We start from the raw sequence: 57,671 nt of genomic DNA, 5'->3' as shown, positions 1-57,671 counted from the left end.
GGCGGTGATCTTCGGTGTGCGCTTGGGGAGCCCCTTGCTGGTGAGCCGCTCCTCCTCCTCGGCTTCGCGGGTCGCCTGCGACGCTTCGCCGGGTGCGTGCGCCTCGGCTTCGCCTACGGCGTCCGTGTGCCCGTCCGCACCACCCGTGCGGGTCTCGCCGTCGGGTGCGGGGGCCTCCTGCGGGGTGTGCTCGCCGTCGGCGGCCCGCGGGTCGCCGAGGCGGCCGGCCGCCGAGTGCGTGGGCTCCGCCGGGGCGTTCGGGAGCAGCAGCTCCATCGTCGTCTCGGCGTACGTCTCCGCCGGGGCCTTCGGGCGGGTCTCCGTGTCCTGGGCGGGCTGGGCGGCCTGCTCGTGGGCCTCCGCCGGTGCCTCCCGCGGCGACTCCTCCGGTGCCTTGGCGGCGGCCTCCCGTACGGCCTGTTCCGCCAGGGTGACCAGGGGGTCCTGGTGCTTGGCGCGGGTGGGCAGGACATTGGAATTGGCCTCGGCGTCGGCGCCGGGGAGGGTGAAGGTGCCCGTGGCGCCGGGGGCGGTGCTCTGCGGCGGGAGCGCCGTGGGCGCGGCCTCGACCAGCAGGGAGGCCGGGAGGACCACCACCGCCGCGATGCCGCCCTGCTTCTGCTCGCGCAGCTGGACGCGGACGCCGTGCCGGTGGGCGAGGCGCGCGACGACGTACAGGCCGAGGCCGAGGCCCTCCTCGCCCTCCTGGTCGTAGAGGGACTCGGGGTCGAAGTCGCCGAGGCGGCCGTTGAGGGTGTCCAGGCGCTCGGCGGTCATGCCGATGCCCTCGTCCTGGACCGACAGCATGACCTCGCCCGACTCCAGGAGCCAGCCGGAGACCTCGACGGGCAGGTCCGGCGGGGAGAACGAGGTGGCGTTCTCCATGAGTTCGGCCAGCAGGTGGGAGAGGTCGTCCGCGATGAAGCCCGCGACGTGCGCGTGCGGCGGGAGGGCCGCGATGCGGACGCGCTCGTAGCGCTCGATCTCGCTGACCGCCGCCCGGACCACGTCGACCAGCGGCACCGGGCCCGGATGCTGCTGGACGTGCTCGGTGCCGGCGAGGACCAGGAGGTTCTCGCTGTGCCGGCGCATGACCGTGGCGAAGTGGTCCAGCTTGAACAGGGTGGCAAGGCGGTCGGGGTCCTGCTCGCGGTCCTCCAGGCCCTCGATGACCGCCAGCTGGCGTTCGACCAGGCCCAGGGTGCGCAGGGCCAGGTTGACGAAGGTGGAGCCGATGCTGGTGCGCAGCCGCTCCAGCTGGGCGGTGGACTCGGCGAGCTCGGCGCGCAGTTCCTCGCGGGCGTCGGCCATCTTCTGGCGCTGGCCCACCAGATGCTTGCGGTCGGTCTCCAGGGTGGCGACCCGCTCGTGCAGCGCCACGGTGTGCGCGTGCAGGGCGTTGACCGAGCGGACCACCTGGGCGAACTCGTCGTTGCGGCCCGTGAAGGCGATCGGCTCCTGGGCCGTCGGGTCCTCGGACCCGGCGAGGCGGGCCGAGCCGCGGCGCAGGACCGACAGCGGGCGGGTCAGGGAGCGGGCCATGGCCGTGGCGATGCCGACCGCGACCAGCATCAGCGCGCCGAGGACGGCGACGCGGATCTCCAGGGCGGTGACGTCGTCGTCCCGGAGCTTCGCGAGGTCCTTGGTGCGGTGGTCGTAGAGCGCCGACTCCGCGCCGCGCATCAGGTCGACACGGGCGGACAGGGCCGCGTCCAGCTTCTTGGTGCTGGTCGTCAGCTCGCTGTCGGCGAGGGTGGGCCGGCCGGTGAGCGAGGCGAGGTACTTGTCGGCCGAGTTGACCTCGGGGCCGGTGACCGTGGAGTCGTAGGAGTCCACGGCCGCCTTCGGCGCGGTCTCGCGGAAGTCGGCGAGGGCCGCGTCGGCGCGCAGCCGGGCCTGCTGGGCGGCGGCGGTGAGCGCGTCGCGCTGTTTGCGGTCCGCTTCGGTGCTGGTGGCGGTCGTGGTGGGCAGACCGGTGGTGGGGTCGATCACCGTCTGGGTGCTGGACGGGACGTTCAGCGCGGCCAGCAGCAGGCCGCGGGCGGCGGCGGACTGCTGGACGGCGGAGTCCAGTTCGGCGAGGGCGTGGCCGCCGGAGCGGGCCCGCGGGGGCATCTGCTCGGCCAGCTGCTCGGCGAGCCGGTGCAGCGCGGTGATCGTCGCCGAGTACGCCTGGTGGGCCTGGAGGGCGCTGGTCTTGCCGGTGAGGGCGCTGCGGCGGAGCGCGTCGATGCCGTCGAGGGCGGTGCGCAGGCTCGCCGGGGTACCGGTGTCGGCGCGCAGTTCCCCGACCTGCCGGTCCACCCGGGCACTGCGGTCCTCGGAGGGCGCCTTGTCCTTGGGGCGGCCGGCCGCGACGTAGGAGGTGACCTCGTCGCGTTCGTCGGCGAGGGAGTGGGCGAGGGTGAGCGCGTCCTGGGTACGGGTGGCCAGCGTCACCAGGTCCTGGGAGTCGCTGACGTCCTGGGAGGCGCTGAGCAGGGCGGGTGCCCCGGCTCCCGCTACGGCGGCGGCCACCACGGCGACGGCGACGATCAGCCGGGTGCGCACATGGGTGGGGCGACCGGAGCCCACGGGGGTCTGGGGGACGGTCCCCTCGGGGGCCGTCTGCCTGCCTGTGCGCCGAGGCCGCTTCTTCTGCACCGGTGCTCGCATTCCTGAACTCGTCTACCCAGGGGCCCGGGTGGTGCCCCGTCAGCTCGTGCCAAGTGGTGCGTACACCCGGTTCGTACGGTCCCCGACCCTCCCAGCGCCGGTGGGCAGTGGTCGCGCATCACCTGACCCGCCACCCGAAGGAGTGAACATCGGAGGGGAGTTGGCGGGCAAGTTCCACTGGCGCGTGCGGCCCTCTTGCGCGGCGGGCCGGTTGGACGCGCGCGGCAGGCTTTGGCAGTATTCGCCGCCACGCCTTCCCGGAGTGGATCATTCTCGCCCAAACCAGGCGCCTGACCTGCGAGGTCGTGAGAATTCACCGACTGGTGCCAGCCTTTGGCACACCTTGTGAAGAGCTCGTGCAGACTGGCTGGATGCGCACTGATCTCGTCTCGGAACCCGGCGACGCGTCCCGCCCCAACGAGGACTTCGCCGGTGTCGGACTACCCGCCTCCGGACAGGGAGGTTGCGTGATCGTCCTGGACGGAGTGACTCCGCCCAGCGGCGGGACCGGCTGTCTGCATTCCGTCCCCTGGTTCACCGCGCGACTGGGCGGCGCACTGACCGAACTGACCGTTTCCGTCCGAGATCTGACGCTCTCGGAGATTCTCGCGCGGGCGATCCGGCGCACCGCGGACGTTCACGCGGACACCTGTGAGCTTTCTCACCCGCGAACCCCTCAGGCAACCGTCGCCCTGACCCGCTGGTCCGCCACCGAGGTCGAGTACCTGGTGCTGTCCGATGCCGCGCTGCTGCTGCGCGGGCCCGACGGCACGGTCACCCCGGTGCTGGACGACCGGCTGGCCCGACTGCCCCGCTCCGCGCTCGCCACGGACGCGCTGGTCGACGCGAACCTGCGCAACAAGGAGGGCGGCTTCTTCACCGCCGCAGCCGACCCCGCCGTGGCCGCCCGGGCGGTCACCGGCACCCTGCCCCGACAGGAGGTCCGGGCACTGGCGGCGCTGACGGACGGCGCGACCCGCTGGACGGAGACGTTCCGCGAGGGCGACTGGACGGCCCTGTTCGACCTGGTCGCCAAGGAGGGCGCCCGGTCGCTGGTGGAGCGGGTACGGGAGCTGGAGACGGCGGACCGGGAGGAGCGGGCGTTCCTGGGACGCGGCAAGACGCACGACGACGCGACGGTGGCGTACGTGGAGCTGTGACGAAGGGGGCGGGGGCGCCGGGGGCGGCACGCCGAGACCGGGGGCGCCGGGGGTGGCACGCCCAGACCGGGGGCGCCGGGGACGGCACGCCGAGACCTGGGCTGATGCCGGGGCCGGGTTCAGTGCCGGTGCCGGCTGCACGCCCAGGCCGGACCGCACCCCCAGGCCCGGCCATTCCGCCGTACCGGACCACACGCCCAGACCGGGCCGTTCCGCCGTACCGGACCGCACCCCAGGTCGGGCTGTTTCGGTGGGCCGGGCCGCCGCGGCGGTGCGTGTTATTTCGCCATGACGCCGTTCAGCTCGTGCAGCAGCCGGGCCAGTTCGGCGACCTCGCGGCGGTCCCAGTGGGCGAGCTGGCGGACGTAGCGGGCGCGGCGGGCCTCGCGGACCGTGCCGACGCGACGGCTGCCCTCGTCGGTGAGGGTGACGAGCCAGGCGCGGCCGTCGGCCGGGTCGGGCTCGCGGGCGATCAGGCCCAGGTCCTCCAGGGCCCGCAGCTGGCGGGACATGGTGGCCTTGCCGACCCCGATGTAGGCGGCGAGTTCCGTGGCCCGCTGGCCGCCCAGTTCGTCCAGCCGGATGAGCAGGCCGTACGCGGAGGACTCCAGGTCGGGGTGGACCTCCCGGGCCATCTCGCCCTGGTTGGACCGGGCACGCCGGAGCAGCACGGTCAACTCGCGCTCCAGCGCCAGGAATTCCTGGTCTGCACCACTGGGCGTCATCTGGCCGACGGCGCCGTGCGCGCCGCCGTTTCCGTCCTCGTGCACGTCAGCACCCCTGCTCGGTTTCGCGGTCCTGAAAGTTTCCGTCAAAAGTCGTCATTGCCGCAGCTCTGCCAGTATTTCGCAGGCGTAGACCAACGGCGTCGCCCGGACCCCCTTCCCACGCCCTCATCTACGTGCGTAGCTTCTCTATCACGTCGTTAATGGCATGCCCACGCCAGTGGGCCGACGGTCGGTGTCGCAGTCCCCACGTCACTCCCCCCCACTCCACTCCCCGGAGGCACGTCATGCCCGTGCTCAGACCCGGCTCCACCCGCTCCGTCCACTCCCTCCGCTCCCCCCGCTCCCCCCTGTCGTTCCGCCCGCGCCCCCTCGCCGTTCTCCTCACGGCCCTGCTCGCGGCGCTCTCCCTCACGCTTCCGCTCACCTCCGCCCAGGCCGCGAGCACGCCCAGCCGCGGCTCCGCCTACATGGGCATGGGCGTCCTCGCCCACGACGGCCAGGACGGCACGCCCAGCACCGGTGACGCCACCCAGACCGAGGGCGTCGACGTCTCCGGCTACCAGGGCAACGTCGCCTGGTCGACCCTGTGGAACAGCGGGGTCCGGTGGGCGTACACGAAGGCCACGGAAGGCACGTACTACACGAACCCGTACTTCGCCCAGCAGTACAACGGCTCCTACAACGTCGGCATGATCCGCGGCTCGTACCACTTCGCCACTCCGGACACCACCAGCGGCGCCACCCAGGCCAACTACTTCGTGGACCACGGCGGCGGCTGGTCCCGGGACGGCAAGACGCTGCCCGGCGCCCTCGACATCGAGTGGAACCCGTACGGCGCCGCCTGCTACGGCAAGACCGCGAGCCAGATGGTGAGCTGGATCGCCGACTTCATCAACACCTACAAGGCCCGCACCAGCCGCTACCCGGTCATCTACACCGCCACCAGCTGGTGGACCCAGTGCACCGGCGACTACGGCGGCTTCGCCGTGAACAACCCGTTGTGGATCGCCCGCTACGCCTCCGACCCGGGGACGCTGCCGGCGGGGTGGTCGTACTACACGATGTGGCAGTACACCTCCTCCGGCCCGACGGTCGGCGACCACGACAAGTTCAACGGCGCCCTGGACCGGGTGCAGGCCCTGGCCCTCGGCTGACGGCTCCGCGGTGGCCCCTGGAATCCGCCCGGCGGCAGGGGCCACCGTGTGCGCCGCCTTGCGTTGGTGCTCCGCGCCGCCCGGGATCAGGCTGGACAGGAGAGCCTGCCGAGCAAGGGCGAGATGAGCGGCGATGGAGCGACAGTCGACGTACACGGCCACGGCCACCATCGATGAGCACGGCGTCCTCACCGGCTGGAGCGAGGGGGCGCGGCGGCTGCTCGGCTACGACTCCCCGGCGGTGGTCGGCCGGCCCGCCACCGCGCTGCTCGCCGCCGGCGGCGCGGCGGTCCGGCGGGCACTGGCCGGCCGGTCCCGCTGGAACGGCACCGTCCCACTGCGCCACCAGGACGGCAGCCTCCTGGAACTGGGCGTGCTCGCCCACCGCCGGACCTCCCGCACCGGCGCCACCGACTGGCTCGTGGTGAGCGCGGTGACGGCCCGGACCCAGCCGCCGCGCGGCGAACCGCTGGAGGAGTGGACGTTCCTCCAGTCCCCCTTTCCGCTGGCCATCTTCGACGCGGACCTGCGCCTGGTGCGCGCCAACCGGCGGATGGAACACGCCCTCGCCCTGCCCGAGGCGGCGATCCGCGGACTGCGCCTCACCCACATCGCGCCGGGGGCCGCGAGCGAGGAGGCCGCCCGGTCGATGCGGCGGGCGCTGGAGCGCGGCAGGCCGCAGGAGGCGTGCGGCCGGCTCGGTCCGGACCTCGGCCAGGCCATCGTCCTCACCCCCCTGAAGGACGCCGACGGGCAGGTGCGGGCCGTCTGTCTGTCCGTGCCGGAGCAGGCCCGGGAAACCGCCGGCGGGGCTCGCCCCCCGGGCGAGTCCGCCGCGCCCGTCGGCACGGCCGCGGACCAGGCCCGTGCCGCACAGGAACTCGGCGAGGTCACGGTTCCCCGGCTGGCCGACCTCATGGCGGTGGACCTGCTGGACTCCCCGTGGACCACCGCCGAGGCCGCCGGCCGGCCGCCGGAGCAGGTGGTCCTGCGCCGCGCCGCCCTGCGCGCGGTCCCGGGGGACGGCGGGCCCGGCCGCGGCGCCGACGCCGGAACCGGCGTCGGCGTCGGTATCGGCGTCGGTATCGGTATCGGCGTCGGTATCGGTATCGGTATCGGTGAGGTGATCGTCTGCCCGGCGGACTCGCCGCCCACCCGGTGTCTGACGGCGGCCCGCCCGATGCTCTACGACATGGCGGACCCGGCCGTGGCGGAGTGGGTGGCGCTGGACCCGGGCGCCTCGTGGCTGCGCACGTCCGGGACGCGCTCCCTGCTGGCGGTCCCGCTGCTCGCCCAGGGCAGCACGCTCGGCGTCGCCCTGTTCGGCCGGCACGGGGGGCGGGGGCCCTTCGGACCGGAGGACCTGCGGCTCGCGGAGGAGTTCACCGCCAAGGCGGCCACCGGCATGGAACAGGCCCGCGGCTGCTCCCGGCCCCGCACCACCACCGTGGCCCCGCAACGCGGCCTGCTCCCGCACACGGTGCCCGACCAGGCGGCCCTGGAGATCGCCACCCGCTATCTGCCGGCCGCGACCCGGGCCGGCGTGGGCGGCGACTGGTTCGACGTGATCCCGCTGTCCGGGGCGCGGGTGGCGCTCGTCGTGGGTGATGTGGTGGGCCACGGCATCCGGGCCTCCGCCACCATGGGCCGGCTGCGCACGGCGGTACGCACCCTGGCCGACGTCGATCTGCCCGCCGACGAGCTGCTCACCCACCTCGACGACCTGGTGCTGCGGCTGGCCGCCGACGAGGGCAGCGCGGACCCGGGCGCCGACACCGCCGGCGGCATCGGCACCACCTGTCTGTACGCCGTCTACGACCCGGTCTCGCGCCGCTGCTCCGTGGCCCGGGCCGGGCATCCGCCGCCCGCCGTGGTGACCCCGGACGGCACCGTCCGCTTCCTCGACGTGCCCGCGGGGCCGCCGCTCGGGCTCGGCGGGCTGCCCTTCGAGGCGATGGAGAAGGAACTGCCCGAGGGCAGCCTGCTCGTGCTCTACACCGACGGGCTGCTGGAGGCCCGCGACCACGACATCGACGAGGCCCTGGACAAGATGTCCATCGCGCTCGGCCGTCCCGCGCAGTCGCTGGAGTCGGTGTGCGACCGGGTCCTCGGCGACCTGCTCAGCCACCGCCCCGACGACGACATCGCCCTCCTCGTGGCCCGCACCCGGGCCCTGCACGAGGACCTGGTCGCCTCCTGGGACCTGTCCGACGAGCCCTCCGTCGTCTCGCTGGCCCGCCGGTACACCACCGACCAACTGTCCGTGTGGGGCCTGGACCAGGCGGCGTTCACCACCGAGCTGATGGTCAGCGAGCTGGTCACCAACGCCATCCGCTACGGCCGCCCGCCCATCCGGCTCCGGCTGATCCATCAGGGCAAGAACCTGGTCAGCGAGGTCTACGACGCCAGCGACACCGCCCCGCACATGCGCCGGGCCCGGATCTTCGACGAGGGCGGCCGGGGCCTGCTGCTGGTCGCCCAGCTCGCCGACCGCTGGGGCACCCGGCACGACCGGATCGGCAAGACGGTGTGGGCGGAGCAGTCGCTGACCGCGCTCTGACACGCGGGGTGCCCGTACTGCCCCGCCGCCCCGCGCTCACCGCAGGGCGAAGGCCCGGGCCTCCCTCACGGAACCCGGGCCTTCCCTCAACCGGCAGCGTCCGTCACGCCGCCACCGGAACCTCCGGCGCCGCGTCGCTCGTGGCGGGCGCGAGCGCCAGCTCCAGGACCTGCCGGACGTCGGTCACGGCGTGGACGTCGAGCTTGTCCAGCACCTCGGCCGGGACGTCGTCCAGGTCGGGCTCGTTGCGCTTGGGGATGATGACGGTGGTCACCCCGGCGCGCTGGGCGGCGAGCAGCTTCTGCTTCACGCCGCCGATGGGCAGCACCCGGCCGGTCAGCGAGACCTCGCCGGTCATGGCGACGTCCGTGCGGACCAGGCGGCCGGAGAGCAGCGAGGCGAGGGCCGTGGTCATCGTGATGCCCGCGCTCGGACCGTCCTTCGGCACCGCGCCCGCCGGGAAGTGGATGTGCACGCCCCGGTCCTTCAGGTCGGCCACCGGCAGCTCCAGCTCCGCGCCGTGGCTGCGCAGGAAGCTCAGCGCGATCTGCGCCGACTCCTTCATCACGTCGCCCAGCTGGCCGGTCAGGGTCAGCCCCGCCCCGCCCGTCTCCGGGTCGGCCAGGGACGCCTCCACGAAGAGCACGTCGCCGCCGGCGCCGGTGACCGCGAGGCCGGTCGCCACACCGGGGACGGCCGTACGGCGCTCGGCCGGGTCCTGGGCGGACTCGGGCACGTGGTGCGGCCGGCCGATGAGCCCGCGCAGATCACCGTCGGTGACGGTGAACGGCAGCTCGCGCTCGCCCAGTTCGTGCTGGGCCGCGATCTTCCGCAGCAGCCGTGCGATGGACCGCTCCAGGGTCCGCACACCCGCCTCGCGGGTGTACTCGCCGGCGAGCTTGCGCAGCGCGCTCTCGTCCAGCGTGACCTCGGCCTTGTCCAGACCGGCCCGCTCCAGCTGGCGCGGGAGCAGGTGGTCCCGGGCGATGACGACCTTCTCGTCCTCGGTGTAGCCGTCCAGGCGGACGATCTCCATACGGTCGGCGAGCGCCTCCGGGATGGCCTCCAGGACGTTGGCGGTGGCGAGGAAGACCACGTCCGACAGGTCCAGCTCGACCTCCAGGTAGTGGTCCCGGAAGGTGTGGTTCTGCGCCGGGTCGAGCACTTCGAGGAGGGCGGCGGCCGGGTCTCCCCGGAAGTCGGAGCCCACCTTGTCGATCTCGTCCAGCAGGACCACCGGGTTCATGGACCCGGCCTCCTTGACGGCGCGCACGATCCGGCCGGGCAGCGCGCCGACGTACGTACGGCGGTGACCGCGGATCTCGGCCTCGTCACGGACGCCGCCGAGGGCGACGCGGACGAACTTGCGGCCCATGGCGTGCGCGACGGACTCGCCCAGCGAGGTCTTGCCGACACCGGGCGGGCCGACGAGCGCGAGCACGGCACCGCCGCGCCGCCCGCCGATGACGCCCAGGCCCCGGTCGCCGCGCCGCTTGCGCACGGCCAGGTACTCGGTGATGCGTTCCTTCACGTCGTCCAGGCCCGCGTGCTCGGCGTCGAGCACGGCCTTCGCGCCCTGGATGTCGTACGCGTCCTCGGTCCGCTCGTTCCACGGCATCTCCAGGACGGTGTCCAGCCAGGTGCGGATCCAGGAGCCCTCGGGCGACTGGTCGGAGGCGCGCTCCAGCTTGTCGACCTCCTTGAGGGCGGCCTCGCGGACCTTCTCCGGCAGGTCGGCGGCCTCGACGCGGGCGCGGTAGTCGTCGGACTCCTCGCCCTCCTTCTCGCCGTTGAGCTCGCGCAGTTCCTTGCGGACGGCCTCCAGCTGACGGCGCAGCAGGAACTCGCGCTGCTGCTTGTCGACGCCCTCCTGGACGTCCTTGGCGATGGTCTCGGCCACGTCCTGCTCCGCGAGGTGGTCGCGCAGCTGCTGCGTGGCGAGCTTGAGCCGGACCACCGGGTCGGCGGTCTCCAGCAGTTCGACCTTCTGTTCGGTCGTCAGGAACGGCGAGTAGCCGGAGTTGTCGGCCAGCGCCGACACGTCCTCGATGGCCTGGACGCGGTCCACGACCTGCCAGGCACCGCGCTTCTTCAGCCAGGTGGTGGCGAGTGCCTTGTACTCCTTGACCAGTTCCGTGACCTGGCCCGGCAGCGGCTCGGGAACGGTCTCCTCGACACGGGCTCCCTCGACCCAGAGCGCGGCGCCGGGGCCGGTGGTGCCGGCGCCGATGCGGACGCGGCTGCGACCGCGGACCAGGGCCCCCGGGTCACCGTCGGCGAGCCGGCCGACCTGTTCCACCGTGCCGAGGACGCCGGTCTTGGCGTACGTGCCGTCGATGCGCGGCACCAGCAGCACCTTGGGCTTTCCGGGTTCGGAGCGGGCGGCGGCCTGAGCGGCCTCCACCGCGGCCCGCACCTCGGCGTCGCTCAGGTCCAGCGGGACCACCATGCCGGGCAGCACGACCTCGTCGTCGAGCGGCAGCACGGGCAGGTTCAGCGTGAACGCCGGTGACTCAGCAGCCATGATCTCCCCTTCGGCAGTCAACTTGAGCTATGCCGACTCAATGTTCTGGCGGGGCCTATTGTTCCCGGGCCGCTGTTCGCTCTGAGCGATCACGTGCGACCAGGGGGATGAGCTGCGCAAACGTGCGTGGGTGCGGGTGCGTTGGGATGCTCGCGCGGTTCCCCGCGCCCTGGGCCGGCCGGTGCCACCGCCGGACCAGGGGCCAGGCCGCCACACCGATCGCCAAGGCGATGACGTGGCCCCAGTTCGTCAGCGGGTCGGCGTAGGTCAGCAGGTCGCTCAGCAGCCCGCCGGCCGCCAGGGCCAGCAACGGCCAGCGCAGCCAGGGGCGCAGGAGGCCCGTCAGGGCGCCGGTACTCGTGGCCACCCCGAAGCTGATGCCGTAGTCGAGGCGGTGCAGCGAGGTGTCGGGCAGGTGGCCCAGCAGGACGGCGAGGCCCACCGGGACCTCGGTGGCGAGGGTGGCCAGGACATGGCCGGCCAGGAAGACACAGGCGGCCCGCGCTCCGCCTATCCGCCGCTCCAACACCGTGAGCACCAGCAGGAACGCGACCGTGTACGGCGAGAGGATCCCGCCCGCGACCCACAGCGCGCTCGCCAGCAGCACCAGCACGGGCGTGCGCACCAGGTGGGCCACGTCGGTACTGGAGCCCTGGTGGAGCGTGTGCACCAGGCCGGGGTCGGCGTGGGCCGCGATCAGGGAGGTGACGGCCAGGACGGCCGCGTAGGCGAAGGTGAACGGGGTGCCGACGGGGGTCGGCAGCAGGCGCCACGGGCGGGGCAGCGGCCGGTGCGGGGGCCAGGTGGGGTCCGCGGTGGCGGGGGCCGCCCCGGGGGTGGCGGCGCGCTGGCGGGGCATGCCGTCCAGCAGGCCCGCGAGGGCCGGGGCCGAGACGGCGCCGGCGCCGTCGGGAAGAGGCGTGCCCGGCGCGGGCGGGCACGCGTCCGGCGTGGGGCCCGTCGTGCTCCGTTCCACGGTGAGGCGCTCCTTCCGTCGCGCCCCACCCTTCGTGCTCGGCACGCCGCTGTCTATGACCGACGCCACCCGGCAGCGGATTCACGGCGACATCTCACCCGCCGGCCACGTCCGGCCCCGGTGCGGACCACCCGTCCGTGGGCGTCATGCGCAATTCCCGTGAACGCCAGGCTCCGTTCAAGCAGGATGGGGTCATGACTGCCGTGTACGACACTCCCGTGGTCCTGGACCGACGCGACGGCCCGTACGGCGAGGTGGTGCTGCGCAGACACGGTGCGCTGCTTCAGATCATCGCCAACGGCTGCTTCCTGATGGACACCTCCGACGGCCGCTCGGAACGGCTGCTCATCGACGCGGCCCGCGCCGCGCTGGACGGGCGGCCCGCGCCGGAGGTGCTGATCGGCGGGCTGGGCGTGGGCTTCTCGCTGGCGCATGCCGCCGCCGACCCGTGGTGGGGGCGGATCACCGTGGTCGAGCGGGAACCCGCCGTCATCGACTGGCACCGGGACGGACCGCTGGCCGAGCTGTCCGCCGCCGCGCTCGCCGATCCGCGCACCGCGATCGTCGAAGCGGATCTCGTGCGGTACGTCAATGAGACATCGGACACGTTCGACGCGCTGTGTCTCGACATCGACAACGGGCCCGGCTGGACCGTCACCGAGGACAACGACAGCCTCTACTCACCGGCCGGACTCGCCGCCTGCGTACGGGTGTTGAGACCTGGCGGGGTGCTCGCGGTGTGGTCGGCCGAGCCCTCTCCGGAATTTGAAGGAAGCTTGCGGAATGCCGGGTTCCAACAGGTGCGTACCGAAGAGGTGCCGGTTGCCCGGGGCGTTCCGGACGCCGTCCACCTCGCCGTCCGACCTGGATAGCGACAGCACGGCCGGTCACCGTAATGTGCTGCCCTGACGCCGATCATTCAAGCGTCAAACGCAGACATGGGATCACCCCACTGATTCCGGAAAGCAACAACAGGGGCGGGCGATGGAGCAGACACACACCTCCCAGAGCGGCGCGGCGACGACCACCCCGGGCGCACAGCGCCGGGTGCTGGTCGTCGAGGACGACCCCACGATCGTCGACGCCATCGCGGCCCGGCTGCGCGCCGAGGGATTTCTCGTGCAAACGGCGGCCGACGGTCCGGCCGCGGTCGACACCGCGGAGGCATGGCAGCCCGATCTGCTGATCCTCGACATCATGCTGCCGGGCTTCGACGGGCTCGAAGTGTGCCGGCGGGTACAGGCCCAGCGGCCGGTGCCGGTGCTCATGCTGACCGCGCGGGACGACGAGACGGACATGCTGGTCGGGCTCGGCGTGGGCGCCGACGACTACATGACCAAGCCGTTCTCGATGCGGGAGCTGGCCGCACGCGTGCACGTGCTGCTGCGCCGGGTGGAGCGGGCCGCGCTGGCCGCGACCACCCCGCGCTCCGGCATCCTGCGGCTCGGCGAGCTGGAGATCGACCACGCGCAGCGCCGGGTGCGGGTGAAGTCCGAGGACGTCCACCTGACGCCCACCGAGTTCGACCTGCTGGTGTGCCTGGCGAACACCCCGCGCGCGGTGCTCTCCCGGGAGCAGCTGCTGGCCGAGGTGTGGGACTGGGCGGACGCCTCCGGCACCCGCACGGTCGACAGCCACATCAAGGCGCTGCGGCGGAAGATCGGTGCGGAGCGCATCCGCACGGTGCACGGTGTGGGCTACGCGCTGGAGACGCCGACCCCATGAGCGGCGGCGGGCGCCAGGCCGCACGGAGGAGCCCCGGGGCCGTCGGCGAGAACCCCTGGGGCGGCGTGCGCCCGTTCTCGATCAAGACCAAGCTGGGTGCGCTGGTCGTCATCTCCGTGCTGATCACCACGGGTCTGTCGATCGTGGCGGTGCACACCAAGACGGAGCTGCGCTTCATCACGGTCTTCTCGATGATCGCCACCCTGCTGATCACCCAGTTCGTGGCGCACTCCCTCACCATGCCGCTGGACGAGATGAACGCGGTGGCCCGCTCCATCTCCGAGGGCGACTACACCCGCCGGGTGCGGGAGAACCGCCGGGACGAGCTCGGCGACCTGGCCCAGACGATCAACGTCATGGCCGACGAGCTGGAGGCCCAGGACAACCAGCGCAAGGAGCTCGTCGCGAACGTCTCGCACGAGCTGCGCACCCCGATCGCCGGGCTGCGCGCGGTGCTGGAGAACATCGTCGACGGGGTCACCGAGGCCGACCCGGAGACCATGCGGACGGCCTTGAAGCAGACCGAGCGGCTCGGCCGCCTGGTGGAGACCCTGCTCGACCTGTCCCGGCTCGACAACGGCGTCGTACCGCTGAAGCTGCGGCGGTTCGAGGTGTGGCCGTACCTGTCCGGCGTGCTGAAGGAGGCCAACATGGTCGCCTCCGCGCGCGCGGGCATGGCCACCGGCTCCGGCAGCCACACGCGCACGGACGTCCACCTGCACCTCGACGTCTCCCCGCCGGAGCTGACCGCGCACGCGGACCCCGAGCGCATCCACCAGGTCGTCGCGAACCTGATCGACAACGCGGTCAAGCACAGCCCGCCGCACGGCCGGGTGACCGTACGGGCGCGGCGCGGGTCGCAGCCGGACTCGCTGGAGCTGGAGGTCCTGGACGAGGGCCCCGGCATCCCCCGGTCGGAGTGGCACCGGGTGTTCGAGCGGTTCAACCGCGGCGCGGTGACCCGGCCGCACGGTCCGGGCAGTGACGGCGGTACGGGGCTGGGCCTGGCGATCGCCCGGTGGGCGGTGGATCTGCACGGCGGCCGGATCGGTGTGGCCGAATCCGAGCGGGGCTGCCGGATCATCGTCACTCTTCCGGGACTGACTTCCGCCCCAAGTTGACGTAAAGTCCGAGCGGAACCACAAGATCCACGTCGGTCGCCGCCGGTCCGCGCGGCTGGACCCGTGTGATCGGGGCTGGCCCGGGCACCCGTCGAACGAAGACGCGCAGGGCCCAGGGCCGCCACGCCCGTTCCTCTGCGGAACCACGCTTGTTTCCCGCCATTTCAAGCCCTGAAACAAGATTCTTGATGTGACTTACGCGACGATGACCTTGCTCGACCTGACCTTCCCGCCCCGGGAGGCGTAGCCTTTATTCCCGCTGTCCATCACCTTGTGAAGCGGAAGAGGGCGGTTGCCGCCGTGTCGCCACAGTCCCCCAGTAACTCGAGCATCTCCACCGACGACCAAGCCGGGAAGAACCCCGCCGCAGCGTTCGGTGCGAACGAGTGGCTCGTCGACGAGATCTATCAGCAGTACCTCCAGGACCCGAATTCGGTAGACCGTGCCTGGTGGGACTTCTTCGCCGATTACAAGCCGGGGGCTCCTGCCACCCCGGCTCCGGCGGGTACTGCGGCCACGGGGGCCGCAGAGACCCCCACCACGGCCCCGCAGGCCCGGCCCGCGGCCCCGGCCCCCCAGGCCGCCGCCGCCCCGGCCGCCCCCGCGGCTGTGAAGCCCGCCGCCGCCCCCGCTCAGGCCCCGGCTCCGGCCCCGGCCCCCGCGGCGAAGACTCCCGCCCCGGCCAAGCCGGCGCAGCCCGCACAGGCGCCCGCTCAGCCCCCGGCGAAGCCCGCCGCGGCCGAGGCCCCCGAAGGCCCGGAGCTGATCACGCTGCGCGGTCCGGCCGCCGCCGTCGCCAAGAACATGAACGCCTCCCTGGAGCTGCCGACCGCCACCTCGGTCCGCGCCGTCCCGGTGAAGCTGCTGTTCGACAACCGCATCGTCATCAACAACCACCTGAAGCGCGCCCGGGGCGGGAAGATCTCCTTCACGCACCTGATCGGCTTCGCGATGGTGCAGGCCATCAAGGCCATGCCGTCGATGAACTGGTCGTTCGGCGAGAAGGACGGCAAGCCGACCCTCGTCAAGCCGCCGCACGTCAACCTCGGCCTGGCCATCGACCTGGTCAAGCCGAACGGTGACCGCCAGCTCGTCGTGGCCGCCATCAAGAAGGCCGAGACGCTGAACTTCTTCGAGTTCTGGCAGGCCTACGAGGACATCGTCCGCCGCGCCCGCGACGGCAAGCTGACGATGGACGACTTCACCGGCGTCACGGTCTCCCTGACCAACCCCGGCGGCCTCGGCACCGTCCACTCCGTGCCGCGCCTCATGCCCGGCCAGTCCGTGATCATGGGCGTCGGCGCCATGGACTACCCGGCGGAGTTCCAGGGCACCAGCCAGGACACCCTGAACAAGCTCGGCATCTCCAAGGTCATGACGCTCACGTCGACCTACGACCACCGGGTCATCCAGGGCGCCGCCTCCGGCGAGTTCCTCCGCCAGGTCGCCAACCTGCTGCTCGGCGAGAACGGCTTCTACGACGGCATCTTCGAGGCGCTGCGCATCCCCTACGAGCCGGTCCGCTGGCTCAAGGACATCGACGCCTCCCACGACGACGACGTCACCAAGGCCGCCCGCGTCTTCGAGCTGATCCACTCCTACCGGGTCCGCGGCCACGTCATGGCCGACACCGACCCGCTGGAGTACAAGCAGCGCAAGCACCCCGACCTGGACATCACCGAGCACGGACTCACGCTGTGGGACCTGGAGCGCGACTTCGCGGTCGGCGGCTTCGCCGGCAAGTCGATGATGAAGCTGCGCGACATCCTCGGCGTCCTGCGCGACTCGTACTGCCGCACCACCGGCATCGAGTTCATGCACATCCAGGACCCCAAGCAGCGCAAGTGGATCCAGGACCGGGTCGAGCGCCCGCACGCCAAGATGGAGCGCGAGGAGCAGCTGCGGATCCTGCGCCGGCTGAACGCCGCGGAGGCCTTCGAGACGTTCCTCCAGACGAAGTACGTCGGCCAGAAGCGCTTCTCGCTGGAGGGCGGCGAGTCCGTCATCCCGCTGCTCGACGCGGTGATCGACTCCGCCGCCGAGTCCCGCCTGGACGAGGTCGTCATCGGCATGGCCCACCGTGGCCGCCTGAACGTCCTCGCCAACATCGTCGGCAAGTCCTACGCGCAGATCTTCCGCGAGTTCGAGGGCAACCTCGACCCGAAGTCGATGCACGGCTCCGGTGACGTCAAGTACCACCTGGGCGCCGAGGGCACCTTCACCGGCCTGGACGGCGAGCAGATCAAGGTCTCGCTGGCCGCCAACCCGTCCCACCTGGAGACGGTCGACCCGGTCATCGAGGGCATCGCCCGCGCCAAGCAGGACATCATCAACAAGGGCGGGACGGACTTCACCGTGCTGCCCGTCGCGCTGCACGGCGACGCGGCCTTCGCGGGCCAGGGCGTGGTGGCCGAGACCCTGAACATGTCGCAGCTGCGCGGCTACCGCACCGGCGGCACGGTCCACATCGTCATCAACAACCAGGTCGGCTTCACCGCGGCCCCCGAGTCCTCGCGTTCCTCCATGTACGCGACGGACGTGGCCCGCATGATCGAGGCCCCGATCTTCCACGTGAACGGCGACGACCCGGAGGCCGTGGTCCGCGTCGCGCGGCTGGCCTTCGAGTTCCGCCAGGCGTTCAACAAGGACGTGGTGATCGACCTCATCTGCTACCGCCGCCGCGGTCACAACGAGTCGGACAACCCGGCCTTCACCCAGCCGCTGATGTACGACCTGATCGACAAGAAGCGCTCGGTGCGCAAGCTGTACACCGAGTCCCTGATCGGTCGCGGCGACATCACCCTGGAAGAGGCCGAGCAGGCCCTCCAGGACTACCAGGGTCAGCTGGAGAAGGTCTTCACGGAGGTCCGCGAGGCCGTCACGACCCAGCAGGCCACCGGCCCCGTGTCGGACCCGCAGGCCGAGTTCCCGGTCGCCGTGAACACCGCGATCTCCTCGGAGGTCGTCAAGCGCATCGCCGAGTCCCAGGTCAACATCCCGGACTCCTTCCACGTGCACCCGCGCCTGCTGCCCCAGTTGCAGCGCCGGGCGGCGATGGTCGAGGACGGCACGATCGACTGGGGCATGGGCGAGACCCTCGCGGTCGGCTCCCTGCTGCTGGAGGGCACCCCGGTCCGGCTGTCCGGCCAGGACTCCCAGCGCGGCACCTTCGGCCAGCGCCACGCGGTCCTCATCGACCGCGAGACGGGCGAGGAGCACACCCCGCTCCAGTACCTCGCCGAAGAGCAGGCGCGGTACAACGTCTACAACTCCCTGCTGTCCGAGTACGCGGTCATGGGCTTCGAGTACGGCTACTCGCTGGCCCGCCCCGACGCGCTCGTGATGTGGGAGGCGCAGTTCGGTGACTTCGTCAACGGCGCCCAGACGGTGGTCGACGAGTACATCTCGGCGGCGGAGCAGAAGTGGGGCCAGACGTCCGGCGTCACCCTGCTCCTCCCGCACGGCTACGAGGGCCAGGGCCCGGACCACTCCTCGGCCCGGGTCGAGCGGTTCCTCCAGCTCTGCGCCCAGAACAACATGACGGTCGCCATGCCGACCCTGCCGTCGAACTACTTCCACCTCCTGCGGTGGCAGGTGCACAACCCGCACCACAAGCCGCTGGTGGTCTTCACCCCGAAGTCGATGCTCCGCCTGAAGGCCGCCGCGTCGAAGACGGAGGAGTTCACGTCGGGTCAGTTCCGTCCCGTCATCGGGGACACGACGGCGGACCCGGCCGCGGTCCGCAAGGTCGTGTTCGTGGCCGGCAAGCTGTACTACGACCTTGAGGCCGAGCGGCAGAAGCGGGGCGTGACGGACACCGCGATCATCCGCATCGAGCGGCTGTACCCGCTGCCGGGTGCGGAGATCCAGGCAGAGGTCAACAAGTACCCGAACGCCGAGAAGTACCTGTGGGCGCAGGAGGAGCCGGCGAACCAGGGTGCGTGGCCGTTCATCGCGCTCAACCTGATCGACCACCTGGACCTCGCGGTCGGCGCGGACGTCCCGCACGGCGAGCGCCTGCGGCGCATCTCGCGTCCGCACTCCTCGTCCCCGGCGGTCGGCTCCGCGAAGCGGCACCAGGCCGAGCAGGAGCAGTTGGTGCGTGAGGTGTTCGAGGCGTAAGCCTCCGGCAGCCCGCCAGGTACGAGGGCCCGGTGCCGAGTTCCCGCTCGGCGCCGGGCCCTTCGTCTGTGGGGCGCGTCCTCAGCCCAGGTACGCCTCGAAGTCCCAGTAGGGGCGGACCCGCCCGCGGGCCGAGATGGTGTGGGGGTGCTGGGCGCCCAGGGTGCGGGTGAGGGACAGGAGGGCGTCCTCCTCCAGCTTGCCGGCCTCCTCCTGCTCGTGCGCCGCCCTCAGGTCCGCGGCGAGCGCGACCTGACACGACAGCGTGAGCGGGTGCTCGTGGCCCAGGGCGTGCCGGGACCGGCGCACGGTGTCGCGGCTGAGTTCCACCGCGTCCTCGATGCGGCCGTTGAAGTTGCGCGCGCCGGCCGCGTTGAGGGCGCAGCCGAGGACCCAGGGGTGGTCCTGGCCGAGCGTGGCGCCGAGGCCGGCGAGGGCGGACTCGAACATGGACAGGGCCTCGCCCCGCTCACCCGCGGCCTGCATCACCAGCCCGGTGTTGGACAGCATGCCGGTGGCCACGGGATGCGCGGGGCCGAGCAGCGACCGGTAGCCGGCCTCCGCCTCGTCGATGAGGTCGCGGGCCTGGCTGAGATCGCCGTGTTCCCGCAGGTAGTTGCCGTAGTTGGTGAGGAACGCCAGCGTGCGGTAGTGCTCGCGGCCGTGCAGCTGCGTCAGCTGGTCCAGCAGGCTGGCCATGCCGGGGCCCACGTCCGGTCCGTGACCGCCCTCCCGGCGCCGGCACATGGCCAGCTGGGAGCGGGCTTCGAGGGTCTGCGGATGCTGCGGGCCGAGCACCTGCACATGGAGCCGTACGACGGGTTCCTGACGGGCCAGCGCCTCGCGGTAGCGGCCGAGCAGGCGGAGGCTGTGGGTGACCGCGTTGCCGGAGTGGAGCGTGTTGATGTGCCGGGCGCGCAGCACGCTCTCGCGCCGGGCCAGGGTCTCCAGGTCGAGGTCCAGCGCCTCGGCGTACCGGCCCAGCATGCGCAGGGTGACGCCGAGGTTGTGCCGGGCGACCAGGGTGGGCGGCTCGTCCGGGCCGAGGAGCCGTTCGTTGCCGTCGAGGACCTCGCGCTGGAGGTCGTACGCCTCCTGGTAGCGGCCCAGGGAGCGCAGGCCGGAGGCGATGGCGCTCTTGCTGACGAGTTCGCCGATCTCGTTGCGCCGGGGCGCGGCCTGGAGCTGTTTCAGCACACCCCGGTGCAGCTCGTACACCTCGCGGAACCGGCCGCTGTTGCGCAGCATGTTGCCCTCCTGGGTGGCCAGGTCGAGCATCGGCTGGTCGATCGGTTCCATGAACCGCGACCAGTGCTCGCGCACCTGCTGCGCCAGCTCCAGGCCGCCGCTGTACTCGCCGCTGCGGGTGCAGTACCGCAGGCAGTTCAGGACCAGCTCCTGCACGCGCGGCTGCCGGCTCTCCAGGGCGCCGGAGGGTTCCAGGTGGGGCAGCAGCTCGGCGTAGCGCGGCCAGTTGCGGCTGTCGGCGGGGTTGCCGGGGTCGGCCTCGGCGAGCAGGGTGCGCACCGCCCGCCGGTGCAGTTCGTGGCCGCCGTCGCCGGTCAGCTTGGAGACGATGTCGTGGACGAGCCGGTGCATGTGCACCGACTCCTGGTGCGGGCCCATCTCGGCGGCCAGCGGGCCACGGGTCTCGCGGGTGAGCACCGAGTAGTTGACGAGGGTGTCCAGGGCCCGGGTCCAGGCGGGCAGGTCGGTGGACATCCAGCGCAGTTCCTCGGGCAGCTCGGCGCGCGGGTAGGCGCGGATGAGGCCGAGCGGGATGCGTCCGGGGGCGAAGGAGGTGCACAGGCCGAGCACCTCGATGGCCTGTGGCTGGGAGCGGCGCAGCCGGTTGAGCAGTATGGCCCAGGAGGTGAGGGAGGACTGCGGGAAGCCCTCGCCGGTGACGGGTTCGTCGACGGTGGACAGCCGCCGTTCGCGCACCATCCGCAGGTACTCGGCGGCCTCCATGCCGGACTCGCCGAGCCAGGACGCGGCCTGCACCAGCGGCAGCGGCACGTCCCCGAACTCGGCGGCCACCTCGTCGGCCTCGCGGGCGGTGATGTGCGGGGCGCGGCGCATCAGGTAGGCGGTGGACTCGGGGCGCAGGAAGGCGGGGATCTCCAGTACGTCGGTGTGCTCGTTCCAGCCCCGGTTGCGGGAGGTGATCAGCACGTGCCCGGTGCCCTGCGGGAGCAGCGAGGTCACGCCGTCGATGTCGTCCCAGCCGTCGAAGACCAGCAGCCAGTTCCCGTACGGCTCCCCGCGCCTGAGCGCGTTGCGGACCGCGCGGATGCGTTCGCCGGGCTCGCTGCCGATGCGCAGGCCGAGTTCGACGGCGAGTTCGCCGAGGCGGTCGCGCTGGAGGGTGCGGTCGTCGCTGTTGACCCACCACACCAGGTCGTAGTCGGTGCTGAAGCGGTGGGCGTACTCGGCGGCGAGCTGGGTCTTGCCGATGCCGGACATGCCGACGAGCGTGCAGGCGGCGGCGCCGCGCTCGGCGTCGGCGAGCCGCTGGTGGAGTTCGCCCAGCAGGTCGTCGCGGCCGGTGAAGCGCGGGTTGCGGCGCGGCACCTCGCCCCAGATCTCGCAGCGCTCGTCCGGGTAGCGAATCCGGCCGGCGAGCGTGCGGGGGCGGGTGAGCGGCTCCAGGCCGAGGCGGCGCAGCAGGCGGTCCTCGGCGGCCTCCTCGCTCAGCGCCCACAGGCTGGCCGGTTCCAGGACGGCGGTGGCGGGCAGCAGCGGCCGGTTGGTGAGGTTGACGGCCGCGAACCGGTCGGCGTGGGCGGCGACGAAGCCGCGCAGCGCGTCGTTCCACTCGCCCGGCGGGCGGGGGCCCAGTTCGAAGAACCAGTCGTTGAGGACCAGCAGCACCTTTCCGCTGGCCAGCAGCAGATCGCCGAGCGAGTCCTCCAGCTCGACCTCGCGCGGCGGGTCCCAGCGTTGCAGGGTGGCCCGGTGTCCGTGCCGCTCCAGGCACTGCGCGATCCACGCCGCCCACGAACGGTAGTACCCGGGGAAGACCACGAGCACATGCTCGGGTGCCGCCGCACCGTTCGCGCCCGGCCGCCGCTGTTCCGCCATCGCCGCTCCCTGCTTCCACCGCGACCGCCGGTCTCCTGCGCAGCCGCACGCATAACGTAACGCAATAGGTCGTCTACGGAGCGTCAGTCCGGCGCGTGGGCGCTCCCCGCGAGGCGCGCGTGGTGGCTTCCCATGTGCCGGACGAACTCCCTTCCGCACGGGGTCAGTTCATCGGAGTCCGCCAGCACGGACAAGGCCTCGGCGACCTGCTCCCGGCACGCCTCGAACCGTTCGGCGGCGCGCCGCCGCCACACCCAGGCGGGTCCGGTGCGGGCCCGCCACCACAGGTCCAGCAGCGCCAGGTGCGCGTACGCGCCCTGGAGGACGCCCGGCACCGGGCGCGGGTCCCGCCGCCAGCCCACCTGGTGCAGGCTGCCGCCGGGCCGCCACAGCGGGACCAGTTCGTCCAGCACGGCCAGCTTGGTGTGGTGCGTCTCGTGCACCAGCAGTTCGGCCAGCTCGCGCCGGTCGGCCGGCAGCTGGGCCAGGACGGCGCCGGGCGCGGTCCGCACGGTGGCGCTCAGCGACGGTCCGCCGCCCGCCGACGGCACCAGCGGGACGACGGCACGCACCAGCGCCAGGATCTCGGCGGCCCGCCCGGGGTGCGTCACGGCCAGCAGGGCGTGCGCGTCGCGCCAGCGGGCCGCCCACGCGACCGGGTCGGAGTACGGCCGCTCGGCCGCGGGCAGTGCCGCCGGCCCGATGCCGCCGGGGGGCACCCGGTGGGGGTCGACGTCGTCGAGTACGGCGGCGCCGCCGGGCAGGGTGTGCAGCGCCGACCAGGCCAGGGCGCCGTCGGCGGTCCACCGGGTGCCGGGTCCGGCCGGGGCGGCCCCGGGGAGCAGCAGTGTCAGGCCCGCGCCGTCGGTGATGCGGAGGACTCCGGACCGGCCGCTGAGCCGGGCCCGGCCCCGGGCGCAGCGCAGCAGCCCGGCACCGGGCAGCTGCAGGGTGCCGGCGGGCAGCACCCGGGTGGTGGTGAAGCGGCAGCCGGCGCGCAGGGCGGCGGCGACGGCCACCGCGCCCAGCCCGGCGAGACCCTCGGCGAACTCCGGGCCGTCGGGCGCGGCGAGCGCCGAGGCCAGCCAGGCGCCGGTCGTCGGATAGTCGAGGACGGCGCGGACGGCCGGGGCGTCGGACCGCTCGGCCCGCTCCAGCAGCGCCCAGTCGTCCTCGAAGCGCCGCCGTACCACCGCGGGCAGGGTGCCGCGCACTCGGTCGAAGCGGACCAGGAGGGACTTCAGCAGCAGCATCCGCCGGGCGTGCAGGGCGGCGCGCAGGGCCGCGGTCGCGGCGGGCAGCGGCCGGGTGCGGGCCAGGGCGTCGAGGATCTCGGGCGGGACCGGTCCGCGAGCGGGGGCGGCCGGGGCCGCCGGCCGTATGTCCCCCAGGGGTCCCACGGCTCCCGGGGTCATGCCACGGTGTCCTCGCCGCGTAATGCCTGCACGGGACCGGCCGAAAACGCACGCCCGGGCCGGCCCGGCATGATCTCGTCGTCCCCGCCGGTGGTGTACCAGACCCGGCGCAGCCCGTCCGGGTCGGCGAGCACCCCGGCGACCGCGGCGAGCACCGCCGGATCGTCCATGGCACGCAGTGTCCGCAGGTCGACGTCGGTGAGGTCGGGCGGGAACACGGCCTCTTCGGCGTCCTCGCCGAGGCCGGCCCCCCGTGTCCTAAGCTCCCCCACCCTCGGCTCCTCCCTGCCCTACGCCCGCCCCGCGCAGCCGCAGTGGCTGCCCACTTCTTCCCGACAGGCCGGAACCAGAAACCCTGGACGGCTCAACTCCGGTCAAGTTCGCGCGCGTCGGCCCACTCCTGGGACCACGGCCACCACGGCGGGGCCGTTTCCCGCCAGTCCGGCTCGGGCAGCGACCGGGCGTCGGGCGGCGGCGGTCGCCGTTCCGCCCGCCGGGTCAGCTCGACATCGCCCCAGTCGACCTCGCGCAGCGCCCCGACGAGCCGCTGCCACTGCTCCAGGGCCGCCAGGAACGCGCCACGGGCCGCGGCGGACCGTCCCATCAGTGCCAGCACCGCCCCGCAGCCGTGCCGGGCGCGGGCGGCCGTCACCGAGCCGGGGTCGCCGCCGTGGGCCGCCTCCGCCTCCCGCTCGGCGTTCTCGTACGCCTGCAACGCCTCCATCAGCACCGGCGCGCCCGCGTGGTACCAGCCCTCCAGCCGCACCCGGCCCAACTGGAGCCAGACCTCGGCCCGTACGGCCGCGTCGGTCGCCGCGCGCACCGCCTGGCCGAGCAGATGCCGGCTCTCGAACAGGTCGGGCAGGAAGCCGACATGGCGGAAGCGCTGGGCGAGCGCGCTGCCGACCAGGCCCTGGAGCCGGCCGCGGTGGGCGGACCGGGCGGGCAGCGACTTCAGCGCCTCGCGCAGCACGTACTCGGCCCGGTCCACCACACCGGCCCCGTCACCGGCGGAGGCCCGCCGCAGCAGCGACTCGCCCCAGGCGGTGAGGAGCTGGACGCGCAGCGGGCCGTCGGCGGGGGCGAGCAGCGCGGCCCGCTCGTACGCCGCGTCGGCCTCCCCGGTCTCCCCCGCCGCGTCGTGGAACGCGGCCAGCGCGGCCAGGCACGGCAGCAGCAGGTCCGGATCGTCCCCGGCGGCCTCCAGCGCCTCGCCGAGCGCCCGCCGGAGCTCGGCGTCCTCGACGTCGTCCCGGTGCAGTGCCCGCGCGAGGTCGAGCAACGCGGGCCCCCGTACGGCGTCGGGCACCCGCTCCCGCGCCAGCACGGCGCAGGCCTCCCGCAGTACGGGCTCGGCGGCACCGGGACGCCGCAGATCGAGCAGGACCCGCCCGCGCAGCAACAGCCGCGCCCGGTGGGCGGTCACCTCCCAGGGCACGCCGTCCCGGCTCGCGGGGGACGGCTCCGGATCAGCGGCGGCGGGTACGACGGTGTCCGTGCCGCCGAGGTCGTGTCCGGAACCACCGTCACCGGTACGGCCGTCCGTGCCCCCGGCGTCACCGGGACCAGCCCGACCGGCCTCGCCGCCACCGGAACCGGGGTGGGCGACCCCCCTGTCAGCAGAGCCGTCGCCGGCGTGACCGGACCCCCTGCCACCGGACCCCCTGCCACCGGACGCCCCGTCAGCGAGCCCGCCGGCACCGGACCCACCCCCGGACCCGCCGTCGCCTGGGCTGCCGTCACCCAGAAGCGCGCCCCCGGGCCCCCCGAGGTCGGGACGCCAGTCGCGGGCGACGGCGGTGATGCGCGGCCAGGGCGGCACCTCGCCGTCCAGGGTGTCGAGCGCTTCCGTCAGGTGATCCTGCTCCGCCGTGAGCTGCCACAGCTCACGCCGGCACGAGGCCAGTTCCAGAGCCGCTTCCGCCCGTTCCCGGCTGTCGGCCGGAGTCAGCCCATACGCGGCGGCGAGTTCAGCCGCCGCCTCCCGCAGCAGCCCGGCGCGCCGCCCCTCGGCCCGCGCACCCGCCGTACCGGCCTCCGCGCGCAGCACGCGGCCGAGGACCAGGCGCGCCCGGGCCACGGGACCGGGGCCGTCGGCGCCCGTGCCCGCCGTGGCGACGCGGGCCTGTTCCCGGGCCCGGCGCAGCATCTCCGGGTCGGCCAGCTGCCGCCACCGGTCGAGCAGCCGCTCCGCCTCGGTCAGCGGGTCGGGGGTGACCAGGTCGGGCAGGTAGAAGCGCAGCACGCGCGCGGGGATACGGGCGAACAGCTCGGCCTCCACGCCGCCGCAGTCCCGCGCGCCGCCGTCCTCGGCGGAGCGCCCCGTACCGGCGTCCGGGTCATGGTCGGCGAGCCGCGCCGCGGCCAGGGCGGCGAAGTTGCGGGTGCCCTTGCCGAAGTGCCGTTCCACGTAGGCCGAGCAGTGCTTGAGGACGAGCCCGGCGGTGTCCTGGTCGAGGGAGGACAGCAGCAGGTCCTGCATGCGCGGCGAGTACGCGAAGCACGGCTGCTCCTCGGTGCCGGGCAGTTGCCGCAGCAGCCCGCCGAGCAGCACCTCGGCCAGTTCCATGGGCCCGGTGTCGGGCAGCATGGCCCGCTGCACCAGCCGCATCACGGGGAGGGTGAGGGGCGCGGCGGCGAGGTAGACGGCGAGCCGGAGGGCGCCGGGTGAGGCGCCGGCGCGGAAGGCGCGCAGCAGTTCCTCGTCGCTGCGCGCCGGCGCCGCGGCGGGGACGGCTCCCGGCGCGGTGGCGGGGTGGGCGAAGCCGGCCCAGGCGTGCTCGCGGGTCGGCCCGGTGCCGGCGAGCAGCCGGGCGAAGGCCGCGAACGCCTCCGGGGTGGGCTGGAGCACCGGCACGGGCCGCGCACCCGGCGGCGGTTCCTCCGCCTCCTCCCACGGCTCGTCCTCGGGCAGGAAGTCGAGGCGCCCTCCCGACTCGCCGGTGCGGACCAGCAGCCCGGGCTCGGCGGGCAGCGCGGTACGGCCCCACAGCCGGGGCGGCAGCGGCTGGACCACGGCCAGCGGGGCGGTGCGCGGCCAGCCGTGCAGCAGGCGTTGCGCGGTGCCGTCCTGCCACAGGGGGCCGACGCAGTCGCTGATGACGAAGGTGAGCCGGCGCCCGCTGGGGTCGTGCAGCTCGTCGGCGGGCCGCAGTCGGATGCGCCGACCGGGACCGACGGTCGTACCGACGAGGGGGGTGCCGCAGTCGTCGGCGTAGAGCTGGTGGACGCGGACGGAGGCGAACGCGCCGGACTGCTGGCAGGCCTGGCGCAGTTCCTCGACCATCTCGCCCCAGACGGCCATGGCGGGCCCGGTGTCCATGAGCAGCTGGACGTCGCAGCGCCGGTCGCGGCCGGGCCGGGTGACGGGGAGCAGGATGCCGCTGGCGGCGGCCCGGTCGGCGGTGGCCGCCTCGTCGATCCGCTCGTCCCGGCCGTGTGCGGAGGCGGTGCGGTAGCGGCCGAGGGCACGCAGTGCCTTTTGCAGGCCGAGCAGTCCGGGCAGGGCGCCGGCGGCGGGGGCGCGGACCGGGAAGGCCGCGGGGTCGCCGTCGGTGCGGGCGTAGGAGGCGGAGCCCGGGGTGTGCAGCGGGACGGCGGGGGCCGGCGCGTCCGCGCGGAGCGCCTGCGGGCTGCCGGGGCCGTCCGGGGGCACGTCCTGCGTCCCCGGACCGGACGCGCCGCCCGTGCCGGAGGGACCGGAGGAACCCGCGGCACCCCCGGAACCCGAGGAGCCGGAAGAGCCGGGCGGGCCGTCGGGGCCGGTTCCGGACGTGTCGTCGGGGTCGCCGGGCGCGCCCGTGGCCAGCCGCCGGGCCAGCCAGAGCGCGTCGGCCACGTCCTCGGCGGTCGGCTGGAGCCCGCCCTGGCGCAGCTTGCCGATCAGCTCGTCCAGGCGCATCCCCGGCATCCGCCTCTCACCTCGTACGGTCGAGCGGTTGCATCAGCATCTCGGCGATCCGCTCGCGGGTGAGGCCCTGAGCGTGCGGATCGTACTGCGTGAGGAACAGGGCGTTGAGGAGCTGGTCGGCGGCGAGCACCTCACCGGGTTCCCGCTCCAGGAAGCGGCGGATGAGATCGCCGCCGGCGGCGACGCCGTCCGTGCCGAGGTGTGCCTCGACCATGGCGGTGAGCTGCTCCTCGCCGGGCGGGTCCAGTTCGAGCTGGACGCAGCGGCGCAGCAGGGGGGCGGGGAAGTCGCGTTCGCCGTTGGAGGTCATCACGATCACCGGGAACGCGGCGCACGCGACGCGCCCGCCGTGCACGGCCACCCGGTCGCCGTCGTGCGTGAGCACCTCGACGACGGGTTCCCGGTCGGCCAGCCGTTCCAGCTCGGGGACCGAGAACTCGCCCTCCTCCAGGGTGTTCAGCAGGTCGTTCGGCAGGTCGAGGTCGCTCTTGTCCAGCTCGTCGATGAGCAGGACGCGGGGCCGCTCGGCGGGCAGGAGCGCGGTGCCGAGCGGGCCGAGGCGGATGTAGGAGCCGATCCCGGAGGCCGCGGTACCGCGGTCGCCCCCGCCGGCGCGCTCCAGCTGGACGTCCTGGAGCCGGGCGATGGCGTCGTACCGGTACAGGCCGTCCTGGAGGGTGGTACGGCTGACGACGGGCCAGCGCAGCACCTTGCCCAGGCCGAGTTCATGGGCGATCGCGTACGCCAGGGTCGACTTGCCGGTGCCCGGATTGCCGGTGACCAGCAGGGGCCGGCGCAGATAGAGGGCCGCGTTGACCGCGTCGACCTCGGCCGGCCGGGGCGCGTAGTTCTCGACCAGCCGGCGGCGCACGCCGAGCCGGCGGGCGCTGCTGGGATCTTCCGGGCCGCTGTCCGCGCCGTCCCGGGAGGCGGCGAAGTCACGCCAGGGCGGCGGCGCCGGCAACCGCCGCATGCCGTCGTGCGGCTGACCCACTCCGCGGTAGATCCGCCAGTCGTTCACCTTGGGCTCCTCCCGGCTCTGGTGATCATGCAGCGGGCCCGGCCGTCCGACGTACGAGGCTACCGCCCGTCGGCCGCGCCCGCCGAGGTTCGCGGCGTACCACGCCCCCTCCCGTTTCCCCCGAACAGCCGTCCGAATCGGCAGAGTTGACGGGGTGTCCACCGGGAGCGGCGGGTCGCCGACGGGTCAGCCGCCGGGCGCGGCCAGCGGCGGCGGTCGCATGCTCTCCGTCCCGTACGGCGTCCGGTCCGGCGGCGGGTCGAACAGTACGGCGATCTTGCCGCGCAGGCCGTGCGCCCGGGCGGTGTCCGGGTCGGCCAGGCGGATGCGCAGATCGCGCACCGGACCGTGCAGCCCGTCCGCGTGCCCGGCGAGACCCAGCAGGTCGGCGGCCTGCCGGTGGAAGTCCCCGCACTCGTCGTGATCGTGCTGGTCGCGGCGCCACAGCACCACCGCGTGCCCGGAACGCAGCGCGTCCCTCATCGCCGCGTACCCCTCACCGCTGCCGACGGGACCGCAGTAGACGGGCACGGACGCGTCGCTCATCGCCGACAGGGCGCCGTAGTACGGGAACCTGCCCCCGGCCCGGCCCCCCGGCGGATGCCCCTCGGCGGCGGGCCGCCCGTGCAGCGTCCCGTGCGCCAGCGGACCGCGCAGGACGCCCTTCCAGCGGCGGCGCCACTCCGGGGAGGGCGGCAGGCCGTTGCGCCGGACGTCCCGGACGACGACGGTCCGCCGCATCCCGAGCGGCAGGGCCCGCTCGTCCACGAAGTCGTCGTCCTCGTCGTCCTCGTCGTCGTCATCGTCGTCATCGTTTTCGAAGGCTGTGGTGGCTGTGGTGGCCGACGGGTCGGGGAGCAACGACCAGTCGTCCACCGGGAGGTCGAACAGCTTGCGGGGCAGGAAGACCTCGATCGCGGCGAGATGCTCCCCGTGATCCCCCTGGTTCAGCGCCGTGGCCAACGGCTCCCGCAGCACCCGCGCCAGCTCGTCGGCCCGCACGCCCCGGTCGTCCCCGTCGACCGGCGTGACGTCCTGCCCGCCGTAGATCAGCTGCACGCTCCAGGGGTGCCGGCCGTAGGTGGCCGGGCCGACCTTGACGAGGACGTCGGTGCGGGTGTCGGGGGAAGGGGTGGGGAGGGAGGGTGCGGTGACGTGCGGCTGGATCGCGCGGCCTCCCTCGGGCGGATGAGCGGGCCCGGCGGGAAGCGGCGCCGCGCCGGGCTCGGTGGGTGACGGCGCACCGAGGCACTCGACGGTGGACGGCGCTTCGAGGACGGAGGGCGCTTCCAGCGCGGACGGCGCTTCGAGGGCGGACGGTGCTCCCGGGGCGCCGACCGGCGTCGGCACGTCGACGGCTCCGCTCTGCGCCGGAATGGCCTGCGCCGGAGCCACGACCGCCCCGTTCGCCACGGGCACTCCGTTGGAGGGGCTACCGGACACGCCACCGGACATGCCATCGGGCTGACTGCCGGGCGGGCGACCGAGCCCGCTGTCGTACGGGCGACCCAGCCCGCTGTCGTACGGGCCACCGGACCGGCCGCCGGACACGGCCGGGGGCGGACCGTCGGCCGGCCCCGCCCCCTCGGCGCCCTCCAGCAGCGCGCGGATGGCCTCGCCGACCGCCCAGTGCCGGTGGCCGGCGGCCTGCCCGGCTATCCACTCGGTGAACGCCCGCAGCCGCCCCGCCTCCACCTCCCCGGCGTGCTCGCGCGCGGCCTTGCGGGCCACCCGGGCGGCGTAGAGCAGTACGGCGTCCAGGTCGACCAGCGTGCCACCGCCGCCGGGGTCCAGCGTGCGCAGGCCGTACAGCAGCGCGGCGCCCTCGCGCCAGGTGCGGACGTTCCGCAGCACCAGCGACGGCAGCCGTTCGCCCCGCACCTGCTCCTTCACGTCCTCCACGAGGTGGACGACCTCACCCGCCCCGGCCGGCGGCGGCAGGTGCGCGAGGTGGCCGTAGAGCCGTGTGCGCAGTTCGGTGGTGATCCCGGACGCGGAGGACGCGTGACCCGGCAGGGTGGCCTGGACGGCGGTCCAGTGCGGGTACGGCGAGGGGGCGCCGAGGAGGCTCGCGTGATGGAGGTCGTGGGCGCGCAGCACCTCGCGCACCGCGCGCCCGGCCTCGCGCGAGTCCAGCAGTTCGTACAGCGCGGTGACCGGTACCGCGACGCCCTCCTCCCGCCGGCGCCCTTTGATCACGCCGATGACGGAGCCGTGCCTCAGGTCGAGCGCCGGTCCGCCGGAGAGTCCGCCGACGGGGAGGATGCCGGAGAGCAGCAGGGCGCGGGCGTCGGAACCGGCCAGTTCGCCGCTGCCCTGCCGGATGCCCAGCTCGCCCGTCTGCACCGACCAGCCGTAGAGCCCGAGCGGGGTGCGCGGTCCGGCCTCCCGGTCGCCGAGCCACAGGCAGCGCACCTCGTCGGCACCGGTCACCCGGACGAGCGCGAGGTCGGGGAACGGCCAGGGGTCACGCGCCGGCCGCCCGGCCTCGGGCCGGGGCGCGACGACGACGGCCGTCCCGGTGCCGCCGCGCGGCTCCCAGGCGCCGTCGGCGGTGCGCTCCTGCCAGGTCACGCTCAGGGCGCTCTGCCCTCGGCACACCGCGGCTCCCCCCTTCCCCACGACGTGGGCGCAGGTCAACAGCCAACCCGGGGCTACGAAGAACCCCGACCCCCAGTACGAGTCACGGTCCGTTGCATACCCGTCACCCGGTGCGCCGATGCGCGCGAGTGAGGGGCGCACCATCTCGTCGAAGGCGCTCATACGGCGCCGGGAGCCGGGGACTGCGGCGGTACGACCGGGCCGCCCGCCGCCGCCGGGTCCGCGCCGTCCGCTGCCGTGGCCGGTTCGGTCCAGGTCAGGGACACGGTGAGGGAGGATGTGCCACCGCCCTCGGCGATGGCGCTCACGATCTTGCCGGACTGCGCCGTCAGTTCGATACCGAAGCCGACGGAGACCTCGACGGGTGCCGGTGTGTCCAGACCGGCGCGCAGGGAGCGCACGACGCCACCGACCGTGCCGGCCAGTCCCCCCGCCATGTCGATGACCCGGTCGCCGAGCCCGGTGTCCCAGTAGCCGTCCTCGTCCAGCGCCTCCTCGGCGGCGGCGCTGATCCTCGCCCAGACGACGGTGCCGTCGTCCAGGCGCACGCGTTCGATTCCTCCAGCCATGACGCCCCCGTTCGCCGATGGAAGGAGAAGGCTAACCCCCGGGGAGGGAGAGGGGGAGGGGAAGAGCGGTGCCGGCGAAGGATACGGCCGATGACCGCCCCTACTCGTCCTCCTCGTCGTCGAGCCGCGCGAGCCAGGTGGCCAGGCGCTCCACGGGCACCTCGAAGTCCGGGTTCAGGTCCACGAACGTGCGCAACTGCTCCGCCAGCCACTCGAAGGTGACCTCTTCCTCGCCACGCCGCTTCTCCAACTCCTCGATACCGCGGTCGGTGAAGTACATCGGTGCCCATCTCCAGCAGATACATCGGCCTGACAACAACTCCCACCAGCCTATGTCGCCGCCGGGGCCTGGCCGGGCTCGGTCGGGGCCTGGCCGGGCTCGGTCGGGCTCGGTCGGAACCAGTTGGGACCAGTCGGGCTCGGCCGGGACCAGTCGGGCATGGGCTGGGCAGCCGGGCTCGGCCCGGCCCCGCCGCGATGTCCCCCGAACGAGCGCCTTGACTTCCGGCGGCCACGATATATCGTGATTCTCGGAGAACGCGATATGGCGTGTCGTGACACGTGTCCTGGCCAGCCGAGGAGGCCCCCATGCCCGAGTGGTCCGTCACCGAACCCCAGAAGCTGACCTTCGACACCCCCGTGCGCGACCTCCAGGTCCGCATCGTCAACGGCACGGTGAACGTGGTGGGCACGGACGAGGGCTCGGCCCGCCTGGAGGTATCGGAACTGGAAGGCCCGCCCCTGATCGTCACCCGGAACGGCAGCACCCTCACGGTGGCCTACGAGGACCTGCCCTGGAAGGGCTTCCTCAAGTGGCTCGACCGCAAGGGCTGGCGCCGCAGCGCCGTCGTCTCCCTCGCGGTCCCCGCCGACACGCGCGTGGAGGTGGGCGTGGTCGGCGCCGCCGCGGTCGTCTCCGGCATCCGCGGCCCCGCGGTGGTCAAGGGGGTGACCGGCGACACCACCCTGGTCGGCGTGTCGGGCCCGGTCCGCGCGGACACCGTCTCGGGGAGCCTGGAGGCCCAGGCGGTCACCGGCGACCTGCGGTACCACTCGGTCTCCGGCGACCTGACCGTGGTCGAGGGCTCCGGCTCCTCCGTGCGCGCCGACACCGTCAGCGGCTCCATGATCGTCGACCTGGACCCGGACGGCCCCACGGACATCGGCCTCACCAGCGTCTCGGGCGAGATCGCCATCCGCCTGCCGCACCCGGCCGACGCCGAGGTGGAGGCGAACACCGCGAGCGGCACGATCTCCAACGCCTTCGAGGGTCTGCGGGTGCACGGCCAGTGGGGCACGCACAAGATCACCGGCCGGCTCGGCGCCGGCACCGGCAGACTGCGCGCCACCACCGTCTCCGGTTCGATCGCCCTGCTGCGCCGCCCACCCCGGGACGACGACGAGAGCACGCCCTGGGAGACCGGGCCCCACCCGGCCGACCACTCCCCCGGCACCCCGGGAGACAATTCCGTCTCCGGCCGGGACGCCGCCGGGGACACCACCGGTGCCACCGGTGCCACCGCTTCCACCGGCGACCCGGCCGACGGCACGACCGACAAGAAGGTGCTCTGACATGCCTCCCGTCTTCGCCCACGGCCGCCTCCGCCTGTACCTGCTCAAGCTGCTCGACGAGGCCCCGCGTCACGGCTACGAGGTGATCAGGCTTCTTGAGGAGCGCTTCCAGGGCCTCTACGCCCCCTCGGCCGGCACGGTCTACCCCCGCCTGGCCAAGCTGGAGGCGGAGGGCCTGGTCCGGCACACCACCGAGGGCGGCCGCAAGGTGTACGCCATCACGGACGCGGGCCGCGCCGAACTCGCCGACCGCAGCGGTGAGCTGGCCGACCTGGAGCTGGAGATCCGCGAGTCGGTCGCGGAACTGGCCGCCGAGATAAGGGCCGACGTGCGCGGCGCCGCCGGCGACCTGCGCCGCGAGGTGCGCGCCGCCGCCTCCGAGGCCCGCCGTGGCACCAAGGCGTCCGGGGCCGAGCACGCCTTCGGGGAGTACGGCGAGATGAGCGAGAAGGAGGCCTGGAAGACCGCCAAGGAGGAGATGCGCCGGGTCAAGCAGGAGTGGAAGGAGCAGGCGCGGCGCGCCAAGGACGAGAGCCGCCGGGCCCGCGAGGAGGCCCAGCGGGCCCGGCGCCAGGCCCAGGAGGCACAGGCACGGGCACGGGCCCAGGCGCAGGAGGAGATGCAGCGCATCGCCCGCCGCGTCCAGGACCGCGTCCAGGACCACTTCACGCGCGGCGACTGGCCGACCGGCGTCCGCGAGGGCCTGACGGAACTGGCCAAGGAGTTCGGGGACTTCGGCAAGGACTTCAGCAGGGACTGGGCCTTCGGCCGCCCCACCGAAGAACCGCATCACACCTCCCCCCGGGAGGACTTCCCCGCCGACTACGAGCCCTCCTGGGCCCACGAGGACACCACCGGCGACCCGGCCCGCGACCTGGACCGCCTCCTGGACCGCTTCCGCGACGACATCCGCGACGCGGCCCGCGACCACGGCGTCACCCCCACCCAACTCCGCGAGGCCCGCCGCCACCTCTCCACAGCGGCGGCCCACATCGCAGCCCTGCTCCACACCCCCAAGGCCTGACACCAGCCGACCGAGCCCAGACCCCGCCCCCAGCCGACCGGCCCGGACTCTGACACCCCAGCCGACCGAGCCGGGCAGGGAGCCCCTGCCACCCACCCAACCCGGACGGGGCGGCCGGTCACCCCGCCTCCCCGAGGCGAAGCCTCCGGACGCCCACCTCCCAGCGGACCGAGTCGGGTGGGAGGGTGGGAAAGCATCCGGGGTCCGGGGCGGAGCCCCGCGGCGCCCACCTCCCAGCCGACCGAGTCGGGCGGGCGGGCGGCAAAGCACCGCCGAGGCGAAGCCAACGCTCACCCCCCAGCCGACCGAGCCGCCGGGCAAACCCGCGACACCCCTTCAAACGTCACCCCGTGATCCGCCAACACCTCCCCCGCCACCCCCGGCACCACGGTGAGCGCCAACAGCAGATACTCATCGCCGATCCCCCGATCACGCCGAGCCAGGGCAATCCGCAACGCCCGCTCCAACACCCCCTTCGCCCCCCGGCCGAAGCCGGGCCGCCGCCCGCCCGACGGCCACCCCGCCCGGCCCCCACCCCGCCCCCGGTCACCGGACATCGCTCCGACGCCGTGCACCTCCTCCACCCGCGCCACGATCTCCGACACATCGATCCCCAGCCCGGCCAGCGCGTCCGCGTCGGCCCGGGTCAGCCCGGCCCGCCGCCGGGCCTCCCCCACCTCGCGCCGTACCCGCTCCCGCGCCTCCGGTTCCGCGAGCCCGAGGGCGGACAGCGCGAAGGACGCCCGGCTGCCCTCCCGGTCGAGGAGCGCGAGCAGCAGATGCTCGGCGTCCACGGACCGCGCCCCGCCGTTCTGCGCGTGCACGAACGCGCCCTCGACCACCGCCCGTGCATCCTTGGTGAACCGCTCGAACATCAACGCCTCCCGTACTTCTTGTGCACGGCCTGCCTGCTGACACCCAGCTCCGCGGCGATCTCCTGCCACGACCAGCCCTGATTGCGCGCACTGCGCACCTGTACCGCCTCCAGCTGCTCCAGCAGCCGGCGCAGCGCGGCCACGGCCCGCAGTCCGACCCGTGGATCACGGTCACCGGCGCGCTCGGCGAGATCGGTTGCCTCACTCATACTGTCAATCTAGGTTGACACCCCTCAAGCGTCAACCCCAGTTGACAGCCATGCCGTACAAAAGGCGGGCCCGAGATCCCGGACCCGCCTCTCGACCTCTCAACCGTTGAGCCCCCCAGCCCAACAGCCCGCCGAACGTCAGGAGTTGGTAAGCACGATCTTCCCGAACTGCTCCCCGGAAGCCAGCCGTTCGAAGCCCTCCCGGGCCCGGTCCAGCGGCAGCTCCTCGTCGATGACGGGTCGCACCCCCGTCGCGGCGCAGAAGGCGAGCAGGTCCTCCAGCTCGTCCTTGGTGCCCATGGTGGAGCCGACCACCTTCAGTTCGAGGAAGAAGATCCGGGTCAGCTCGGCGTGCGAGGGCCGGTCCCCACTGGTGGCACCGGAGATGACGAGCGTCCCGCCGGGCCGCAGGGACTTCACGGAGTGGGACCAGGTGGCGGCGCCGACGGTCTCGATGACGGCGTCCACCCGCTGCGGCAGCCGCGCCCCGGGCTCCACGGCCTCCACCGCGCCCAGCTCCAGGGCCCGCTTCCGCTTGGCCTCGTCCCGGCTGGTGGCGAAGACCCGCAGTCCGGCGGCCTTGCCGAGGACGATCGCGGCCGTGGCCACACCGCCGCCCGCACCCTGCACGAGGACCGAGTCACCGGGTCGTACCCCGGCATTGGTGAACAGCATCCGGTACGCCGTCAGCCAGGCGGTCGGCAGACAGGCCGCCTCGGCGAAGGACAGCTCCTTCGGCTTGGGCAGGATGTTCCAGGTCGGCACGGCGACCTGTTCGGCGAAGGTGCCCTGGTACCGCTCGGTGAGGATGGAGCGCGGCTCGTCGGGGCCGACGCCGTGGCCGGTCTGGCCGATGACGGAGTGCAGGACGACCTCGTTGCCGTCCGCGTCGACTCCGGCGGCGTCGCAGCCGAGGATCATGGGCAGCCGGTCCTCCGGGAGGCCGACGCCCCGCAGGGACCAGAGGTCGTGGTGATTGAGGGAAGCGGCCCGCACCGTGACGGTGCTCCAGCCGGGACGGGCCTCGGGAGCCGGGCGCTCCCCCAACTCAAGGCCGGTGAGCGGCTGGTCGCGGTCGATTCGGGCGGCGTAGACGGCGAACATGCTGCCGACGATAGGTGCGCGATGCAGCCGACGGAACCAGGCCCCCGTGTGACACATGCCCTCTTGCGCAACGGCACCCGTGCGGCGCACGACCACCGGCACCCCCGAACGGCACCGTCCGAACCCCGGGACGGGCGGGCGGTGGACCAAAGGACCGGCCCCGTCCGCACGGACGGGGCCGGTCAGCACTACCCAGCTCTACGAAGCACCACCCGGCGCTTCGAGGCGCTCCTCGGAGCTGCTCGAAGCTCCTCCGGGCTACTCGGCGCCACCCGGCGCGACGTCACCGACGAGCCACGCCCGCGGCCCGCGCGGCGGCGGCGACCGCCGCCGTGACGGCGGGAGCGACCCGCTCGTCGAACGGAGAGGGGATCACGTAGTCGGCGGCGAGGTCGTCACCGACCACCGCGGCCAGCGCCTCGGCGGCGGCGATCTTCATCCCCTCGGTGATCCGCGTGGCCCGCACCTGGAGCGCGCCCGCGAAGATCCCGGGGAAGGCCAGCACGTTGTTGATCTGGTTCGGGAAGTCCGAGCGACCGGTGGCGACGACCGCGGCGTACTTGTGCGCGACGTCCGGGTGCACCTCGGGGTTCGGGTTGGCCATCGCGAACACGAAGGCGCCCTCGGCCATGGAGGCGACGGCCTCCTCGGGGACCGTACCGCCGGAGACGCCGATGAAGACGTCGGCGCCCGCGAGGGCGTCCTCCAACGAGCCGGTGAGGCCGGCCTTGTTCGTGAAGCCGGCCACTTCCCGCTTGACCGGGGTCAGGTCCCCCCGGTCGGCCGACACGACGCCCTTGCGGTCGGCCACCGCCACATCACCGATGCCGGCCTCGACCAGCATCTTGGCGATGGCGACACCGGCCGCGCCGGCACCGGAGATGACGGCCCGCAGCTGACCGATCTCGCGCCCGCTGAGCCGCGCCGCGTTCCGCAGCGCCGCGAGCGTCACGACGGCCGTACCGTGCTGGTCGTCGTGGAAGACCGGGATGTCCAGGCGCTCCTGGAGCCGGCGCTCGATCTCGAAGCACCGGGGCGCCGAGATGTCCTCCAGGTTCACTCCGCCGAAGGAGGGCGCGAGCCGGACGACGGTCTCGACGATGTCGTCCACGTCGGTGCAGTCGAGCGCGATCGGCACCGCGTCGACGCCGCCGAACTGCTTGAACAGGATCGCCTTGCCCTCCATCACGGGGAGGGAGGCCTGAGGACCGATGTCCCCGAGTCCGAGCACGGCCGTACCGTCGGTGACGACGGCGACCACGTTGGACTTCCATGTGTAGTCGTTGACCAGCTCCGGCGTTTCCGCGATCGCGGTGCACACGCGAGCGACACCGGGCGTGTACGCGAGGGAAAGGTCGTCCTTGTCGCGGACCGGCACGGTGGCCTGCACGGCCATCTTGCCCCCGCGGTGCAGCGCGAACGCCGGATCGAAGGAATCGAGGGGCTCCGCCCCGCCGTCCTGGTCCGTTGTGCCGTCGCTGCGAGGATTGACGATCTCCGCTGCCACTTTGTTTTACCCCTTAGGTATGCATGGTTTGAGGGTCGACCACTCCTGGTGAGGGGTGGGCGGGCACCGCGTACGGCTCGATTGCGGATACGTACGAGCTCATACGCGACGGGCGCGCCGCACACGCACCCTGAGCCCCGGATGAGGGGTGTAAAGAACCTTCTTACCGGACGGACGGCGCCCGCGACGAGTCCATTAGGTGCAAGGTCACATCCCGGAACCGGAAGGCGACACGCAGATGACGAGCGACGGTGGACCGGAATGGCCCGAAAACGCCCGAGAGCGACCGATGGGGCGGGCGAAGGGGTGACCGCATCCTGAGACACGCTGAAGATTTTCCGGCCGGCGCGCTGGATTCCCGCAGATGGTTCGGTGGTGATGGACCAAGGATGTACCGACCTGATGCGGTTCGGGGGTCACCCGTTATCCGATTTTGACATGGCGACGCCCCTGATCGGCGCAGACCGAATGGCAAGATGCCGTAAACCCACGAGGTCGCGACACCCGAAGGTGTGTGTTTCCGTCGACCCATCGGCAACTCTTCCATCCGCCGGAGGAACCACGATGACCGCAAGCTCCACCCGTCGTACGACCGCAGCGCGCTCCCGTCTGGCCGCGGCCGGCGCGATCGCGGTCGCAGGGGCCCTGCTGATCACCGGTTGCGGTGACCAGACCAAGGACAAGAACGAGAACTCCGGCGGCGCTTCCGCCAGCAGCGCCCCGCTCGCCGACAAGCTCCCGCAGGAGATCCGGAGCAAGGGCACGATCAGGGTCGGTTCGGACATCGCGTACGCCCCGGTCGAGTACAAGGACTCCGCCGGCAAGGTCGTCGGTCTGGACCCCGACCTGGCGGCGGCCCTCGGCAAGCAGCTCGGGGTGACGTTCGACTTCCAGAACGGCACCTTCGACGCCCTGCTCACCGGTCTGCGTTCGGACCGGTACGACATCGCCATGTCGGCCATGACGGACAACAAGAACCGTCAGGAGGGCGTCGACCCGGACACCGGCAAGAAGGTCGGTGAGGGCGTCGACTTCGTCGACTACCTGACCGCCGGTGTCTCCATATACACCCGCAAGGGCGACACCAAGGGCATCACGACCTGGGACGACCTGTGCGGCAAGAAGCTCGCCGTCCAGCGCGGCACCACCTCGGAGGACCTGGCCAAGCAGCAGGCCAAGAAGTGTCCGAGTGGCAAGAAGCTGGCCATCGAGGCCTTCGACGACAACCAGCAGGCCCAGACCCGGCTGCGCTCGGGCGGCGCGGACGCCGTGTCCGCCGACTTCCCGGTGGCGGCGTACGCGGTGAAGACCTCCGGCGGCGGCAAGGACTTCGAGATCGTCGGCGACCAGGTCGAGGCGGCCCCGTACGGCATCGCGGTCTCCAAGAAGGAGACCCAGCTGCGCGACGCCCTCCAGGCCGCGATGGACGCGATCATCAAGAACGGCGAGTACCAGAGGATCCTCGAGAAGTGGGGCGCGCAGGACGGCGCCGTCAAGGAGTCCGTGATCAACGGCGGCAAGTGACCCGCGGCACCAAGCGGCCACTGAGAGGCAATTCCCGTGACTGACATCGACAAGACGGCGGGGCCGGTGGACACGCCCCCGGCCGGCGCGGAGGCCATCAAGGCCATTCCGGTCCGGCACTACGGACGCTATGTCTCCGCCGTCATCGCGATCGCGCTCCTCGTCGCGATCATCTACGCGTTCGGCCAGGGCCGGATCAACTGGCACGCGGTGCCGGACTACTTCTTCGACGACCGGATCCTCACCGGTGTCGGCAAGACCCTCCTGCTGACGGTGCTGTCGATGCTGATCGGCATCGTCGGCGGCATCGTCCTCGCGGTGATGCGGCTGTCGAAGAACCCGGTGACCTCGTCCATCGCCTGGTTCTACATCTGGTTCTTCCGCGGTACCCCGGTCCTGGTCCAGCTGTTCCTCTGGTTCAACCTGGGCCTGGTCTTCGAGTACATCAACCTGATGCCGTTCTACAAGGACTACTGGTCGAACTTCATGACGCCGCTGCTGACGGCGTTGCTCGGCCTGGGCCTGAACGAGGCGGCGTACATGGCCGAGATCTGCCGGGCGGGCCTGCTGGCGGTGGACGAGGGCCAGACCGAGGCGGCCCACGCGCTCGGCATGAGCCACGGCAAGACGCTGCGCCGGGTGGTCATCCCGCAGGCGATGCGCGTGATCGTGCCGCCGACGGGCAACGAAGTGATCAACATGCTGAAGACGACCTCGCTCGTGGCGGCCGTCCAGTATCCCGAGCTGTTCCGCTACGCCCAGGACATCGGCCAGAACTCCGGCGCCCCGGTGGAGATGTACTTCCTCGCCGCGGCCTGGTACCTGATCATGACCTCGGTGCTGAGCGTCGGCCAGTACTACATCGAGCGGTACTACGCCCGCGGCTCCAGCCGCCAGTTGCCGCCGACGCCGTGGCAGAAGGTGAAGACCAACATGCTCTCCCTGGGCCGGCCTAAGGGAGGCATGGCATGACCGACAAGCTGAGCAAGAAGCAGGACACCCCGGCCAAGGGCACCGTCCCGATGGTCAAGGCGCAGGACGTCCACAAGTCCTTCGGCCATGTCGAGGTGCTGAAGGGCATCGACCTGGAGGTCAAGCCGGGCGAGGTGTTCTGCCTCATCGGCCCCTCCGGTTCCGGCAAGTCGACCTTCCTGCGGTGCATCAACCACCTGGAGAAGATCAACGCCGGGCGGCTGTACGTCGACGGCGAGCTGGTCGGCTACCGCCAGCAGGGCGACAAGCTGTACGAGCTGCGCGACCGCGAGGTCGCGATGAAGCGCCGCGACATCGGCATGGTCTTCCAGCGCTTCAACCTGTTCCCGCACATGACGGCCGTGGAGAACGTCATGGAGGCGCCGGTGCAGGTCAAGGGCGCGAACCGGGCACAGGCCAAGGAGCGCGCCATGCAGCTGCTGGAGCGCGTGGGCCTGGCCGACCGGGCCGGGCACTACCCCTCGCAGCTCTCCGGCGGCCAGCAGCAGCGCGTGGCGATCGCCCGGGCGCTGGCGATGGACCCGAAGCTGATGCTGTTCGACGAGCCGACCTCGGCCCTGGACCCGGAGCTGGTCGGTGACGTCCTGGACGTCATGCGGGACCTCGCCGAGTCCGGCATGACCATGGTCGTCGTCACCCACGAGATGGGCTTCGCCCGCGAGGTGGGCGACAGCCTGGTGTTCATGGACGACGGTGTGGTGGTGGAATCCGGCCACCCGCGGGACGTCCTGACGAACCCGCAGCACGAGCGGACGCAGTCGTTCCTGTCCAAGGTGCTCTGAAACAAGCGCTCTGGGACAGGTGCGCCGACGCGGGTGCTCCGGCGCCACACCGGGCGAGGGCGGTACGGGACCCCCGTACCGCCCTCGCCCGTCAGACGGGCGTTCAGCCGGGGACCGCGACGGGTGCCAGGGGACGCGGAAGAGGCGGTACGACTGCTCGTACCGCCTCTGTGCGTGCCGGGCGCCGGGCTACTTGACGGCGAGGAGCAGCGTGTCGGAGGGCGAGCACCACACCGGCCGGGCCTCGCCGAAGCCCTGGGCGAGCAGGGTGCGCGCGTGCCACGCCGCCGACGGCACGTCCCCGTCCGCGTGTTCGCCGTAGATCTCGAAGCGGCGGGCGGTCGGCTCGGCGAGGACCGGGTCCTGGGCGGCGAGCTGCCACCAGTCCGCCCAGTCCAGGGCGCCGTCCCGCTTGGCCTGATCCATGCGGGCGTGGCGCTGGGCGCGCTCGGCCGCGTTGATCCGGGGCGTGGTGTCGTCGATCATGTGGTCCGCGTTCATGAAGACACCGCCGTCGCGGACCAGCCCCGCGACCTGACCGTAGAGGGCCGCGAGGGGTTCGCTGTGCAGCCAGTGGAGGGCCGTGGCGGTCAGTACGGCGTCGTAGGAGTCGTACGGCAGCCCGGCCGGCCAGTCGGGGTCCTTGAGGTCGGCGTTGACGAGGCAGACCCGGTCGTCGCCGGCGAAGGTGCCGTGGGCTATGGCGAGCAGCGCGGGGTCGAGGTCGACGCCGGTGCTGGTGGCGTCGGGGAAGCGTCGCAGCAGCCGGGCGGTGATGCTGCCGGTGCCGCACGCGAGGTCCAGCACGCGGGGGGCCGTGCCCACGAGCGCCTCGACCATGTCGAGCATGATCCGGAACCGTTCCTCACGGTCCGGCATGTACCACTCCTGCTGCCGGTCCCAGCTCTCCTGCCAAGCCGCCCAGTCGGTTCCGGTACTCGTCGTCATGGAACCCCGACTCCCCTCGGTTCGCGTAATACCCTGGAAGCACGACCGGCTGTTACCCGACCGCAGACCCGACGATAAAGCGCCTCCGTAAGGACTACAAGTGGAACTGGCCTATTACTCGGATTACGCCGTACGTCTCGTCAACAGCGAGGAACCGGCCCGGGGCAGGGACACCCTGACCACGGTCGAGGCCGTCCGCGATCTCTTCGGCGACAACTCGTCGGCGGCCCGCCGCGCCACCGACGCCGACGTCACACGCTTCCGCTCGGTCCGGGCGCGGCTGCGCGGGGTCTTCGAGGCCGCCGACCGGGGCGACGAGACCCTGGCCGTGGACCTGCTGAACTCCCTGCTGCTGGAGTTCCCGGTCAGCCCGCAGATCTCCGGGCACGACCACCGCGACGAGGACGGCCGCCCGCTGTGGCACATGCACCTGGCCGACCACCCGTCCAACGCCACCGCCGGCTACGCGGCGATCGCGGCGATGGGCCTGGCCTTCCACCTCACCGAGTACGGCGTCGACCGGCTCGGCCTGTGCGAGGCCGCCCCGTGCCGCAACGCCTACCTGGACACCTCGACCAACCGCTCCCGCCGCTACTGCTCGGACCGCTGCGCCACCCGCGCCAACGTCGCCGCCTACCGGGCCCGCAAGCGCCTGGAGGCCGACCGGTCGGGCAGCAGCGGCCTCGCCGCCGAGAGCGCCCAGCGCAGCAGCGCGAGCGGCGAGCGCTGACCGGCCCGCAGCGGGCGGAACCGGAACCTGGCCGTCCCGAGGATCAGCTCCTCGGGCACGACCCCGTAGTCGGTGCTGTCCCCGCCCGCGTACGGGTTGTCGCCGAGCACCCACCAGCCGCCCTCGCGCCGCTCCACGGCACGCTTGACGACCAGCAGGTCCTGCTGGAACGGATGACGCAGGACCACGACGTCCCCGGGCCTGACCGCACCTCCGTACCGCACGAGCAGCTGATCCCCGTGATGCAGCGTGGGCACCATGGACGGGCCGGTCACCTCGGCCAGTCCGAAGGGCGCCACGGCCCTCCCCCGTTCGGTCTCCTGCGACAGCTCCGGCATCCCCGGCACCTCCCCGGTCCGTTCCTCCACCAGTCTCAGTCTCACCCTGGACTTTTGTCCTAAGCCCTAGGGGGCACCCGAGAAATCGCCTTCCACAGGGAGTAATGTCGCACCTGAGAAGACGATCACGAGGAAGGAATGCTCCATGCTTTCCCGCCTGTTTGCCCCCAAGGTCAAGGTCAGCGCCCACTGCGACCTGCCCTGCGGCGTGTACGACCCGGCCCAGGCCCGCATCGAGGCGGAGTCGGTGAAGGCCGTCCAGGAGAAGATGGCCGGTAACGACGACCCCCACTTCCAGGCGCGCGCCACCGTCATCAAGGAGCAGCGCGCGGAGCTGGCCAAGCACCACGTCTCCGTGCTCTGGAGCGACTACTTCAAGGCCCCGCACTTCGAGAAGTACCCGGAGCTGCACCAGCTGGTCAACGACGCCCTGAAGGCCCTCTCGGCCGCCAAGGCGTCCACCGACCCGGCGACGGGCCAGAAGGCGCTGGACTACATCGCCCAGATCGACAAGATTTTCTGGGAGACCAAGAAGGCCTGATCTCTGGTTAGGCGTTCTGACCTGCGGTTTCGCGGGTAACGTCGCCTACCTGTCCGCACCCGGTCCGCAGGCCGCCGAGCACGGCGTCCATGACGGCCCGGGTGCGGTCTTCTTCCCCGGGCCAGAGGTGCGCGTAGATCCGCAGAGTGATGACGGCGGACGCGTGTCCGAGGACCAGCTGCACCTGCTTGACGCTCGCGCCGCCGGCGATGAGCGCGGAGGCGTAGAAGTGCCGCAGGTCGTGGGTGACCATGTGCGGCAGCTCGACGGGCTTACGGCCCTCCCGCTCGGCGGCCCCGTTCTCGGCCGCCTGGAGCGCCTTGCGGGCGCCATTCCACTCGGTCTTCCAGCGCCGGTAGTTGAGCGGCTCGCCCTCCTCCATGGTGAACAGCCACTCCTTGGACGGACGCGCGGCAAGATGCCCGAGTAGCGCGTCGGTGACGACCTCGCCGACCGGAACCGTGCGCCGGGACTTGGCGGTCTTCGGCGGGCCGATCTTCCCCGACTGGAGCCGCTGCCGCTCGACGCGGATGGCGCCGGCCTTGAAGTCGACGTCCGACACCTTGAGGCCGAGCAACTCGCCTATTCGCAAGCCTGATCCGGCGAGCGTGACGATGGCCGCGCGGATGTACGGCGGCATCACGCGGGCCATGGCCTCGACCTGCTCGACCGTGGGCGGGGTGACCTCCTCGTCCGACGTGGGCGGGAGGGTGATCCGGCGACACGGGCTGGACGCGATGACCTTGTCCTCCACGGCCGCGGTCATGACGCGCACGAGGACGTCGTAGACGTTGCGCACGCTGCCGGGGCCGAGCTGGTCGGACAGGTGCTTGAAGAGCACCTGTATGTCGTTGCGGCGTATCGCCGCCATGGACCGGGCACCCAGCGCCGGTACGAGGTGCAGCCGGAGTGCGTTGTCGGTGATGCGCTCGCCCGCCTCGCTGGCGATGAGCGAGCCTTCCCACTTCTCGGCGTACTTCTCGAACGTCACGCGGCCGGCGCGGGGGTCAACGTACTGGCCGGTGACCATGCTGGCCGTGACCTCGTCGAGCCAGCGCTGGGCGTCGAGCTTCCGCTCGAAGTGGCGAGCGTGCTCCTTACCGTCGAGGTCGCGGTAGCGAGCACGCCATTTGCCGTTGGGGCGCTTCTGAATGTTGGCCAAGTGGCCTCTCCTTCGTGTCGGTTGTCAGCAGTGGCCGCCGTCCTCGATGTCGTTGCTGAGGGTGCGAGCGTCCCGCTCGTCGCCCATGAGGCGGAGGCACTGCTCGTGGATGGCCCGCGAGCTGTCGGGGTGGGCCTTGATGTGGTCGGCGATGGCGACCACGGCGCGGTGGAGGCGGTCGCGCGCGTCTCGGGCCTCGTAGAACGCTTCGACGGCCTCCTGAACGAGGCGCCGACTGTCGATGTCGAGCCCCTCAAGGGGCGGGGACATCAGCTCTTCGAGGGGGAGCTCGAAGACGCGGCTGAAGGCAAGGGCCTCGTCGAGGTTGATGCGCCGACGCGGCGTGCCGTTCTCGATGCGCCAGACCGCCGTCTGGTTCATCTTCACGCCGGCTCTGGTCACCCGATCAGCCAGCTCGGTCGTGCTCCACCCCCTGACCTCGCGCTCCAGGGCCACGCGCGCAGCCACATTCCCTTCGCTGTAGAGCAGCGGCACCTCGCCGCCCTCGGGCCTGTCGCCTGCCATCGAACCTCCATCGCCACCGTCGCTATCCCAATTGAAACATGGGCTTCCCGATTTGGTTAACCGCCGATCCCGAGGTACAACTCTATGCAGATCGAGTCGTCACCTAGCCGAATGGGAATGCATGCGATACCTGACCACCGCCGAGGTCGCCGAGCGCTACCGCACAGCCGAGAGCACCGTCCGGTACTGGCGCCAGATCAAGAAGGGGCCGCGCGGGATCAAGGTCGGCAAGCGGGTGCTCTACCCCGAGGCGGAGCTTCTGCGCTACGAGCGCACGCTGATCGACGGCCGAGACGAGTGGGGCCTGGCCTCATGAGCCGCCGCCAGGCGCGGACACAGCAACGGCCCCCGGCGCGCCAACGCCGAGGGCCGGAGATTCCCCTGCACGTCGCCCATCCCTGAACGAACGAACCGGTGAGGGGCGGGACCTTGCCCGTCCCGTCCCTCACCTGAGAGGAACGTCGATGGAGGACTCTACGTCCCCCGCCACCTCGAACACATCCCGCAAGGTCGTCTGGCCTGCTGCTGCGGTCCCTGGCCAGGGCATCCCGTGGCTCGGTCCGGACCGAGCGGACGGCCGGTCCGCCTCTCCGGGGACCGGCGATCGACCGGACCGTGCCGCTGGTCCGGTCGGTCCGGGACCGGACCGACCCGCGACCGAAACCCGGATCGAAGTTCCGGACAACCCGGACCAGGAACCCGGACCGACGGAGAACGCGCAGCTCAACGGCCTACCGGACCGGACCGGGAACCCGGACCACGGCCCTGGTCCGGAAGCCGAGGACCGGACGGAGAGTTCCGGTCAGTCGGACAGCGAACCCGGACCGCCGGTCCCGGTGGGCCACGGTGCTCCGGGGACGGTCCCCGAACCCGGACCGGGAACTGGGGACCGCGAGCACGCCGGTCCCAAGGCGGACCGAGACCAGGACGGGACCGTCGTACTGGACGAGCTGCGTGCCGCGATCGGCCGGTATGTAGTGCTGCCGAGCGAGGAGGCACTGACGGCGGTCACCTTGTGGGTGGCGGCCTCCCACATCCAGCCCGCCCTCCAACACGCGCCGCGCCTGGCGGTGGTGGGGCCGACCAAGGGCTGCGGCAAGTCCCGTGTGCTGGACGTGCTCCACGAGACCGTGCACAAGCCGATGATGACGGTGAACACCTCGCCGGCGGTGGTCTTCCGGATCATCGGCGAGGACCCGCCGACGCTGCTGGTGGACGAGGCCGACACCATTTTCGGCCCGAAGGCGGGCGACAAGGAGGACCTGCGTGGCCTGCTGAACGCCGGACACCAGCGCAACCGCCCTGCCTGGCGGATATCCGGCCCGGAGCACAAGCCGACCGCTTTCCCGACCTTTGCCATGGCCGCGCTGGCAGGCATCGGCGACCTGCCGGACACGATCATGGATCGCGCCGTCGTGCTCCGCATGCAGAAGCGCAAGCCCGGCGAGAAGGTCGCTCCCTTCCGCTCCCGGCACTCCGTCCCGGAACTGAACGCGCTGCGCGACCGGCTGGCCGCGTGGCTGACCCCACTGCGCGGGGCAGCGCACCGGCTGGTGCCACCGATGCCGGTCGAAGACCGGGCCGCGGACACCTGGGAGCCCCTGGTGATCGTCGCTGACCTGGCTGGCGGCCACTGGCCCGCGCAGGCCCGTGCCGCCTGCCTGGCGATGACCCGGAACGAGGTGGTCCAGGACGAGCAGACGACGCTGAAGACCCGGTTGCTCCGGGACATCCGCCGCGTGTTCGAGCAACAGGGCGACCAGGAGGCGCTGCGCAGCCACGACCTGCTCGCCGCCCTCATCCAGGATGCCGAGGCACCCTGGGCCGAGTACGGCACCAAGGGCCTGAACGCCTACCACCTGGCCAATCTGCTGCGCGACTTCGGCATCAGTCCGGCCAACCACCGTTTCGAGAATGGCAGGCAGGCGAAGGCGTACGCCCGCAACCAGTTCGCCGACGCCTGGGCCCGCTACTGCCCCGCCCCCGCAGCAGGTGAGGCCGCGCCCCCACGTCGAGCCCAGGGCAACCCACCGACCCCTCCGTTCGGGACCCTGCCCATAGGTCCGCCCGGCGGGCCCGCCAGCCCGAGGCCCACTCGCTGACACCAGCTCCGTATCAATCCGTCGCATCCGTCCCCGCGCAGGTCAGCGCGGGGACGGAGTTCCTCGCCGATACGGATCACTCCGTACCTGCGACCGCCTCCGTACCTGTCCTGACCAGCTACGGGACGGATGCGACGGACGTGACGAAGCCTCACCCCACACGACCACCGGAGCACCACCATGCCCGACACGAGCACTGACAACGCCCCCACCCGCCGCCGCAAGGGATTCTTCGGCCTGACCCGCCGATCAGCAGCAAGCTAGAGCGAACGAGCCTCTAACGAGGCTTCGTCCGCGCTTGCCCCCGCCCCAGGGGTGGCGGAGGAGGAGGCCGAGCGCCAGGGGGCGCCCGAGCAGAAAGGGGTCATAGCCGACTCCGCCGCCCTCCGCTCCCAGACACCGACCGGCATCCAACCGCCTGTCGAGCAGCCCTCCTGGCGGGACCTCGACGCCCCCGCCCTGCCCGCACTGATGAACCGCAAGCGCACCGTGGAGAAGCGCGACCAGGAGAAGACCATCCGCTTCACACGGACAGCGGTCGGCGTGATCAGCACCGCCGCCCACCAGCGCGGTCAGAAGTTCGCCGGATTCGTCGGCGACGCCGCCCTCGCCGTCGCCCTCGGCAAGGCGGGGCTGGTCGGTAGCCCGGAGGACGACCCGGTCCGCCCGCTGATCGAGGCTGTCGAGGCGCACACGGTCGCGCTGAACCGCATCGGCGGCAACCTCAACCAGATCACCGCAGCCATCCACCGAGGAACAGTGCCCGAGCGCGCCGAGGCGGTGCTGGACCGCGTCGAGCAAGCTGCCGAGAGCAGCTACCGACTGATCGACCAGCTCCTGACGGAAGGCACCGCGCATGGTTCCTGACGTCTCCACCGGCTCCGACACCCGCGGACTGATCGTCTACCTCTTCGGCCCCGGCCGCCGAGACGAACACACGGACCCTCACATCGTCGCCGCCTGGGACATGGCCGGCGCCCCCGACCCGGGCCGCAACCCGACAGCCACCTACTCCCAGCTCGCCAAGCGCCTCGACCACCACGTCGACCTGCGCACCCGCGAGCTGGGCGGCAAGAAACCGCCCCAGCACGTCTGGCACTGCCCGGTCCGCACCGCGCCCGGCGACCGCTACCTCACCGATACCGAGTGGGCCGAGGTCGCCCGCCGCATCGTTCACGCCACCGGCATCGCCCCCGAAGGCGACGAGAAGGCATGCCGGTGGATCGCGGTGCGCCACGCCGACGACCACATCCACATCATGGCCACCACCGTCCGCGCCGACGGGCGCCGTCCGCGCACCCAGCGCGACGGCCAGCGGGCCCAAGCCGAATGCCGCAAGATCGAAGCCGAGTTCGGCCTGCGCCGCCTGAAGTCCGGCGACCTCACCGCGCCCCGCACCCCCACCGGCGCCGAACGCGCCAAGGCCGAGCGCCAGGGCCAGACGGTCACGGCACGGCACTGGCTGCGCGAGCAGGCGTACGCGGTCGCCGCCGCCGTACGAACCGAAGCCGACTACTTCACCGTGCTGCAGTCCCTCGGCATCAAGGTCAAAACCCGCATCGGCCCCGAGACCGGCGACGTGATCGGCTACAGCCTCGCCGCCCCTGGCGACACCAACGCGGCCGGCGAACCCATCTGGTACGGCGGCTCGAAACTCGCCCCCGACCTCTCCATCAACCGCCTACGCGAACGCCTCCCCGACCAGAAGGTGGCCGATCACCCGCGGTATGTGGCGGACCCCACCGACCCATGGCGCCACACCACCACCGCCATCCACACGGCACGCACCGTCCTCGACTCCGGTGACGATGCCGCCGCCCAGGGCCACCTGGCCGCCTTCGGCGATGCCCTGTACAACAGCGCCAGCGCCACGACCGGCCCACACCGAGCGGAACTACGGGCGGCGGCCATGGCGTTCAACCGAGCCCGCCGCTCCGCCACCCGCGCCGACCACCAAGCCGCCACCGCACTGCGCAAGGCCGCCAAGGAACTCGCCTACGCCTCCAACGAGCCGGGCGGCCTCGCCATCGCCCTACTCTTCGCCACCCTGCACCTGGCCCGCGCCGCCGCCAAGTGGCACGAACAGCGCGGCCACGAACAGCAGGCCGCTGCGGTCGAAGAAGCCCTCCGCCACCTCCAGGCGGGCTACCAGCAGGCCGCCACACCCGTCCTGGCTGACCTGACCCGCCGCGCACCGCGAGCCGTAACCGCCCGCCGCTACGAGCAGGACGTGCGCGCGGCCCTCCCCAACCACGCCGACCGGATCCTCGCCGACCCCACTTGGACCGCCCTGACCACCACCCTCGCCCACGCCGAAACCGCCGGCCACAACCCCCGACGCCTCCTGGCCGAAGTGGGCACCCACCGGGAACTCGACAGCGCCGACCACCTGGCCGAGGTCCTGAACTGGCGCATCACCGCTCAGCCGAACCGGCGGACGCAAGCCGCTCGCAGCCGAAGCACCACCAGCGGCACCTCGGCCAGGTCCGCCACGCCACACCCTCCGGCCAAAACAGTGACCACGAGGCCCGAAGAACGCAGTCGACACCGCTGACCCCGGCCCGGTGCCCCGCCACACCTCGTGGCAGGGCACCGGGCCCGGCTCAACGGCAGAGCTCCATGATCGTGTCGTCGAAGTCAGGAAACTCCTGTGTGGCCTGCGCGATGATCGCCGCTGCCGACGCGCGGCGGTCCGGAGCGAATTGCTCCGCGATAGCCGCCAGGTCGCGATTGACCCGGGGAGCCCAATCCGGCTCGGGCTCGTATGAGGTGGCTGCTTCCCACGGGCCGAAGCCATCAGCCAGCAGCCACAGGAAGGCACCCAGGTCACGAGCGACGACGCCTGTCTCTCCTTCGGAGCCCAGAAAGACAACCGGCTGCTCGACCAGTTCCCGGCCTGGACGAACCAGCCAGAACGCTGCGTTCCCGCCGGTGCCGTCCTGGCCGAATACACGGAAGTCGTCGCCGTTCAGCTCGCCGTTGCCTGTCCACGCGCGGAACCACTCTGTGGTCTCATCGGCACCCAGGAAGGACTCATACGGTTCGAAGTCGACACCATCCTCGCCCATGCACTCGAGCCGGACCGCCATGGCAGCGGCGAGCGGGGAGGGGAACTGGCGATCTCCGTTCGCGATCATGCGAGGAGAGTAGCGATCGGTTTGGGCTTGGCAGCACCACCTGGTCCATATCCACCCCAGCCGAGACGAGGTTAAACGACAAGGTCAGCCATCGTCGTCCACGCCTCCTCGCAGCCCCCACTCATCGAGGCCTGAGTAGACCACTGCGATGCGCCCCCTGGGAAAGTCGAACGACGTGGCCTCCCCGCTATAGAGAGCCACCAGCGAATCGGGCCCTCTCCACCAGGTGTCCGCCAGGCCCATCACCTCGCGCACCGGCGCATAGCCGTTCAGGTCGATGCCATCGACGTCATCACCAACGAGCTTGGTGACCTGCCTTGCCCACATGGATGCGTGGTGAGCCAAAGCGAGCGACTCCACCCAGCCCTCGATGGTCGCGTGGAGGGGTGCCCATTCATCTCCCTGGATACCGAAGTCACCAGACGGACTGATCATGAATGAGTAGGGGACTGCGGTCCGCTGCATTCCAGCTTCGAACCACCACCCCGCGGAGTCTGCTTCGGGCGAGTCCGGATCGAGGTACTTGGGGCCTCCGTCGTACTGCGGTGCGGGCGGCAAGAGCAGACCGCCCCATCGCTCTTGGTAGGCCGCCATTCGATCGATCACCGCTGCTGGGATGTCCCGCTCAAGCCACCACTGCCTGTGCCCCTCGACGGGGCGAACGTCGACCTTGACGCCATGCGCGGCGACAAAGGATCGCGCTCGTCGGGTCAGGCCGTCGGGCACATCGTTGATGAGGTGAAGATTCACCCGAGGGACGCTACCCAGCAGCCGTGGGGAAGAGCATGCCGGGGGCCAACCTCCGTACCCAAAAGCGGCTCTCCCCGGTCCATGGCCCTATCCCGCACGTCTGAACCTCCGAAGCTGCCGATAGACGCCAGCGGACAAGCCCCCGCGCTCCTCCACGATCGACCCACCACCACCTACCCGGTCGGGCACTGACACCAGCCGGTCTTCCGGTATCCGCACGCACTGCCACATCGCAGTGCAATAGTTCTGCGACCTGATCAACACACCCAAACCCGCCATACTTCGGAGCCATCATGCGTAAGGCCGCCCTGTCCGCTGCCGCCCTCGTCATCGCCTTCGCGGCCATGACGGCATGCGGGTCGGGGAGCGATCAGAAGAACGACCAGCCGAAGAACACCACCACTGCAACCGCTGGCGTCCCGACCAAGCCTGCAGCAAAGGAGCTCACCGCGAGCGACGCCTTCAAGGTCATTTCCGCCAAGGTCGCGTCCGCCAAGCTCTCGGGAGTTGTCACCGAGGACGACGACCCGAACCATCTCCTCGGCCGCCCCAACCAGTACACCAGCAAGGTCACGTTCACGGACTCCCGTATCAAGGTCGACGAGGTAGCCGGCGCGGAGCCCGGCAGCGTCGGGCTCGGCGGAGCGATCGAGGTCTTCACGACCGCAGCCGACGCCGAGGCGCGCGCCAACTACATCCAGAACGTCACCAAGGGCATGCCCATGCTCTCTGAGTACGACTTTGTCAGCGGCACCGTGCTCATCCGCGTCAGCCACTACCTCACCCCGGCCCAGGCGGCCGACTACAAGGCCGCTGCCGCCGCCCTCGGGTAGTCGCCACCACGCCGGCAGACCTGCCAATCGCCCCACTCCGGGCGGACACTGCAGGGAGCCCGAACGGCGCCGAGGTCGTCGCAGTCCGTCGCAGCGAATGCGCGATGAGGCAGCGGACTGCCACAGCGTCCTGGCGTGTGCGGCCGTACCGCTCACTACGCTGGCAGACGTGAACACGCCGTCGACGCCCCGCCTGACCCTGGAAGCCGCCCGTGCCCTTCAGGGCATGCTCCGAACCGAGATCGGGCCAGGGCTCACCGAGCGAGAGCTCGACGCGGTCGAGACGCGGTTCGGCTTCACTTTCTCGGCCGACCACCGTGTCTTCCTCTCCGCCGGGCTCCCGCACGGCTCGTCACGGTGGCCGGACTGGCGCGACGGCGACCCCGAGGACCTGGCCGGGCGGCTGGCGTGGCCGGTGGAGGGCGTGCTCTTCGACGTGGAGCACAACGGGTTCTGGCATCCCGCCTGGCCGTCGAGGCCGGCGGAGACGTCCGAGGCACTGCGCGTCGCGAGGACTGAGCTGGAGAGCGTGCCGCGACTGGTCCCGGTCTACGGACACCGCTACCTGCCTGGCACGGCGGGCGAGCACGGGCACCCCGTCCTGTCCGTCTACCAGACCGACATCATCCTGTACGGGAACGACCTCGCCGACTATATCCACCACGAGTTCGCCGGCCGATCGAGCGGCCTCCTCGCTCGTACGACAGTCGACTTCTGGTCGTACTTCGTCGAGGGCGGTCCGGGCATCGACGTCTCCCTGCCCACGCCGTTCACGCCGTACGCCACGACCGCGCAGGAGGCCATCGACTGCTTCCGGATGCTGGCCCTGGAACGCCTGATCGGCCGCCGGCACCACCCAGAGCAGCTCATCGAAGCCGGCCTCACGGCCCTGGTTCTCGACGTCGAGACGGAGTCTCTCCCCCTCCTCGCTGGCCTGTCACGCTCCGAGCACGCGCAGGCCGACGCCTTCTTCGGCCAGGTGCTGGACGAACTCGGCCTGCTCCAGGACCTCCCGGCCGACACCACCGACCTCCCGTGGGAAGCGGCGCGCTGGGAACTCGTCCGCTGGTGGCTCCGGCTGATCGTGAACGGCAGCCTGGACGCCGGCGCCGGCGGTGACCTGATCACGTACGAAGGATGGGGCGCACTGGCCCGCCCGCAGTCACTCAGACCCCTGGTCGACAAGACCGACGCCTACAACGACTGGGCAGCGATCCAACGCGGCGACCGGGAACCTCTAGCGGAAGAGATCACCGAGGAGGCGGGACGCCTGCTCGCCGGGCCCTGGCCGCCACTGGGCTGACCTCACCGGCGGCAGACGAGGATGCCGCCAAGGCAGGTGATCTCGTACGCGCCATTGCGGGCGATGTCGTCGGCGACGAGGGCACGGGCCCGGTCGATGGTCGCGTCGAAGGGCACGTCGTGCTGGTCCGACCAGGCGCGATAAGAGGCCATGTGAGCGATGACCGGCTCGGGGTCGCGGACCGTGATGGTCCCCGGCAGTTCGGTGACCTCCACCTGTCCGAACTCCTCGCCGAGGAAGGCCGGGGCCTTCTCCAGGGAGAACCGGGCACTGAGCGAGATGCGGGCAGGGCCTCGTTCGATTCCGAGGACGTCGCCGGCGGCCCGCTGCCAGAGGTCGTCGAGTTCGGCCTTGTCGCGGTCGCTGTTGGTGGAGGCGACCACTAGCCCGTCACGGGCGACGACACGGGCCAGTTCCCTGACCGCCTGGGGAATGTCGGGCACGTGGTACAGCATGTGGAGCGCGAGAGCGGCGTCGATGCTGCCCGCCGCCAGCGGAAGCCGCGTGGCGTCCGCCACGGCAACCGGGCCAGGGACGCCGGCGAGGATGCCGGGAGCGATGTCGAGGCCGAGCAGGGACAGGTCCGGGCGGTCCTGACGGAGCCGTTGGATGAACTTGCCGTTGCCGCAGCCGATGTCGACAACGCGCCCGCGTACGTTGCCCAGCCGCTCGGCGACGAGGCCGGGCAGGTCGTACCGGGGCGTCTGCCACTGGTAGAGCGACTGCCGGGCGGCCAGGTCCCGGTCTCCGTTGTAGGCGCTGCCCGCCAGGCGGGTCCGGTCGGTGACAGCAGCGTCGTGGGCGGCGGACAGGTCGGTCACGTCGGCAACTCCGGTGGGTGGGCGGCGGGCAGGGACGCACGGACGGCCGTGTGCTGGAGTCGTTCGCGCAGGTGCACTGCCTGCGCGGCTCCACCGTACTGCGGCCCTTCCAGCTCCCGCCCGAGAACGGTGAGCCGGCGCACGATACTGGCCGACATGCGCTCCGGCGAGGACTGGAGCACGAAGCCGAGCATCTCCTCCGTGCCATCCAGGTCGCCCAGGAGCAGGTGCCCGCGGGCGAGGTCGAGGTGCGCGGCGAACAGATCACCGACCGACTGGTCATCTCCGTCCGCGCTGCGATAGAGGCGGATCGCCGTCTCCGCGCTGATGATGGCCCGGTGGATGTGTTCCTGCCCGCCCACGGCCAAGAGGGTCGTTCCGGCATAAGCGAACTGCTTGGCCGCAGGGAAGTCGAAGACTCCCAGCACCTCTTCCCCACCCGAGATCGCCTCGCGCGATCGTTCGGCATCCGACAGGGCAGCGAGCGCACCTGCCGTGTCGCCGACTATCGCCAACGCCCGCGCCTCCAGACTCGCCAGCCGTGCGCCGATGCTGCCACTTGCCCTGTGCCGACGGCCGACCTGGGCCAGCCGGGCCGCCTGCTCGTACCGCCCGGTCCAGTACGCGATCAACGACTCCACGGACCGTACCCAGGCCAGCATCCCCTCGTGCCCAGCCGCTTCGGCACAGGCGCGTGCGGTACGGGCGTGGGTGGCGGCGGAGTCGTAGTCACCGAGGTCGAGGCAGACGTGCGCGGACAGGCCACAGAGGCGAGAGGCAGAGAGGTAGAGGTCGGTGGTCTGTCGGGGGTGCTGGCGCCCGCGCAGCAGCGCGAAGGCCCCGTTCCGTAACCGCCTGATCTCGACGTACTGCTCCATCAACGGGTGGCTGACGTACGTACGGGCGAGCCGGCCGACGTCTGCCTCCAACTGTTCCACGACGAACTCGTCGGCGTTCCGCTGCGCGATGAAGCGGGCGAAGTCCGCCGACCGCACCGCGTCCTCAGAGAGTGGGTCTCCACGGACGTGGGTGTCTTCGGGCGGCAGCACCGGCGGCACAATCTCGACCTCGGCGGTATCGGACCCGTCCCGCTGCCCCTTGCTGACGGCAACGGCTTGGTCGAGCACGGCGACATCGACACTGAAGACCTGCGCCAGGTAATTCCGGGTGTAGGGAACAGGAACTCGGGCTTCGCGCTCGTAGCGCCCGATCTCCTTGCCGGTCTTCGCGGAGCGCCCCTCCAGGGCGTTGTACTCGTCGGCGACCCGCTGCTGGCTCCAGCCGCGCGCGGTACGCAGCCGGACGAGCAAGGCGCCGATCCCGGTGTCGCCCATGCCGTCCCCCAGGAACACGTGACCTCTGGCCCCCATAGTGGCCCCCGTCTTGGCCCCCGTGCTGGCTCCCGACCCAAATGAGTTAAGTCGCTTTGCTGTTGACCATGGCAAGCAGACTCACCAACGAGGCGACCGATACCGCCCCGGATCTCCTTCCGAGCACGGGTCGGCACCGCACCATGCTGTTCCCCCGCCGCCGGACCACACCGCGTACCGCTCGCGACTTCGTCGCCGCCACGCTGACCGAATGGGGTGAGACGAGCCGCCTCGACGACATGCGGCTGTGCACCTCGGAACTCGTCACGAACGCCGTGCTTCATGGAGCACCCGTGGGACGTCTCGTCCTCGTGCGTGTCGGCTCCCTCGATGACCAACTGCGCATCGAGGTCCACGACGCCGGCGACGACACTCCGATCCAGCGCGATCCCGGGGAGTCCGCCGTCGACGGCCGTGGCCTGCTGATCGTCTCGGCTACGGCGGACAGTTGGGGCGTGAAGGAGCGGACGGGCCCCGGAAAGTGCGTCTGGGCCGCATTCGACCGTGCCAAGAACGGGGCCACGCCCCTGCCGCCCCGCATCACCGTCCCCCAGGGAGACACCTCGTGACCACGCACCCCGTCTCGCCGAACACCGTTCTCGCCAACGCCCTCCACCACGCCGAGGACGTCCTGACCCCACGCATCCTGGCTGCCCCGCCCGAGCGGATCGTGCTGGTCGTCGGCACTCAGATCAACGGCGCCCCGCACATCGGCACCTCGCTCGTGCAGTCCCTGGCCTTCGCCATGGCCGCCCGCCTGCGCGACCGCTTCGGTCTCCCCACCGAGGTGCTCTTCAGCGCCCTCGACAACGCCCCGTACGAGCTGGCCACCGACCCGGCCAGCGGCAACCGCTACCAGCGCGCCTACGCCCAGGCCCTCGGCGAGCAGGCCCTGATCGACCTCGTCACCGCCCTCTACCAGCCCCTCTTCACCGCTCTGTCCAGGCGTCTGGGCATCCCGCACCGCATCGAGACGTACACCCATCAGCAGGCCGGCGAGCACTACCGCCGCACGTGGCTCCGACTCCTCCCCCGCATCGACGCCGCCCGCTGGTGGCTCGCCCCCTCCACCGGTACCCCGCACCTCCGCGTCCCCTGCCCACACCCCGACTGCGGCTGGGCTGAGAAGCACGCCGAACGCACCCGGGTCCGCCTCACCGGGCCCGAGTCGGCGGTGGTCTCCGCCGTCTGCCTCCACCACGGCCCGTACGAGGCCACCATCACGCCCACCGCCGGCGGCTACCTCGACCTGGCCACCCTCTACCGCAACCTGGTCAAGGAACTCGCCCTGACCAGCCCCCAGGGCACCCTGCACGTCATGGTCAAGGGCGGCGACTGGGTCTTCGGCTCCCACCTCGTCGACGAGGCCCTCCAGGCCGTGGGCCTCACCCGCGCCCAGCTGCCGGCCCGCCTGTTCTGCCCCCAGGTCGTCACCGACACCGGCGCCAAGCTGTCGAAATCCCTCATACGAGAAGGCCGTGCCCCCTTGCCCGAGGGCGCCGCCCCTTGGATGCTCGACACCCGACAGTGGCCCGGCACCGTCACCGAGTACGCCGACCAACTGCTCGCCATGACCGAGACCCTGCTCTCCGACCCCCGCCACTTCTTCCGCTCGTACTCGGCCGCCGAGATCGGCCGCCTGATCACTGCACCGTCCCCCAGGAGCGTTCCCTCCCGATGACCGACCGCACCGCCCGCGTCCGCGAGCTCAACCTCTACCGCCAGTACTTCGAGCTCGTCGCCGCGGGCACCAAGACCATCGAGGTGCGGGTCAAGTACCCGCACCTCGCGGACCTCGCCGCCGGCGACACCATCCGCTTCCGCATCAAGGGCACCGACGAGACCTGCGACGTCGAAGTCCTCCGCGTCACCGAGTACCCCAACTTCGAAGCCCTCCTCGACGGCGAGGGCCCGTCCAACGTCAACCCGACCGCCACCCGCGACCAACAACTCGCCAACATCCGCACCATCTACGGCCCCGAAAAGGAAGCCCTCGGCGCCCTCGCGATCGAGATAAGGCTGTCTGCTGCGACCAGGGGCTAAGAAGCCACCGTCTCGCCCGAGCTTGGAGACTTGCGCAAAGAGTGGCCTTTGACACCATGTGCGAGGTACACGCGCCCCACAGACCCAGGGCATCCCTAGCCTCACGCTTTCACGAGGTGGCATGTCCGAGGCTTGATCAGAAACGCGAGAAGT

47 protein-coding genes (1 of these 47 running past the window's edge) are annotated in these 57,671 nt (G+C 72.0%); 23 read left to right on the top strand and 24 right to left on the bottom strand.

What is annotated here, in order from left to right:
• Positions 1-2,643: the 5' portion of a sensor histidine kinase gene (locus IE273_RS34385; protein WP_189819045.1), read on the bottom strand. The gene continues 207 nt to the left of window position 1, outside the view; the window shows 2,643 of its 2,850 coding nt (coding positions 1-2,643); the start codon lies at positions 2,641-2,643; the stop codon falls past the left edge of the window.
• A gap of 383 nt (positions 2,644-3,026) precedes the next feature.
• Between IE273_RS34385 and IE273_RS34380 the strand changes: the two genes are divergently transcribed.
• A complete protein-coding gene (locus IE273_RS34380; protein ID WP_189819044.1) occupies positions 3,027-3,815 on the top strand; it encodes a protein phosphatase 2C domain-containing protein in 789 nt (262 codons plus the stop codon).
• 278 nt (positions 3,816-4,093) lie between these two features.
• Here the strand turns inward: IE273_RS34380 and IE273_RS34375 are convergent, their stop codons facing one another.
• Positions 4,094-4,585, bottom strand: a complete 492-nt coding sequence (locus IE273_RS34375; protein WP_189819043.1) for a MarR family winged helix-turn-helix transcriptional regulator — start codon at positions 4,583-4,585, stop codon at positions 4,094-4,096.
• Positions 4,586-4,827: 242 nt separating this feature from the next.
• On the opposite strand from IE273_RS34375, the gene IE273_RS34370 reads away from it, so the two are divergent.
• Positions 4,828-5,697, top strand: coding sequence for a lysozyme (locus tag IE273_RS34370; RefSeq protein ID WP_229887834.1), 870 nt, complete (start codon positions 4,828-4,830; stop codon positions 5,695-5,697).
• A gap of 133 nt (positions 5,698-5,830) precedes the next feature.
• Positions 5,831-8,257 carry a SpoIIE family protein phosphatase gene (locus tag IE273_RS34365; protein ID WP_189819042.1) on the top strand — a complete coding sequence of 809 codons (2,427 nt, stop codon included), beginning with the start codon at positions 5,831-5,833 and terminating at the stop codon, positions 8,255-8,257.
• Between the two features lie 103 nt (positions 8,258-8,360).
• Here the strand turns inward: IE273_RS34365 and lon are convergent, their stop codons facing one another.
• On the bottom strand, positions 8,361-10,781 hold the full coding sequence (gene lon, locus IE273_RS34360) for an endopeptidase La (protein WP_189819041.1): 2,421 nt from the start codon (positions 10,779-10,781) through the stop codon (positions 8,361-8,363).
• Positions 10,782-10,836: 55 nt separating this feature from the next.
• Positions 10,837-11,757, bottom strand: a complete 921-nt coding sequence (locus tag IE273_RS34355) for a rhomboid-like protein (protein WP_189819040.1) — start codon at positions 11,755-11,757, stop codon at positions 10,837-10,839.
• Positions 11,758-11,951: 194 nt separating this feature from the next.
• Between IE273_RS34355 and IE273_RS34350 the strand changes: the two genes are divergently transcribed.
• The 4 genes from IE273_RS34350 to IE273_RS34335 all read left to right on the top strand — a co-directional run bounded on the left by IE273_RS34350 (position 11,952) and on the right by IE273_RS34335 (position 18,725).
• Positions 11,952-12,629 carry a spermine/spermidine synthase domain-containing protein gene (locus IE273_RS34350; RefSeq protein WP_189819039.1) on the top strand — a complete coding sequence of 226 codons (678 nt, stop codon included), beginning with the start codon at positions 11,952-11,954 and terminating at the stop codon, positions 12,627-12,629.
• 112 nt (positions 12,630-12,741) lie between these two features.
• Complete coding sequence (locus tag IE273_RS34345; protein WP_014674952.1) at positions 12,742-13,482, top strand: response regulator transcription factor; 741 nt, start codon at positions 12,742-12,744, stop codon at positions 13,480-13,482.
• The gene (locus tag IE273_RS34340) at positions 13,479-14,603 is read left to right on the top strand and encodes a HAMP domain-containing sensor histidine kinase (protein ID WP_189819038.1); all 1,125 of its coding nucleotides are present in this window, start codon (positions 13,479-13,481) and stop codon (positions 14,601-14,603) included. Before IE273_RS34345 ends, IE273_RS34340 begins: the two co-directional genes overlap by 4 nt.
• A gap of 300 nt (positions 14,604-14,903) precedes the next feature.
• Positions 14,904-18,725 carry a multifunctional oxoglutarate decarboxylase/oxoglutarate dehydrogenase thiamine pyrophosphate-binding subunit/dihydrolipoyllysine-residue succinyltransferase subunit gene (locus IE273_RS34335; RefSeq protein ID WP_189819037.1) on the top strand — a complete coding sequence of 1,274 codons (3,822 nt, stop codon included), beginning with the start codon at positions 14,904-14,906 and terminating at the stop codon, positions 18,723-18,725.
• An 81-nt stretch (positions 18,726-18,806) separates the two neighbouring features.
• On the opposite strand, the gene fxsT is transcribed toward IE273_RS34335, so the two are convergent.
• The 8 genes from fxsT to IE273_RS34295 all read right to left on the bottom strand — a co-directional run bounded on the left by fxsT (position 18,807) and on the right by IE273_RS34295 (position 31,605).
• Positions 18,807-21,809 carry an FxSxx-COOH system tetratricopeptide repeat protein gene (fxsT, locus tag IE273_RS34330; protein WP_189819036.1) on the bottom strand — a complete coding sequence of 1,001 codons (3,003 nt, stop codon included), beginning with the start codon at positions 21,807-21,809 and terminating at the stop codon, positions 18,807-18,809.
• Positions 21,810-21,892: 83 nt separating this feature from the next.
• Positions 21,893-23,224, bottom strand: a complete 1,332-nt coding sequence (locus IE273_RS34325) for an aKG-HExxH-type peptide beta-hydroxylase (protein ID WP_189819035.1) — start codon at positions 23,222-23,224, stop codon at positions 21,893-21,895.
• The gene (locus IE273_RS34320) at positions 23,221-23,496 is read right to left on the bottom strand and encodes an FxSxx-COOH-like cyclophane-containing RiPP peptide (protein ID WP_229887832.1); all 276 of its coding nucleotides are present in this window, start codon (positions 23,494-23,496) and stop codon (positions 23,221-23,223) included. Before IE273_RS34320 ends, IE273_RS34325 begins: the two co-directional genes overlap by 4 nt.
• Positions 23,497-23,588: 92 nt before the next feature.
• Positions 23,589-27,134, bottom strand: a complete 3,546-nt coding sequence (locus IE273_RS34315) for an SAV_2336 N-terminal domain-related protein (protein WP_189819034.1) — start codon at positions 27,132-27,134, stop codon at positions 23,589-23,591.
• 7 nt (positions 27,135-27,141) lie between these two features.
• Positions 27,142-28,155: an AAA family ATPase gene (locus tag IE273_RS34310; RefSeq protein ID WP_189819033.1), complete on the bottom strand. Its 1,014-nt coding sequence runs from the start codon at positions 28,153-28,155 to the stop codon at positions 27,142-27,144.
• Positions 28,156-28,341: 186 nt separating this feature from the next.
• Complete coding sequence (locus tag IE273_RS34305; protein ID WP_229887840.1) at positions 28,342-30,900, bottom strand: VMAP-C domain-containing protein; 2,559 nt, start codon at positions 30,898-30,900, stop codon at positions 28,342-28,344.
• A gap of 14 nt (positions 30,901-30,914) precedes the next feature.
• The gene (locus tag IE273_RS34300; protein WP_229887830.1) at positions 30,915-31,325 is read right to left on the bottom strand and encodes a CU044_2847 family protein; all 411 of its coding nucleotides are present in this window, start codon (positions 31,323-31,325) and stop codon (positions 30,915-30,917) included.
• Positions 31,326-31,425: 100 nt separating this feature from the next.
• Complete coding sequence (locus IE273_RS34295; protein ID WP_014674941.1) at positions 31,426-31,605, bottom strand: DUF6104 family protein; 180 nt, start codon at positions 31,603-31,605, stop codon at positions 31,426-31,428.
• Positions 31,606-31,913: 308 nt separating this feature from the next.
• Between IE273_RS34295 and IE273_RS34290 the strand changes: the two genes are divergently transcribed.
• Both IE273_RS34290 and IE273_RS34285 read left to right on the top strand, forming a co-directional pair.
• The gene (locus IE273_RS34290) at positions 31,914-32,897 is read left to right on the top strand and encodes a DUF4097 family beta strand repeat-containing protein (RefSeq protein WP_189819032.1); all 984 of its coding nucleotides are present in this window, start codon (positions 31,914-31,916) and stop codon (positions 32,895-32,897) included.
• Position 32,898: 1 nt separating this feature from the next.
• Positions 32,899-33,921 (top strand): PadR family transcriptional regulator, encoded by a 1,023-nt coding sequence (locus tag IE273_RS34285; RefSeq protein ID WP_189819031.1) that lies wholly within the window; start codon positions 32,899-32,901, stop codon positions 33,919-33,921.
• 290 nt (positions 33,922-34,211) lie between these two features.
• Here IE273_RS34285 and IE273_RS34280 read toward each other — a convergent pair whose 3' ends face one another.
• The 4 genes from IE273_RS34280 to IE273_RS34265 form a co-directional block, all read right to left on the bottom strand.
• Positions 34,212-34,796: a Clp protease N-terminal domain-containing protein gene (locus tag IE273_RS34280; protein ID WP_189819030.1), complete on the bottom strand. Its 585-nt coding sequence runs from the start codon at positions 34,794-34,796 to the stop codon at positions 34,212-34,214.
• A complete protein-coding gene (locus IE273_RS34275) occupies positions 34,796-35,005 on the bottom strand; it encodes a helix-turn-helix domain-containing protein (protein WP_030339104.1) in 210 nt (69 codons plus the stop codon). The genes IE273_RS34280 and IE273_RS34275 overlap by 1 nt, the downstream gene beginning before the upstream one ends.
• A 138-nt stretch (positions 35,006-35,143) precedes the next feature.
• Entirely contained in the window at positions 35,144-36,109 is a 966-nt protein-coding gene (locus IE273_RS34270) for a zinc-binding dehydrogenase (protein WP_030992977.1), read from the bottom strand.
• 283 nt (positions 36,110-36,392) lie between these two features.
• On the bottom strand, positions 36,393-37,616 hold the full coding sequence (locus IE273_RS34265; protein WP_189819029.1) for an NAD(P)-dependent malic enzyme: 1,224 nt from the start codon (positions 37,614-37,616) through the stop codon (positions 36,393-36,395).
• A 564-nt stretch (positions 37,617-38,180) separates the two neighbouring features.
• On the opposite strand from IE273_RS34265, the gene IE273_RS34260 reads away from it, so the two are divergent.
• The 3 genes from IE273_RS34260 to IE273_RS34250 are packed head-to-tail and all read left to right on the top strand — an operon-like array spanning position 38,181 to position 40,915.
• Positions 38,181-39,140 (top strand): ABC transporter substrate-binding protein, encoded by a 960-nt coding sequence (locus tag IE273_RS34260; RefSeq protein WP_189819028.1) that lies wholly within the window; start codon positions 38,181-38,183, stop codon positions 39,138-39,140.
• Positions 39,141-39,176: 36 nt separating this feature from the next.
• Entirely contained in the window at positions 39,177-40,112 is a 936-nt protein-coding gene (locus IE273_RS34255; protein ID WP_014674933.1) for an amino acid ABC transporter permease, read from the top strand.
• 50 nt (positions 40,113-40,162) lie between these two features.
• Entirely contained in the window at positions 40,163-40,915 is a 753-nt protein-coding gene (locus tag IE273_RS34250) for an amino acid ABC transporter ATP-binding protein (protein WP_058084024.1), read from the top strand.
• Positions 40,916-41,104: 189 nt separating this feature from the next.
• On the opposite strand, the gene IE273_RS34245 is transcribed toward IE273_RS34250, so the two are convergent.
• On the bottom strand, positions 41,105-41,863 hold the full coding sequence (locus IE273_RS34245; RefSeq protein WP_189819027.1) for a class I SAM-dependent methyltransferase: 759 nt from the start codon (positions 41,861-41,863) through the stop codon (positions 41,105-41,107).
• A gap of 100 nt (positions 41,864-41,963) precedes the next feature.
• Between IE273_RS34245 and IE273_RS34240 the strand changes: the two genes are divergently transcribed.
• Positions 41,964-42,593 carry a CGNR zinc finger domain-containing protein gene (locus IE273_RS34240; protein WP_189819026.1) on the top strand — a complete coding sequence of 210 codons (630 nt, stop codon included), beginning with the start codon at positions 41,964-41,966 and terminating at the stop codon, positions 42,591-42,593.
• Here IE273_RS34240 and sodX read toward each other — a convergent pair.
• Positions 42,497-42,931 carry a nickel-type superoxide dismutase maturation protease gene (gene sodX, locus IE273_RS34235; RefSeq protein ID WP_189819081.1) on the bottom strand — a complete coding sequence of 145 codons (435 nt, stop codon included), beginning with the start codon at positions 42,929-42,931 and terminating at the stop codon, positions 42,497-42,499. The two genes, IE273_RS34240 and sodX, sit on opposite strands and share 97 nt — an antisense overlap.
• 145 nt (positions 42,932-43,076) lie before the next feature.
• On the opposite strand from sodX, the gene sodN reads away from it, so the two are divergent.
• Positions 43,077-43,472 carry a superoxide dismutase, Ni gene (sodN, locus tag IE273_RS34230; RefSeq protein ID WP_030339082.1) on the top strand — a complete coding sequence of 132 codons (396 nt, stop codon included), beginning with the start codon at positions 43,077-43,079 and terminating at the stop codon, positions 43,470-43,472.
• 7 nt (positions 43,473-43,479) lie between these two features.
• Here sodN and IE273_RS34225 read toward each other — a convergent pair whose 3' ends face one another.
• Positions 43,480-44,634 (bottom strand): tyrosine-type recombinase/integrase, encoded by a 1,155-nt coding sequence (locus IE273_RS34225; RefSeq protein WP_189819025.1) that lies wholly within the window; start codon positions 44,632-44,634, stop codon positions 43,480-43,482.
• Positions 44,635-44,658: 24 nt separating this feature from the next.
• Positions 44,659-45,159: a helix-turn-helix transcriptional regulator gene (locus IE273_RS34220; protein ID WP_189819024.1), complete on the bottom strand. Its 501-nt coding sequence runs from the start codon at positions 45,157-45,159 to the stop codon at positions 44,659-44,661.
• A 121-nt stretch (positions 45,160-45,280) separates the two neighbouring features.
• On the opposite strand from IE273_RS34220, the gene IE273_RS34215 reads away from it, so the two are divergent.
• The 4 genes from IE273_RS34215 to IE273_RS34200 all read left to right on the top strand — a co-directional run bounded on the left by IE273_RS34215 (position 45,281) and on the right by IE273_RS34200 (position 49,815).
• Positions 45,281-45,475, top strand: coding sequence for a helix-turn-helix transcriptional regulator (locus IE273_RS34215; protein WP_030207232.1), 195 nt, complete (start codon positions 45,281-45,283; stop codon positions 45,473-45,475).
• A gap of 520 nt (positions 45,476-45,995) precedes the next feature.
• Entirely contained in the window at positions 45,996-47,261 is a 1,266-nt protein-coding gene (locus tag IE273_RS34210; RefSeq protein ID WP_189819023.1) for a DUF3631 domain-containing protein, read from the top strand.
• Between the two features lie 315 nt (positions 47,262-47,576).
• Positions 47,577-48,128, top strand: coding sequence for a MobC domain-containing protein (locus IE273_RS34205; protein WP_189819022.1), 552 nt, complete (start codon positions 47,577-47,579; stop codon positions 48,126-48,128).
• Entirely contained in the window at positions 48,118-49,815 is a 1,698-nt protein-coding gene (locus IE273_RS34200; RefSeq protein WP_189819021.1) for a relaxase/mobilization nuclease domain-containing protein, read from the top strand. Before IE273_RS34205 ends, IE273_RS34200 begins: the two co-directional genes overlap by 11 nt.
• Positions 49,816-49,864: 49 nt before the next feature.
• Here the strand turns inward: IE273_RS34200 and IE273_RS34195 are convergent, their stop codons facing one another.
• Both IE273_RS34195 and IE273_RS34190 read right to left on the bottom strand, forming a co-directional pair.
• Entirely contained in the window at positions 49,865-50,398 is a 534-nt protein-coding gene (locus IE273_RS34195; protein WP_189819020.1) for an SMI1/KNR4 family protein, read from the bottom strand.
• 84 nt (positions 50,399-50,482) lie between these two features.
• Positions 50,483-51,148: a hypothetical protein gene (locus tag IE273_RS34190; RefSeq protein ID WP_189819019.1), complete on the bottom strand. Its 666-nt coding sequence runs from the start codon at positions 51,146-51,148 to the stop codon at positions 50,483-50,485.
• A 293-nt stretch (positions 51,149-51,441) separates the two neighbouring features.
• On the opposite strand from IE273_RS34190, the gene IE273_RS34185 reads away from it, so the two are divergent.
• Together IE273_RS34185 and IE273_RS34180 are read left to right on the top strand one after the other, a co-directional pair.
• On the top strand, positions 51,442-51,981 hold the full coding sequence (locus IE273_RS34185; protein ID WP_189819018.1) for a hypothetical protein: 540 nt from the start codon (positions 51,442-51,444) through the stop codon (positions 51,979-51,981).
• A gap of 169 nt (positions 51,982-52,150) precedes the next feature.
• On the top strand, positions 52,151-53,284 hold the full coding sequence (locus IE273_RS34180; RefSeq protein WP_229887828.1) for an SMI1/KNR4 family protein: 1,134 nt from the start codon (positions 52,151-52,153) through the stop codon (positions 53,282-53,284).
• A gap of 2 nt (positions 53,285-53,286) precedes the next feature.
• Here the strand turns inward: IE273_RS34180 and IE273_RS34175 are convergent, their stop codons facing one another.
• Positions 53,287-54,105: a class I SAM-dependent methyltransferase gene (locus tag IE273_RS34175; RefSeq protein WP_189819017.1), complete on the bottom strand. Its 819-nt coding sequence runs from the start codon at positions 54,103-54,105 to the stop codon at positions 53,287-53,289.
• On the bottom strand, positions 54,102-55,439 hold the full coding sequence (locus IE273_RS34170) for a helix-turn-helix domain-containing protein (protein ID WP_189819079.1): 1,338 nt from the start codon (positions 55,437-55,439) through the stop codon (positions 54,102-54,104). The genes IE273_RS34175 and IE273_RS34170 overlap by 4 nt, the downstream gene beginning before the upstream one ends.
• A 104-nt stretch (positions 55,440-55,543) precedes the next feature.
• Between IE273_RS34170 and IE273_RS34165 the strand changes: the two genes are divergently transcribed.
• Genes IE273_RS34165 through IE273_RS34155 form a run of 3 tightly spaced genes read left to right on the top strand, consistent with a single transcriptional unit; the run spans position 55,544 to position 57,518 of the window.
• The gene (locus tag IE273_RS34165) at positions 55,544-56,044 is read left to right on the top strand and encodes an ATP-binding protein (RefSeq protein ID WP_189819016.1); all 501 of its coding nucleotides are present in this window, start codon (positions 55,544-55,546) and stop codon (positions 56,042-56,044) included.
• Positions 56,041-57,156, top strand: a complete 1,116-nt coding sequence (locus tag IE273_RS34160; protein WP_189819015.1) for a hypothetical protein — start codon at positions 56,041-56,043, stop codon at positions 57,154-57,156. Before IE273_RS34165 ends, IE273_RS34160 begins: the two co-directional genes overlap by 4 nt.
• On the top strand, positions 57,153-57,518 hold the full coding sequence (locus tag IE273_RS34155) for an ASCH domain-containing protein (protein ID WP_189819014.1): 366 nt from the start codon (positions 57,153-57,155) through the stop codon (positions 57,516-57,518). The genes IE273_RS34160 and IE273_RS34155 overlap by 4 nt, the downstream gene beginning before the upstream one ends.
• Positions 57,519-57,671 lie beyond the last annotated feature (153 nt).

The organism is Streptomyces olivaceoviridis (genome assembly GCF_014650115.1).
GTDB classification, from domain to species: domain Bacteria; phylum Actinomycetota; class Actinomycetes; order Streptomycetales; family Streptomycetaceae; genus Streptomyces; species Streptomyces olivaceoviridis.
This window is presented reverse-complemented; position numbering and strand designations above follow the sequence as displayed.

What these genes read in the sequence shown, in the direction of transcription:
- IE273_RS34325 (WP_189819035.1), bottom strand. Translation starts at nt 23,224, where the DNA reads ATGACCCCGGGAGCCGTGGGACCCCTGGGGGACATACGGCCGGCGGCC.
- IE273_RS34215 (WP_030207232.1), top strand. Translation starts at nt 45,281, where the DNA reads ATGCGATACCTGACCACCGCCGAGGTCGCCGAGCGCTACCGCACAGCC.
- IE273_RS34285 (WP_189819031.1), top strand. Translation starts at nt 32,899, where the DNA reads ATGCCTCCCGTCTTCGCCCACGGCCGCCTCCGCCTGTACCTGCTCAAG.
- IE273_RS34370 (WP_229887834.1), top strand. Translation starts at nt 4,828, where the DNA reads ATGCCCGTGCTCAGACCCGGCTCCACCCGCTCCGTCCACTCCCTCCGC.
- IE273_RS34170 (WP_189819079.1), bottom strand. Translation starts at nt 55,439, where the DNA reads ATGGGCGACACCGGGATCGGCGCCTTGCTCGTCCGGCTGCGTACCGCG.
- IE273_RS34340 (WP_189819038.1), top strand. Translation starts at nt 13,479, where the DNA reads ATGAGCGGCGGCGGGCGCCAGGCCGCACGGAGGAGCCCCGGGGCCGTC.
- IE273_RS34245 (WP_189819027.1), bottom strand. Translation starts at nt 41,863, where the DNA reads ATGACGACGAGTACCGGAACCGACTGGGCGGCTTGGCAGGAGAGCTGG.
- IE273_RS34305 (WP_229887840.1), bottom strand. Translation starts at nt 30,900, where the DNA reads ATGGTGCGCCCCTCACTCGCGCGCATCGGCGCACCGGGTGACGGGTAT.
- IE273_RS34295 (WP_014674941.1), bottom strand. Translation starts at nt 31,605, where the DNA reads ATGTACTTCACCGACCGCGGTATCGAGGAGTTGGAGAAGCGGCGTGGC.
- sodN (WP_030339082.1), top strand. Translation starts at nt 43,077, where the DNA reads ATGCTTTCCCGCCTGTTTGCCCCCAAGGTCAAGGTCAGCGCCCACTGC.
- IE273_RS34275 (WP_030339104.1), bottom strand. Translation starts at nt 35,005, where the DNA reads ATGAGTGAGGCAACCGATCTCGCCGAGCGCGCCGGTGACCGTGATCCA.
- IE273_RS34380 (WP_189819044.1), top strand. Translation starts at nt 3,027, where the DNA reads ATGCGCACTGATCTCGTCTCGGAACCCGGCGACGCGTCCCGCCCCAAC.
- IE273_RS34315 (WP_189819034.1), bottom strand. Translation starts at nt 27,134, where the DNA reads ATGCCGGGGATGCGCCTGGACGAGCTGATCGGCAAGCTGCGCCAGGGC.
- IE273_RS34365 (WP_189819042.1), top strand. Translation starts at nt 5,831, where the DNA reads ATGGAGCGACAGTCGACGTACACGGCCACGGCCACCATCGATGAGCAC.
- IE273_RS34260 (WP_189819028.1), top strand. Translation starts at nt 38,181, where the DNA reads ATGACCGCAAGCTCCACCCGTCGTACGACCGCAGCGCGCTCCCGTCTG.
- IE273_RS34290 (WP_189819032.1), top strand. Translation starts at nt 31,914, where the DNA reads ATGCCCGAGTGGTCCGTCACCGAACCCCAGAAGCTGACCTTCGACACC.
- IE273_RS34165 (WP_189819016.1), top strand. Translation starts at nt 55,544, where the DNA reads ATGGCAAGCAGACTCACCAACGAGGCGACCGATACCGCCCCGGATCTC.
- IE273_RS34220 (WP_189819024.1), bottom strand. Translation starts at nt 45,159, where the DNA reads ATGGCAGGCGACAGGCCCGAGGGCGGCGAGGTGCCGCTGCTCTACAGC.
- IE273_RS34280 (WP_189819030.1), bottom strand. Translation starts at nt 34,796, where the DNA reads ATGTTCGAGCGGTTCACCAAGGATGCACGGGCGGTGGTCGAGGGCGCG.
- IE273_RS34200 (WP_189819021.1), top strand. Translation starts at nt 48,118, where the DNA reads ATGGTTCCTGACGTCTCCACCGGCTCCGACACCCGCGGACTGATCGTC.
- IE273_RS34300 (WP_229887830.1), bottom strand. Translation starts at nt 31,325, where the DNA reads ATGGCTGGAGGAATCGAACGCGTGCGCCTGGACGACGGCACCGTCGTC.
- sodX (WP_189819081.1), bottom strand. Translation starts at nt 42,931, where the DNA reads ATGCCGGAGCTGTCGCAGGAGACCGAACGGGGGAGGGCCGTGGCGCCC.
- IE273_RS34250 (WP_058084024.1), top strand. Translation starts at nt 40,163, where the DNA reads ATGGTCAAGGCGCAGGACGTCCACAAGTCCTTCGGCCATGTCGAGGTG.
- IE273_RS34195 (WP_189819020.1), bottom strand. Translation starts at nt 50,398, where the DNA reads ATGATCGCGAACGGAGATCGCCAGTTCCCCTCCCCGCTCGCCGCTGCC.
- IE273_RS34155 (WP_189819014.1), top strand. Translation starts at nt 57,153, where the DNA reads ATGACCGACCGCACCGCCCGCGTCCGCGAGCTCAACCTCTACCGCCAG.
- IE273_RS34350 (WP_189819039.1), top strand. Translation starts at nt 11,952, where the DNA reads ATGACTGCCGTGTACGACACTCCCGTGGTCCTGGACCGACGCGACGGC.
- lon (WP_189819041.1), bottom strand. Translation starts at nt 10,781, where the DNA reads ATGGCTGCTGAGTCACCGGCGTTCACGCTGAACCTGCCCGTGCTGCCG.
- fxsT (WP_189819036.1), bottom strand. Translation starts at nt 21,809, where the DNA reads ATGGCGGAACAGCGGCGGCCGGGCGCGAACGGTGCGGCGGCACCCGAG.
- IE273_RS34185 (WP_189819018.1), top strand. Translation starts at nt 51,442, where the DNA reads ATGCGTAAGGCCGCCCTGTCCGCTGCCGCCCTCGTCATCGCCTTCGCG.
- IE273_RS34345 (WP_014674952.1), top strand. Translation starts at nt 12,742, where the DNA reads ATGGAGCAGACACACACCTCCCAGAGCGGCGCGGCGACGACCACCCCG.
- IE273_RS34270 (WP_030992977.1), bottom strand. Translation starts at nt 36,109, where the DNA reads ATGTTCGCCGTCTACGCCGCCCGAATCGACCGCGACCAGCCGCTCACC.